Origin of the sequence: Cobetia sp. MM1IDA2H-1 (genome assembly GCF_002916775.2) — a bacterium.
GTDB lineage: Bacteria > Pseudomonadota > Gammaproteobacteria > Pseudomonadales > Halomonadaceae > Cobetia > Cobetia marina.
Window position 1 is genome coordinate 2,646,127 of record NZ_CM133225.1, and the last position, 57,457, is coordinate 2,703,583.

51 protein-coding genes (2 of these 51 running past the window's edge) are annotated in these 57,457 nt (G+C 63.9%); 15 read left to right on the plus strand and 36 right to left on the minus strand.

The window, feature by feature from the left end; translation table 11 throughout:
• On the plus strand, positions 1 to 326 hold the 3' portion of the coding sequence (locus BOH68_RS11175) for a GFA family protein (protein WP_077373983.1). The gene continues 151 nt to the left of window position 1, outside the view; the window shows 326 of its 477 coding nt (coding positions 152-477); its start codon lies off the left edge, out of view; it ends in the stop codon at positions 324 to 326.
• 234 nt (positions 327 to 560) lie between these two features.
• The gene (locus BOH68_RS11180) at positions 561 to 1,529 is read left to right on the plus strand and encodes a LysR substrate-binding domain-containing protein (RefSeq protein ID WP_077373986.1); all 969 of its coding nucleotides are present in this window, start codon (positions 561 to 563) and stop codon (positions 1,527 to 1,529) included.
• A gap of 26 nt (positions 1,530 to 1,555) precedes the next feature.
• Here BOH68_RS11180 and BOH68_RS11185 read toward each other — a convergent pair whose 3' ends face one another.
• The gene (locus tag BOH68_RS11185) at positions 1,556 to 2,431 is read right to left on the minus strand and encodes a LysR family transcriptional regulator (RefSeq protein WP_077373989.1); all 876 of its coding nucleotides are present in this window, start codon (positions 2,429 to 2,431) and stop codon (positions 1,556 to 1,558) included.
• 221 nt (positions 2,432 to 2,652) lie between these two features.
• Between BOH68_RS11185 and BOH68_RS11190 the strand changes: the two genes are divergently transcribed.
• Together BOH68_RS11190 and BOH68_RS11195 are read left to right on the plus strand one after the other, a co-directional pair.
• Complete coding sequence (locus BOH68_RS11190; protein ID WP_077373992.1) at positions 2,653 to 3,171, plus strand: lactoylglutathione lyase family protein; 519 nt, start codon at positions 2,653 to 2,655, stop codon at positions 3,169 to 3,171.
• Between the two features lie 291 nt (positions 3,172 to 3,462).
• Positions 3,463 to 4,158, plus strand: coding sequence for a haloacid dehalogenase type II (locus BOH68_RS11195; protein WP_077373995.1), 696 nt, complete (start codon positions 3,463 to 3,465; stop codon positions 4,156 to 4,158).
• A 149-nt stretch (positions 4,159 to 4,307) separates the two neighbouring features.
• Here BOH68_RS11195 and BOH68_RS11200 read toward each other — a convergent pair whose 3' ends face one another.
• Positions 4,308 to 5,057: an IclR family transcriptional regulator gene (locus tag BOH68_RS11200; RefSeq protein ID WP_219815774.1), complete on the minus strand. Its 750-nt coding sequence runs from the start codon at positions 5,055 to 5,057 to the stop codon at positions 4,308 to 4,310.
• A gap of 124 nt (positions 5,058 to 5,181) precedes the next feature.
• Here BOH68_RS11200 and BOH68_RS11205 point away from each other — a divergent pair, with 124 nt between their 5' ends.
• The 3 genes from BOH68_RS11205 to BOH68_RS11215 are packed head-to-tail and all read left to right on the plus strand — an operon-like array spanning position 5,182 to position 7,773.
• Positions 5,182 to 6,108, plus strand: coding sequence for an MFS transporter (locus BOH68_RS11205; RefSeq protein ID WP_219815776.1), 927 nt, complete (start codon positions 5,182 to 5,184; stop codon positions 6,106 to 6,108).
• Positions 6,090 to 6,719, plus strand: a complete 630-nt coding sequence (locus tag BOH68_RS11210) for an MFS transporter (protein WP_219815778.1) — start codon at positions 6,090 to 6,092, stop codon at positions 6,717 to 6,719. Before BOH68_RS11205 ends, BOH68_RS11210 begins: the two co-directional genes overlap by 19 nt.
• Before the next feature lie 22 nt (positions 6,720 to 6,741).
• A complete protein-coding gene (locus BOH68_RS11215; protein WP_077373998.1) occupies positions 6,742 to 7,773 on the plus strand; it encodes an HlyD family secretion protein in 1,032 nt (343 codons plus the stop codon).
• 144 nt (positions 7,774 to 7,917) lie between these two features.
• Here BOH68_RS11215 and BOH68_RS11220 read toward each other — a convergent pair whose 3' ends face one another.
• From BOH68_RS11220 to BOH68_RS11230, 3 genes are all read right to left on the minus strand, one after another.
• A complete protein-coding gene (locus BOH68_RS11220; protein ID WP_077374001.1) occupies positions 7,918 to 8,295 on the minus strand; it encodes a Lin0512 family protein in 378 nt (125 codons plus the stop codon).
• Complete coding sequence (locus BOH68_RS11225) at positions 8,292 to 8,705, minus strand: Lin0512 family protein (RefSeq protein ID WP_077374004.1); 414 nt, start codon at positions 8,703 to 8,705, stop codon at positions 8,292 to 8,294. The genes BOH68_RS11220 and BOH68_RS11225 overlap by 4 nt, the downstream gene beginning before the upstream one ends.
• Positions 8,706 to 8,886: 181 nt before the next feature.
• On the minus strand, positions 8,887 to 9,063 hold the full coding sequence (locus BOH68_RS11230) for a hypothetical protein (protein ID WP_157109441.1): 177 nt from the start codon (positions 9,061 to 9,063) through the stop codon (positions 8,887 to 8,889).
• Positions 9,064 to 9,283: 220 nt separating this feature from the next.
• On the opposite strand from BOH68_RS11230, the gene yghX reads away from it, so the two are divergent.
• On the plus strand, positions 9,284 to 10,171 hold the full coding sequence (gene yghX / locus BOH68_RS11235) for a YghX family hydrolase (RefSeq protein WP_077374010.1): 888 nt from the start codon (positions 9,284 to 9,286) through the stop codon (positions 10,169 to 10,171).
• Positions 10,172 to 10,333: 162 nt separating this feature from the next.
• On the opposite strand, the gene BOH68_RS11240 is transcribed toward yghX, so the two are convergent.
• Positions 10,334 to 11,404 (minus strand): endonuclease/exonuclease/phosphatase family protein, encoded by a 1,071-nt coding sequence (locus BOH68_RS11240; protein WP_258038209.1) that lies wholly within the window; start codon positions 11,402 to 11,404, stop codon positions 10,334 to 10,336.
• A gap of 409 nt (positions 11,405 to 11,813) precedes the next feature.
• Between BOH68_RS11240 and thiM the strand changes: the two genes are divergently transcribed.
• Both thiM and thiE read left to right on the plus strand, forming a co-directional pair.
• Complete coding sequence (gene thiM, locus BOH68_RS11245; RefSeq protein WP_077374013.1) at positions 11,814 to 12,653, plus strand: hydroxyethylthiazole kinase; 840 nt, start codon at positions 11,814 to 11,816, stop codon at positions 12,651 to 12,653.
• Entirely contained in the window at positions 12,643 to 13,266 is a 624-nt protein-coding gene (gene thiE, locus BOH68_RS11250) for a thiamine phosphate synthase (RefSeq protein WP_077374016.1), read from the plus strand. The genes thiM and thiE overlap by 11 nt, the downstream gene beginning before the upstream one ends.
• Positions 13,267 to 13,359: 93 nt before the next feature.
• Here the strand turns inward: thiE and eat are convergent, their stop codons facing one another.
• The 4 genes from eat to BOH68_RS11270 all read right to left on the minus strand — a co-directional run bounded on the left by eat (position 13,360) and on the right by BOH68_RS11270 (position 18,381).
• Entirely contained in the window at positions 13,360 to 14,766 is a 1,407-nt protein-coding gene (eat, locus tag BOH68_RS11255; RefSeq protein ID WP_077374019.1) for an ethanolamine permease, read from the minus strand.
• 96 nt (positions 14,767 to 14,862) lie between these two features.
• The gene (gene eutC, locus BOH68_RS11260; RefSeq protein ID WP_077374021.1) at positions 14,863 to 15,750 is read right to left on the minus strand and encodes an ethanolamine ammonia-lyase subunit EutC; all 888 of its coding nucleotides are present in this window, start codon (positions 15,748 to 15,750) and stop codon (positions 14,863 to 14,865) included.
• Positions 15,747 to 17,153 carry an ethanolamine ammonia-lyase subunit EutB gene (locus tag BOH68_RS11265; protein WP_077374024.1) on the minus strand — a complete coding sequence of 469 codons (1,407 nt, stop codon included), beginning with the start codon at positions 17,151 to 17,153 and terminating at the stop codon, positions 15,747 to 15,749. Before BOH68_RS11265 ends, eutC begins: the two co-directional genes overlap by 4 nt.
• A 295-nt stretch (positions 17,154 to 17,448) precedes the next feature.
• Positions 17,449 to 18,381: a MurR/RpiR family transcriptional regulator gene (locus BOH68_RS11270; RefSeq protein ID WP_077374027.1), complete on the minus strand. Its 933-nt coding sequence runs from the start codon at positions 18,379 to 18,381 to the stop codon at positions 17,449 to 17,451.
• A 165-nt stretch (positions 18,382 to 18,546) separates the two neighbouring features.
• On the opposite strand from BOH68_RS11270, the gene BOH68_RS11275 reads away from it, so the two are divergent.
• From BOH68_RS11275 to BOH68_RS11285, 3 genes are all read left to right on the plus strand, one after another.
• The gene (locus tag BOH68_RS11275) at positions 18,547 to 19,875 is read left to right on the plus strand and encodes an aspartate aminotransferase family protein (RefSeq protein WP_077374031.1); all 1,329 of its coding nucleotides are present in this window, start codon (positions 18,547 to 18,549) and stop codon (positions 19,873 to 19,875) included.
• Positions 19,876 to 19,973: 98 nt separating this feature from the next.
• Positions 19,974 to 20,546: a carboxymuconolactone decarboxylase family protein gene (locus BOH68_RS11280; protein WP_077374034.1), complete on the plus strand. Its 573-nt coding sequence runs from the start codon at positions 19,974 to 19,976 to the stop codon at positions 20,544 to 20,546.
• Positions 20,547 to 20,747: 201 nt separating this feature from the next.
• Complete coding sequence (locus BOH68_RS11285) at positions 20,748 to 22,004, plus strand: NAD(P)/FAD-dependent oxidoreductase (protein ID WP_170877381.1); 1,257 nt, start codon at positions 20,748 to 20,750, stop codon at positions 22,002 to 22,004.
• Between the two features lie 28 nt (positions 22,005 to 22,032).
• Here BOH68_RS11285 and BOH68_RS11290 read toward each other — a convergent pair whose 3' ends face one another.
• The 16 genes from BOH68_RS11290 to BOH68_RS11365 form a co-directional block, all read right to left on the minus strand.
• Positions 22,033 to 23,139 (minus strand): glycosyltransferase family 4 protein, encoded by a 1,107-nt coding sequence (locus BOH68_RS11290; protein WP_077374040.1) that lies wholly within the window; start codon positions 23,137 to 23,139, stop codon positions 22,033 to 22,035.
• 859 nt (positions 23,140 to 23,998) lie between these two features.
• Complete coding sequence (locus BOH68_RS11295; RefSeq protein WP_077374046.1) at positions 23,999 to 25,171, minus strand: glycosyltransferase family 4 protein; 1,173 nt, start codon at positions 25,169 to 25,171, stop codon at positions 23,999 to 24,001.
• 118 nt (positions 25,172 to 25,289) lie between these two features.
• Entirely contained in the window at positions 25,290 to 26,408 is a 1,119-nt protein-coding gene (locus BOH68_RS11300; protein ID WP_077374048.1) for a hypothetical protein, read from the minus strand.
• A gap of 8 nt (positions 26,409 to 26,416) precedes the next feature.
• On the minus strand, positions 26,417 to 27,214 hold the full coding sequence (locus BOH68_RS11305; protein ID WP_077374051.1) for a glycosyltransferase family 4 protein: 798 nt from the start codon (positions 27,212 to 27,214) through the stop codon (positions 26,417 to 26,419).
• 52 nt (positions 27,215 to 27,266) lie between these two features.
• On the minus strand, positions 27,267 to 28,283 hold the full coding sequence (locus BOH68_RS11310; RefSeq protein WP_077374054.1) for a phosphoribosyltransferase family protein: 1,017 nt from the start codon (positions 28,281 to 28,283) through the stop codon (positions 27,267 to 27,269).
• The gene (locus BOH68_RS11315; RefSeq protein WP_077374058.1) at positions 28,280 to 29,401 is read right to left on the minus strand and encodes a glycosyltransferase family 2 protein; all 1,122 of its coding nucleotides are present in this window, start codon (positions 29,399 to 29,401) and stop codon (positions 28,280 to 28,282) included. Before BOH68_RS11315 ends, BOH68_RS11310 begins: the two co-directional genes overlap by 4 nt.
• Positions 29,391 to 30,869: a lipopolysaccharide biosynthesis protein gene (locus tag BOH68_RS11320; protein ID WP_077374062.1), complete on the minus strand. Its 1,479-nt coding sequence runs from the start codon at positions 30,867 to 30,869 to the stop codon at positions 29,391 to 29,393. The genes BOH68_RS11315 and BOH68_RS11320 overlap by 11 nt, the downstream gene beginning before the upstream one ends.
• A complete protein-coding gene (locus tag BOH68_RS11325) occupies positions 30,860 to 31,693 on the minus strand; it encodes a WbqC family protein (protein WP_077374065.1) in 834 nt (277 codons plus the stop codon). The genes BOH68_RS11320 and BOH68_RS11325 overlap by 10 nt, the downstream gene beginning before the upstream one ends.
• A gap of 3 nt (positions 31,694 to 31,696) precedes the next feature.
• Positions 31,697 to 32,839 (minus strand): DegT/DnrJ/EryC1/StrS family aminotransferase, encoded by a 1,143-nt coding sequence (locus BOH68_RS11330; protein WP_077374068.1) that lies wholly within the window; start codon positions 32,837 to 32,839, stop codon positions 31,697 to 31,699.
• Between the two features lie 96 nt (positions 32,840 to 32,935).
• Positions 32,936 to 34,246, minus strand: a complete 1,311-nt coding sequence (locus tag BOH68_RS11335) for an exopolysaccharide biosynthesis polyprenyl glycosylphosphotransferase (protein ID WP_240499685.1) — start codon at positions 34,244 to 34,246, stop codon at positions 32,936 to 32,938.
• A 54-nt stretch (positions 34,247 to 34,300) separates the two neighbouring features.
• Positions 34,301 to 36,520 carry a polysaccharide biosynthesis tyrosine autokinase gene (locus BOH68_RS11340; protein WP_077374071.1) on the minus strand — a complete coding sequence of 740 codons (2,220 nt, stop codon included), beginning with the start codon at positions 36,518 to 36,520 and terminating at the stop codon, positions 34,301 to 34,303.
• A gap of 5 nt (positions 36,521 to 36,525) precedes the next feature.
• A complete protein-coding gene (locus tag BOH68_RS11345) occupies positions 36,526 to 37,659 on the minus strand; it encodes a polysaccharide export protein (protein WP_077374075.1) in 1,134 nt (377 codons plus the stop codon).
• Positions 37,660 to 37,686: 27 nt separating this feature from the next.
• Positions 37,687 to 37,977 (minus strand): hypothetical protein, encoded by a 291-nt coding sequence (locus tag BOH68_RS11350; protein WP_139345440.1) that lies wholly within the window; start codon positions 37,975 to 37,977, stop codon positions 37,687 to 37,689.
• A 1,054-nt stretch (positions 37,978 to 39,031) separates the two neighbouring features.
• Positions 39,032 to 40,141 carry a glycosyltransferase family 4 protein gene (locus tag BOH68_RS11355; RefSeq protein WP_077374081.1) on the minus strand — a complete coding sequence of 370 codons (1,110 nt, stop codon included), beginning with the start codon at positions 40,139 to 40,141 and terminating at the stop codon, positions 39,032 to 39,034.
• A gap of 113 nt (positions 40,142 to 40,254) precedes the next feature.
• Positions 40,255 to 41,436 (minus strand): glycosyltransferase family 4 protein, encoded by a 1,182-nt coding sequence (locus tag BOH68_RS11360; protein WP_077374084.1) that lies wholly within the window; start codon positions 41,434 to 41,436, stop codon positions 40,255 to 40,257.
• Entirely contained in the window at positions 41,433 to 42,437 is a 1,005-nt protein-coding gene (locus BOH68_RS11365) for a glycosyltransferase family 2 protein (RefSeq protein WP_077374088.1), read from the minus strand. The genes BOH68_RS11360 and BOH68_RS11365 overlap by 4 nt, the downstream gene beginning before the upstream one ends.
• A gap of 500 nt (positions 42,438 to 42,937) precedes the next feature.
• On the opposite strand from BOH68_RS11365, the gene BOH68_RS11370 reads away from it, so the two are divergent.
• The gene (locus BOH68_RS11370; protein ID WP_167592983.1) at positions 42,938 to 43,699 is read left to right on the plus strand and encodes a sulfite exporter TauE/SafE family protein; all 762 of its coding nucleotides are present in this window, start codon (positions 42,938 to 42,940) and stop codon (positions 43,697 to 43,699) included.
• The gene (locus BOH68_RS11375; RefSeq protein WP_077374093.1) at positions 43,699 to 44,010 is read left to right on the plus strand and encodes a hypothetical protein; all 312 of its coding nucleotides are present in this window, start codon (positions 43,699 to 43,701) and stop codon (positions 44,008 to 44,010) included. The genes BOH68_RS11370 and BOH68_RS11375 overlap by 1 nt, the downstream gene beginning before the upstream one ends.
• 124 nt (positions 44,011 to 44,134) lie before the next feature.
• Here BOH68_RS11375 and glmS read toward each other — a convergent pair whose 3' ends face one another.
• From glmS to BOH68_RS11425, 10 genes are all read right to left on the minus strand, one after another.
• On the minus strand, positions 44,135 to 46,087 hold the full coding sequence (glmS, locus tag BOH68_RS11380) for a glutamine--fructose-6-phosphate transaminase (isomerizing) (protein WP_077374096.1): 1,953 nt from the start codon (positions 46,085 to 46,087) through the stop codon (positions 44,135 to 44,137).
• A 186-nt stretch (positions 46,088 to 46,273) separates the two neighbouring features.
• A complete protein-coding gene (locus tag BOH68_RS11385) occupies positions 46,274 to 47,620 on the minus strand; it encodes a UDP-glucose dehydrogenase family protein (RefSeq protein ID WP_077374099.1) in 1,347 nt (448 codons plus the stop codon).
• 265 nt (positions 47,621 to 47,885) lie between these two features.
• Positions 47,886 to 48,752, minus strand: coding sequence for a glycosyltransferase family A protein (locus BOH68_RS11390; RefSeq protein WP_167592982.1), 867 nt, complete (start codon positions 48,750 to 48,752; stop codon positions 47,886 to 47,888).
• 43 nt (positions 48,753 to 48,795) lie between these two features.
• The gene (locus BOH68_RS11395; protein WP_077374105.1) at positions 48,796 to 49,551 is read right to left on the minus strand and encodes a glycosyltransferase family 2 protein; all 756 of its coding nucleotides are present in this window, start codon (positions 49,549 to 49,551) and stop codon (positions 48,796 to 48,798) included.
• Entirely contained in the window at positions 49,544 to 50,782 is a 1,239-nt protein-coding gene (locus tag BOH68_RS11400; RefSeq protein ID WP_167592981.1) for a glycosyltransferase, read from the minus strand. The genes BOH68_RS11395 and BOH68_RS11400 overlap by 8 nt, the downstream gene beginning before the upstream one ends.
• A 1-nt stretch (position 50,783) precedes the next feature.
• A complete protein-coding gene (locus BOH68_RS11405; protein ID WP_077374111.1) occupies positions 50,784 to 52,280 on the minus strand; it encodes a polysaccharide pyruvyl transferase family protein in 1,497 nt (498 codons plus the stop codon).
• Between the two features lie 100 nt (positions 52,281 to 52,380).
• Positions 52,381 to 53,733 (minus strand): polysaccharide biosynthesis protein, encoded by a 1,353-nt coding sequence (locus tag BOH68_RS11410; RefSeq protein WP_077374114.1) that lies wholly within the window; start codon positions 53,731 to 53,733, stop codon positions 52,381 to 52,383.
• Positions 53,730 to 54,797, minus strand: coding sequence for an EpsG family protein (locus tag BOH68_RS11415; protein WP_077374117.1), 1,068 nt, complete (start codon positions 54,795 to 54,797; stop codon positions 53,730 to 53,732). Before BOH68_RS11415 ends, BOH68_RS11410 begins: the two co-directional genes overlap by 4 nt.
• Positions 54,798 to 54,799: 2 nt before the next feature.
• Positions 54,800 to 56,095 carry a sugar transferase gene (locus BOH68_RS11420; RefSeq protein ID WP_240499683.1) on the minus strand — a complete coding sequence of 432 codons (1,296 nt, stop codon included), beginning with the start codon at positions 56,093 to 56,095 and terminating at the stop codon, positions 54,800 to 54,802.
• Between the two features lie 274 nt (positions 56,096 to 56,369).
• On the minus strand, positions 56,370 to 57,457 hold the 3' portion of the coding sequence (locus tag BOH68_RS11425) for a polysaccharide biosynthesis tyrosine autokinase (protein WP_077374120.1). Its footprint extends 1,261 nt past the window's final position; the window shows 1,088 of its 2,349 coding nt (coding positions 1,262-2,349); its start codon lies off the right edge, out of view — the gene reads right to left on this strand; it ends in the stop codon at positions 56,370 to 56,372.

Consider the following 57,457-nt stretch of genomic DNA (forward strand, 5'->3'; position numbering starts at 1 on the left):
CCCTCAAGGTGGAAGGCCGCGAGCACATCTCGATCTATCACGCGGTGATCGACGGGGTCGAAAGCCCGGCGGAACGTCATTTCTGCAAGCACTGCGGCAGTGCACTGTGGCTCTACGATGCCCGCTGGCCAGAACTGATCCACCCGCAGGCGGGGGCGATAGACACCCCGCTGCCCGTGCCACCGGAGCATGTCCACATCATGCTCGACAGCAAGGCCAACTGGGTGGAAGTCGCGCACGAGGCGCGTGATGCCCATCACGCCGAGTATCCCGACGAGAGCATCGCGGCCTGGCATGCGCGAATTGCCGAGCGCGGCACTCAGTAAGCTCAGGGACGCCCTCCAACAGGAACAGGTGCGACCCTGGTCAGGATCAGGTGCGACCTCGCGCCCTGATTCGCCGGGCTGAGCGTTGATGTCACTCGCTGCGTCGCGTATAAGTGCCGCCTATACAAGGCGGCGCTCTTGCCTGATATCCGCGGTGTACGGCGTGAAGCCTCTCGCAGGCCCGGATATTCCAGGACAGGGTCGCCGTGACAGTGCATCACAGCGAGGACCCTCGTGCCGGCCCGAAAGACACGCTCCCCTGCGCCAGACGATACCGCCAGTAGCCTGGATGACCTGCCCTCCCTGCGCGGGCTGGTCGCCTTTGACGTGACGGTTCGCCTGGGCTCGATGACGGCTGCGGCCAATGAGCTGGATACCACCCAGCCCACCATCTCCCAGCGCATCCGCGCGCTGGAGGAGCACCTGGGCCATCCGCTGTTCGATCGTCAGGGCGGCAGGCTGATCCTCAACCACTACGGCGAGAGCTTCCATGCCGAACTGGCAGGCGGACTTGGCCAGGTCTGCAGCGCCGTCACGGAAGCACGTCGCAAGGTGCACAAGCCGACACCGCGCATCACCATCGCCGCGGGTGCCGGCTTTGCCCACGTCTGGCTGCGCCCGCGGCTGGAGCGGTTGGAGCAGGCCTTTCCGGAGTGTCACTTCACGCTGCTGCCGATCGATCGCGATGAAGACCCGCAGATGCAGCAGGCCGATATCGCGATCCGCTTCGGCCCGCCGCTGACGGGCGATCATCGCGATACGCTGGTGGTCGCGGAGCGCGCCTTTCCTGTCTGCTCCCCGGATTACGCGCGGCGTCATGGGCTGGAGAAGGGGCTGGATGCCGAGGCGCTGTCGCGCATCACGCTGCTGCATCTGGACATGCGCGATAGTCGCTGGCTGGACTGGGCCACCTGGTGTCGTCATGCGGGGCTGCCGGTACCGCGTCTCGACAAGGCCTTCCCCTTCAACAACTTCCCGCTGACGCTGAACGCCGCCGTCAACCATCAGGGGGTCGCGCTGGGCTGGAGCCACGTCATCCAGGACCTGCTCGACAACGGCTCGCTGATCGCCCTGACGCCGCATATCTCGCGTGACCGTCATGGCTATCGCATGAGTGTCCGCCATCCCAACAGCGCCGTGATCCAACCCATCACCCGCTGGCTGACACGCGAATTTTCCGGCCTGACATTGCCTGACGCCTGATGCCCGCCCTCCTCACCCATCAGGTCTCAGAGACCGGCCTGAAGATCTCGCTGTACCCGTCTGGCGCGCGCTGACAGCGGCCACTCCGCCCGTGTAATCCACCACAGCGTATCCACCACCTCGACATCCCCGTCTGCGGGTGCCACCACCTTGATGGCCTGAGGATTCTGGAAGGCCTCACGGGCATGGCGAGGCACGACACTGAAGCCCAGCCCGCAGGCCACCGGTTCCAGAATCAGGCTGATCTGATTGGTGGAGCCACTGCGCGGCAATGAGCGGACCCCCGGATTGCCCGGGAAACGCCGACTGAGCAGTCGTGACGCCATGTCCTGGCCATCGGGATGATCGATGAAGCCCAACGTCTCGAGATCGCGCCAGTCATGGATCTCGACACCCGCCGGCACCACCAATTCAAGTGGCTCGCGGGTCAGCTCCGTCACGCTCAGGCGCGGGTCATCCGGCTTCTGGGTGACGATGCCCAGCTCGAAGCGATTCTCAAGCACTGACTCCACCACTTCGCGCGTGGGGGCGAAGCGATGATGGATATTGAGACCGGGTGACGCCTGCTGCAGCGCCAGCAAGCGGGGGTAAAGCGCCAGCCCGATGCTGCCCGGCGTGATCAGCCGAATATCCCCGTGACTGTCTTCATTGCCGGCCAGGCGCTGGGCCAGGCGCTGCTCCGCCGTCTCCATCTCGCGCGCGTAATCCAGCAACGCATGGCCGGCCGGTGTCAGCTCGAGCTTGCGAGGATGTCGAATCAACAGCTTGCCCAGCTGGGTTTCCAGATGTCGCACATGCTGGCTGACAGCGGCCTGGGTCAGATCGAGCTGCTCTGCGGTGCGCGTGAAATTGCCGACACTCACCAGAGTGCGGAAGGTACGTAACCACTGGGGTTGCAGCATGTCGGCTCCTCGTTGCGACAGTCATGGCGCCCGGGACGTGTCTGGCCTGACAGCAGGCAGTCCTGATCGGCGACGACGCCGGTCCGCCATAACGAAATATTATCACTATCATAACAGCTACGTAGTTTTCATTATTGCTCATGACACCCAAGATGGCATCCAACGTCACGCAGACAGTGACTGAGCCAATTCCCTTCACGACTCCCTTCACGAGGTGAATCATGAGCAGCGAAAAGCACACACCGTATCCGCGCACCTTCTCCCACATCGGCCTGTCCGTCGGTGATGTGGAAGCCGCCGTCAAGTTCTATACCGAGGTACTGGGGTGGTACGTGGTGATGGAGCCGACCACCATCACCGAAGACGACTCCGCCATCGGCGTGATGTGCAGCGATGTCTTCGGTCCGGGTTGGGGCAGCTTCCGCATCGCCCACCTGTCCACCGGTGATCGTATCGGGGTCGAGATCTTCGAATTCCCGAACCACGAGACTCCGGAGAACAACTTCGAGTACTGGAAGACCGGCATCTTCCACTTCTGCGTTCAGGACCCGGACGTCGAAGGGCTGGCCGAACGCATCGTGGCCGCCGGCGGCAAGCAGCGCATGCCGGTACGCGAGTACTTCCCGGGCGAGAAGCCGTTCCGCATGGTCTACATGGAAGACCCGTTCGGCAACATCCTCGAGGTCTACAGCCACAGCTATGAAATGACCTATGCCGCCGGTGCCTATCAGAACGACTGATCAAGCCCCAGGCAGCGATGCACGCATGAGTCGATGACCGACGCATGCGTGCATCGAACCAGCGCCCCTTGCCCCCTGTCATCAGAAGGGGCAAGGGGATTTTTTCGTCATGGCCAGGCCCCATCACGGTCGCCTCCTGTCGATTGTTGAGCAATCATTCAAATTTGCGTAAGCTGGTAGGCAATCGATGGGCGCTACCGGGCCAGCAATGCAGGGAGACTCCTTTCACCGACATCCGCTGTACTGCCTCCCCAGGCCCACACCCCACACCCAGTCTGTCCAGGAGTGTTCATGTCCACCCCAAAGCCCGTCTCCGTTCTGGTATTCGACGTCAACGAGACCCTGCTCGACATCACCACCCTTTCACCGCTGTTCGGGCGCGTCTTCGGCGATGAAGGCCTGCTGCGTGAATGGTTCGCGCAACTGGTGCTGTATTCCCAGACCCTGACGCTTGCGCATCGCTATACCCCCTTCGGTGAGCTTGGCGTGGGTGTCCTGAAGATGGTCGCCGATATCCATCAGGTCACGCTCAAGGACAGCGATATCGATGAGCTCAAGTCGCGCATGGCCGAGATGCCGGCTCACCCCGACGTCGCACCGGCGCTCGAGCGCTTGAAGCAGGCCGGTTTCCGTCTGGTGACCCTGACCAACTCTCCCGCCGGTGCCTCACCGACACCGTTGGAAAAGGCCGGCATCAGCGAGGCCTTCGAGCAGCACTTCAGTGTCGGAGCCGTGGAACAGTTCAAGCCGGCGCCCGCGACCTACCAGCACGTGGCCGAGCAACTCGAGGTCAAGCTCGATGACATGTGCATGGTCGCCTGTCACGTCTGGGATACCATCGGCGCCCAGGCAGCCGGCATGCAGGGTGCACTCCTGACGCGTCCGCACAATGCCGTGCTGCCGGCAAGCAATGTCCCGACACCAGACCATGTGGCCGATGAGTTGATGACCCTGGCCGATCACCTGATCGCCACCCGACACGCCTGATCTCCCCCGCTGGTGAAAGCCGCATGACAGACACGCCACGGCGCCTACTCAAGGCCCGTGGCGTGTCTGATTCACCTCTTCCCCCGCCTCACCGCCACCTCCCTGGTGATCTGCAGCCCTCTTCTGCCCCCTGCCTCTTCTCGATGCCTTCACTCCAGTGACCGGAACGTCTTGAGCATCTCGTCACGGGTCTGGCCGAGGGCCGTCTTGATCTCGGCATGCCGGCTGGCAATGCGCCATTCCGGTCCCAGTACCGAGATGGCGTAATGCCCCTGACTGGTCTCGAGACCCGTGGCGATGGCCGCGACCCCGCGGGTGTGCTCACCGGCGTCGTACGCGTATCCACAGCGACGAATCTCCGCCAGCTGCTCGAGCAGCTCGGGCATGTTCGCGGTCTTCTCCGTGTAAGCCGTGAGCGCGGTTCCCAGCAAGTGCTTGACCTGCGCGTCCTGCAGGTGTGCCAGCAGGACCTTGCCACTGGACGTCGCGTGCAGAGAGAGGAAATTGCCGGCCATCGGCGATACCCGCAGGGGCTGCGGGGACAATACGGAGTGCAGTATCAGCAACTCGTTGCCGCTCAGGCTGCAGAGCACCACCGTCTCCTCGGTGGTGACACTCAAGGCTTCCAGAAATGACTTGGCGTGCGTGGTGATGTCGAGCTGGCTATGCCGTGCCAGTCGCATCAAGGCAGACCCCAGCCGGATACCGCCATGCCCATGAATCTCCAGCAGATCCTCCTGCGCCAGCGCGTCCACCAGCCGCTTGACGGTGGAGCGCGGCAGCTCACTGCGCTGCGCGATCTCCCCCAGACTCATGCCCCGCTCATTGCCTTCCAGGCTCTTGAGAATCGCCGCGACCCTGGCCACGACCTGTACGCCACCGCCTTCACGTGTGGTCAAGACACATCTCCTTAACAAGCTAACTACTTGCCCAACAAAACCACTGAATGGTACAGTGTACCGTATAATGAAACACCTGTCGCGATATCTTCCTGTCCTTTCCGTCAGACGCGAGAACCTGCCAGTGGCTGCTGCTCAACCCTTCAATCTACGAATCGCTCTCGGCCTCGTGGGTATCCTGCTCGCCTCGCTGATGTCCGGTGTCGGCGAGCGAGTCACTCAGACGGTGCTGACGGATGTGATCGGTCATTTCGGCTTTTCCCATGATGAAGGCAGTTGGCTGACCACCCTCTACAGCGCCGCTGAAGTCTCGATGATGCTGCTGGCCGGCTGGTTGGCCGTCACCTTCAGCCTGCGCCGCTTCGCCATCGGTGCCTGCCTGTCACTGGCAGTGTTCTCGCTTCTGGTGCCACTGGCCGACAGCTTCCCGTTGATGGCGGGGCTGCGCGTTGCCCAGGGGCTGGCATCCGGCAGCATCCTGCCGCTGCTGATGATGTCGGCGCTGCGCTTTCTGCCGTGGCACAGCAAGCTCTATGGCCTGTCGGCCTATGCGATGACGGCCACCTTCGGCCCTTATCTGTCGGCACCGCTGGCCGCGCTCTATGGCGACCTGGGCGACTGGAATCTGGTGTTCTGGGAAACCGCGCCGATGTGTCTCATCGCGGCGGCGCTGGTGTCCTGGGGCCTGCCACAGGACCCGCTCAAGCTGGAGCGCCTCAAGCAGTTCGACTGGCTCGGCGCCCTGCTTGGCGTCACCGGTCTCTGTGCTCTGGTGGCCGGCATGACCCAGGGCGAGCGTCTCGACTGGGGCAACTCCCCCGTGATCATCGCCCTGCTGGGCACGGGCGGACTGGCCTTCGCTGCCTTCCTGATCCATGAATGGTTCCACCCGTTGCCGCTCTACAAGCTGCAGCTCCTGGCCCATCGCAACTTCGCCTTCGGCATTCTTACCCTGTGTACCTTCATGTTCCTGACCCTGGCCGCCGGCACCATCCCGCCGCCTTCCTGGGCGAGGTACAGGGCTATCGCCCCATGCAGCTGTTCCCGGTGATGCTGACCATGGCTCTGCCGCAGCTCGTGCTGGCACCGCTGGTGGCGACACTGATCAATCGCAGGAACGTCGACAGCCGCTATGTGATGGCCACGGGCCTGGTGTTGATCCTGATCAGCTGCCTGCTGGGCTCGCAGCTCACCAGCGACTGGAACCGTGACAACTTCCTGCTCATCGAGGTGCTCAATACCCTGGGCCAACCGATGGTGGTCGTGCCGCTCTTGATGAATGCCACCGGCGCCATCAGTCCGCTGGACGGCCCCTTTGCCACCGCGATGGTCAACTCGTTGCGGGCGCTGTTCACGGTGGTGGCCGCCACCGTCTATGGCAGCTTCATCGTCCAGCGTGATGCCCTGCATTCGACCCGTCTGAGCGAGGCGCTGGGCCTGCAGGGCAATCAGCCCGCCGGCCTCATCCCACTGGACGCCGCGCACGATATCGCCACTCGCCTCTCCGAGCAGGCCGCGGTGATGAGCTATGCGGATGCCTACCTCGCCATCATTCCCTTCGTGGTGGCCCTGCTGGTGCTGGTCATGGTGTTGCCGGTGCGCGCCTACCCGCCGCAACCGGCACCTGCCGCCCGCCAGCACACCCACTCTCCTGCGACCTGAAAAGCGAGAACACGATACTGCCATGAACAAGACACGCACGACTCTGCTGCTGAGCGGACTGGCCCTGCTGCTGCTGATTCTCTATGCAGCGCTCTACTGGAAGGGTCACGATGGCCGCGAGGCCACCAACAACGCCTACGTGCGTGCCGATAGCGTGATGGTCACCCCACGGGTGGCCGGCCAGATCGACACGGTACGGGTGGAAGACAACCAGGTGGTTCACGAGGGGCAGATACTGGCCACGCTGGACGACCGTGATTACCAGGCCTCCCTGCATTCCGCCCAGGCGGATCTCGCCGCCAGTCAGGCGGCGGTAGGAGATCTGGACGCCAACATCGAACGTCAGCGCGCGGTGGTCCAGCAAGCCCTCGCCGAAGTGAAGGCGACCGAGGCGTCACTGCGTTACGCACGCAATGATGCCAAACGCTATCGCAGCCTGCGCATGACCAATGCCGCCTCCCAGCAGGACAAGGAAAAGGCCGATGAGGAACAGGGCATCTGGGAGGCACGACTCGTGCAGTATCAGCCCGCTCAGCGCTCGGCCGAGAAACAGATCGGTGTCCTGCAGGCTCAACGCGTCGAGGCCCGCGCCGAAATCGAGCGCTCGCGCGCCACGCTTGAGCAGGCAACGCTGAACGTCGATTACACCACCATCCGCGCCCCCAAGGATGGCATCGTCACCCAGCGCTCATTGCGTGTCGGTGCCTACGTGCAGCCGGGCTCCTCGCTGCTGGCCATCGTGCCACACAAGGAAGCCTACGTGGTCGCCAACTATCTCGAGACCCAGATGGCCGAGATGGCGCCGGGCCAGCCGGTAGAGATGACGCTGGACAGCCTGCCGGGCAAGACCTTCCATGGTCATGTCGAGAGCATCGCACCGGCCTCCAGCAACGCCTTCTCGGCAGTGGCCAGCGAGAACGCCACCGGCAACTTCACCAAGATCACCCAGCGCATGCCGGTCAAGATCGCGTTTGACCCCGATCAACCCGACTTCGACAAGGTGCGCATCGGCATGTCGGTGATCACCCACGTCACCACTCGGGACGCCTCCTGATCCAAGGGACTCGCTCCCGGACGCGACGGCCGGCTAGCCGGCAAGACAAGACGCCCCATCTGTCAGTGACAGATGGGGCGTCTTGTCTGGCGTGCCCTTACAGACAGGCGATGCAGGCGATACGGCCTGCCTGGACACTCCGGACTATCCAGACGATGGCGGGCACAGCTGCCAGTCGTCGTGCTCGATCTCCAGCATTGCCGCGATGGCGGCCGAGGCGATGACATGGGTCTGGCCATTGGCCTCATCATGCACATTCAGCCCACCGTGCACCACCGTGACCTCGGCGCGCCCGCGTGGCAGCTCACGTGTCACGGCATCCACATCCACGGCCTCCGGTGTCTGTACGCCGATGGTGACCTCGACACGCATCTGACGATGGTCGATGCCCAGGGACTGAAACAGCACGATGGAGGAATGATGCAGGGCATCCTGCACTGCGCGGCAGGCGGCCTTGGTGTAGTCCTCTCCGTAGAGGTCATTGCCGGTGCCCATCTCGAGAATGATGCGCTGCTCGCTCATGCCTGACCTCCTGACGGATGGCGGGTCTGTCGCGAAGCCTGAGGGTGCTCCGGCATGTCGGTACCGCTCGCCAGCATGTCAAACGACACGATGAGGGCGACATTGGCGATCACGCTCACCCCGCTGCCATCCGGCTTGGTCACGTCTAACCCGCCCTTGACCACCTTCACGCTGGGCTGGCCATAGGGAAATATCCCCAGCAGGGCGTCACTGTCGACCTTGTCGGGCTGCTGCACGCCGATCTCGACCTCGATCAGCATCGCCTCCTTGGGAAAGCCGAAGGCATCCGCCACATTCAGGGAGTTGTGCCACAGGGCATCACGAATCCCGCGGGCCGCCGCCTCGGTGTAGTTCTGGCTGCGAATGGAAGTGCCCATACCGAACTGGGTCACCATGCGTGTCCTGGACATGTGGCCTCCTTGAGAAACGTCGTGCACCGCGCCATGGCGATGGCACGGAAATGAAGGCAAGTCAGAGCAATCTCTCGGCCTGCTCCGCCATCATCCGCCATCAAACATCACTTTTCCATACAATACGTTCCACTTTCATGAATATCCATCCGCAACTGGCGCGATAGGCCCGCCATCGACGCTAGACATCCCAGCGGGGCTTGAACCAGCCAAGCACCCAGCAGACCCCGACGAGCACCACCACCGAGGCGAAATCGCCGCGAAACAGATTCACCACCGCCAGACCGGCCGACACCAACTGGGCATTGGTGAGCGCGATGCTTCTCCAGCGCAATCTCTGATACTCCGCCTCTGTCATGCTGGCCTCCACGTCAGACGTCTTGAGCACGCTTCTCAGGCGGCTCACCGCTCACCCGCCGCTTGCCTCAAGCGATTGGCCACCGCTCTGGTGAGCGTAGTACAGGAAGAATGCCGAATTCAGCCTCCCTTCGCCTATCCGACAAAAAGACTCGCGCTGACATGGTGGCGTCACCTCAGGGTTGCTATGTTCAGAATTCCCTTGATTACAGGAGTCTGACATGACCCGCCTGACCGCAAAGGATTTTGCCCCCGAGTTGCTGGAGCTGTATGACGGCTATGTGCATGGCCAGATCACCCGCCGCCAGTTTCTGGATCGCGCGGCAGCCTTTGCCGTCGCGGGCATGACGGCCACCTCGATACTGGCCAGTCTAAGCCCGAACTACGCACTGGCCTCACAGGTCGAGTTCACCGACCCCGACATCGTCGCCGAATACATCACCTACCCCTCTCCCGAAGGTCACGGCGAGGTGCGCGCCTATCGAGTGACACCGGCCAATGCCAGCGGGCCGTTGCCCGGCGTGGTGGTGGTTCACGAGAACCGCGGCCTGAACCCCTATATCGAGGATGTCGCGCGGCGTGTGGCCAAGGCCGGCTATGTCGCGCTGGCGCCGGATGGCCTCAGTTCGGTGGGCGGCTATCCCGGCAACGACCCCAGGGGCAAGGAGCTGCAGGCACAGGTAGACCCGGAAAAGCTGATGAACGACTTCTTTGCCGCCATCGAATACCTGATGGCCGAGAATCGCACCACCGGCAAGATCGGCATCACCGGCTTCTGCTACGGCGGGGGCGTCTCCAATGCAGCCGCCGTCGCCTACCCGGAACTGGCCTGCGCCGTGCCCTTCTACGGCCGCCAGCCACGCGCCGAGGAAGTCGCGGCCATCCAGGCGCCGCTGCTGCTGCAGTACGCCGAGCATGACGAGCGCGTCAATGCCGGCTGGCCCGCCTATGAAGCCGCGCTGAAGGAACATGACAAGGTCTACGAGGCCTATCTCTACCCCGGCACCCACCACGGCTTCCACAACGACTCGACCCCACGCTATGACGAACAGGCCGCCAAGCTCGCCTGGGACAGAACCCTTGCCTGGTTCGAGAAGTATCTGAGCTGACCTCAGGCGGCACCGGGGAAACAGCCACCAGCCTCGATACGACGAAGCCAGCCATCACCTGGATTGCGTGATGGCTGGCTTCGTCATTTCCGTGTGACCGGGGCCGATACTTCCTCAGGCTAAGGCCTGATCAGTTCAGCACAGGCCAGTTCTGAAAAAAGCTCAGCTGCACAGCAGCCCACTGGCGACGATCTCGCTGAGCGTGCCCTGGCCGATACCGCTGATGCGGGTCAGTTGGCCGCTGGAACTCCATGGACGCTGACGGATGATGTCTGCGGCACGCGCCGGTCCGATATTGGGCAGCTGATCCAGCTGGTCGGCATTGGCGGTGTTGAGGTCGATACAGGTCTGACTCGCTGAACTGGAGGTCTTTGACGCCCTGCGGGAGGCGACCTCTGCCCCGGCTGCCTGCGGCTGACTACCCTCCAGCGGCAGCAACGCCAGTGTCTCGCCGGTCACCGACAGATAGATCGGGGCGTGGTCCGAGACATCGGCACGCGCTGTCTCATGACTGATGCCCAGATAGTCCGGGAAGCGGAACACGTCGCCATTGGCCCTGGGCCATTCGCTCGGCACATACCAGATGTTGTCGTAGAGCGAGGCATAGCGGCCATCGGTCTTGGAGAGCGTCGTCGCACCCTCGGTGATCAGCGGGCGCAGGCCGAGGGTACGCAGATCTCCCCACGCAGGCTCGGTCGGTGCCATGTTGAAGTCGCCCATGATGATCGCCGGAGTGCCGGGCGAGATTTCCTTCATCAGGTCATAGATATCCGCCAGCGCGCGGATTTCCGGAGAGCGATCCGCCTTGCTGTCGCCATAGACGATGTGCACGTTGGCGGCGCTGAAGGCCCGCCCAGTGTCCTTCTCGACGAAGGTGGCGAGCAGCGGCTCGCGCGAGAACACATCCTCGGGATCGAGATAGACGGTAGCCCCGCCCTGATAGGCGATCGTCTTGTCGCGATACAGATAGGCGTAACGCTCGGTATAGGTGCTGCGCCCCACCGCATGACTGACCAGGCTGTCCCACTCGTCGCCGGTCAGGGCCTCCAGCTGCTGCTCGAGCTCGCTGACGACCTCCTCCTTCATCACCTCCTGCAGGCCGATCAGATCCATGTGGCTGGCCACCGCCGCGACCTGCTCGAGATGCTTGCCGTTGTTCCAGCCGGCATGTTTCAGATTCCAGCTGGCAATCACCGCATTCGCCTGGCTGGTGGCCGCAGCGCCCAACAGCACGGGGACTGCCAGCGCCGTCACCACCCGTCTGACAATCCGCTCAAGCCGAGAGCCATCAGAGGGCTGCCGGCCGCGCGTGTTCTTGCTGATGCTACTCGTGCTGCTGTTGCTGGCGATATTTGAGTGACTGCTGCTCGAATTGCTGACGCTACCGCGATGACCTGTGCGTATCACTGCATGACCCTTGACTGATGACTCGTACACAAAAGACCGTAAGGCCCTGTATCTTATGGACTTGTCGTCAAGGTTTATAGAACCATGATGTTATTTATTACCCTTTGCGCGACTTTCGATGACTACCGGGTCATCCACACGCTCACGACGGTCGCCGCTTGACCTTGCAGCGCAAGCTCTTACCCTCGACTCACAGCGTCTTCCCTGTCTTTCCTGTCTTCCACCGCGAGCTCCCATGACCCCATCGCCATCCCACTCCCCCGGCAACGCGTTGCGCCGTCTGCGTCAGACCACGCCACTGGTGCACAACATCACCAACCATGTCGCCATGACACCGACCGCCAATACCCTGCTGGCCATTGGGGCCTCGCCGCTGATGGCGCATGCGCAGCAGGAGATCCAGGAGATCTCCGCCATCAGTGCGGCGCTGTCGATCAATATCGGCACCCTATCGCCCAGCTGGATCGAGGCCATGCAGCTGGCGGCGATGTGCGCCCACCGCGATGGCAAACCCTGGGTGCTGGACCCCGTCGGCATCGGCGCCTCCAGCCTGCGCCAGTACGCGTGCCGCGCGCTGCTGGAATATCGCCCCAGCGTGATACGTGCCAATGCCTCGGAGGTGCTGGCGCTGGCCGGCGAGATGAATCAGGGCCGTGGCGTGGACAGCGGCGATGACAGTGAGGATGCGCTGGAGCGCGCCAGCCGCGCCGCCGTCGCCCTGGCGCGCACGCAGAACTGCGTGGTGGCGATGACCGGCCACGTCGATGTCGTCACCGATGGCCAGCGGCAAATCACGATTCAGGGCGGCCATGCGCTGATGGGCCGCGTCACCGCCATGGGCTGCGCACTGAGCAGCGTGGTCGCCGCCTTCCTCGCCGCCTCACTCGACGGACATGACGACACCTTGCAGGCCACCGCCGCCGCGCTGGCCTGTTACGCCGAGGCCGGTGAGACGGCGGGCCAGTCAGTAGAGGGCCCGGGCAGCTTCGTGCCACGCTTCCTGGATGCCCTGTATACTCTCGACGCCGATTCCACTCTGCTTGCCTCTCGCCTGGAGCTGACCGATGTCACTTGATCTATCCCTTTACCTGGTCACCGACCCCGCGCTGTGCGCCGAGCGCGGCCTGGAAGCCACCGTGATGGCCGCCGTGCGCGGTGGCGTCAGTGTCGTGCAGCTGCGCGACAAGCACGCCAGCGACGAGAAGATGATCGCCCAGGCCATCCGCCTCAAGGCGCTGCTGGACGAGTACGAGGTGCCGCTGATCATCAATGACCGCATCGAGGTCGCGCTGGCCAGTGGCGCCGATGGCCTGCACATCGGCCAGAGCGATGGCGACCCGGTCGAGGCGCGTCGCCGCCTGGGTGAAGATGCCTTGATCGGCCTGTCGGTCCAGACGCTTGAGCAGCTCAAGGCCGTCGATGTCGAGCGCATCGACTACCTCGGCCTCGGCCCGGTCTATGCCACCGCGACCAAGCCCGATCACGCCGCACCGCTGGGCATCGAAGGACTCACCCAGCTGGTGCGCTCAAGCCCGCTGCCGACGGTGGCCATCGGCGGCATCTCGCTGACCAATGCGGGAGACGTCATGAGCAGCGGCACTGACGGCCTCGCCGTGGTCTCGGCGCTGTGTTGTGCCGAGGACCCCGCCGCCGCCGCCCAGCAATTTCTGGCGCAGTATCCTTTCTGATCTGATCCTGCCCATCAGATAGAGACGACAACGCCCGCCATGGTCAGCCATGGCGGGCGTTGTCGTCTTTGCTAAAGGGTCTGCCTGAGCGGATCAGCTGGCCGCGAGATCACTCTCGGCATTGGCCACCAGCGCGAACTCTTCCTCGGCGGTCTTCGCCACCAGCTGATGGCGACTGAAGATGGCGTAGTAGGCGATGCCCACCACGAACAGCACCACGGTGTAGTTGAAGGCGCGCGGGTCAAAGGCATAGACCCCGGTCAGCGCGATCAGCGACAGCACCAGCGCGATGGCGGATGTCACGATGCCACCCGGCGTGCGATAGGGGCGCGCCATCTGCGGCTGGCGCAGGCGCAGCAGGATGTGGCTGGCGGCCATCAGTGCGTAGGAGACGGTCGCCCCCACCACCGCCATGCCCAGGATCAGATCGCCTTCACCGGTCAGCGAGACCAGGAAACCGAAGACGCCCGGCACCACCAGCGCCCAGGTCGGCGCCTTGCGCTTGCTGGTCAGCGACAGCGTCTTGGGCAGATAGCCGGCCCGTGACAGCGCGAACACCAGACGGCTGTAGCCGTAGATGATCGAGAAGAACGAGGCCACCAGCCCGGCCAGCGCCAGCACGTTGACCAGCGTCGCCAGCCCTTCGCTGCCGGTCGCGTTCAGCGCATCCACCAGCGGCACGGCACTGCTGCCGATCGCCTCGGCACCGGCGGCACCGGCCAGCAGGAAGACGACGAGCACGGCGGTGAACATCAGAAACAGCATGGCGCCGATGATGCCACGCGGGACATCACGAGCTGGGTTGCGCGATTCCTCTGCCGCCAGCGGCACCCCTTCCACGGCCAGGAACAGCCACATGCCGAAGGGCAGCGCGGCCCAGATGCCATACCAGCCATTGGGCATGAAATCGCTGGCACCCCAGGCATCCGTCGGCGCGATGTCGAACAGGCGACTGCTGTCGAAGTCACCGATCAGCGCGACCGCGGTGGCGATGATCGCGAACACCGCCAGGCCGCTGATCACCATCATCACCTTGAGCGCCTCGCCAACCCCCGCCAGGTGGATGCCGATGAACACCAGGTAGAAGATGGCGTAGATGATCGGACCATTGATGCCCAGCAGCGACTCCACCGCGCTGCCGATGAAGATGACGATGGCTGCGGGGGCCAGCGCATATTCGATCAATATCGCAAGGCCCGTGAGATAGCCGCCAGCCGGGCCCATGGCCTGACGCGCGAAGCTGTAACCGCTGCCGGCGGCCGGTATCGCCGCTGACATTTCCGCCAGCGACAGCACCAGCGCCAGATACATGATGCCCATCAGTAGCGCCGCGATCGCGAAGCCGCCCCAGCCCGCCTCCGCGATACCGAAATTCCAGCCGGCGAAATCGCCGGAGATCACATAGGAGACCCCAAGTCCCGCCAGCAGAATCCAGCCCGCCGTGCCCTTCTTCAACTGGCGTCTGGCCAGATAGTCCTGCTCGTTGGTGTCGTGATTCATGTCGTGATTCGTGTCGCGAGTCATGGTGCCGCCTAGTTTCCGTCAAGCATTGTCATTGTTGGATCGGGAGATTCCCGCTGATGCGCTGCCATACCCTCAGGACAGCAGGAAGTTCTGGATACCGCCCCCGCTCTCCAGCGAGTTGTCACCACTTCTGTCCTTGAGCCCCACCCCGGTGAGGCCGAGCTTGCGTGCCTCGCGCAGCAGGTAATGCAGACGCTGGGCAGCCATGGCGAAGTCAAGCCCTGCCGGGCGCACGTTGGAGATGCAGTTGCGACTGGCATCACTGAGGCCGACGCGCGGCTGCCAGGTGAGATAGAGGCCGAGGCTGTCCGGAGAACTGAGACCGGGGCGCTCGCCGACCATCACCAGCACCGCCCGCGCCTTGAGCAGTTCACCGACTTCATCGCCGATCGCGACCCGTCCCTGCTCCACCACGCTGATGGGTGTCAGCGTCCAGGCATCCGGACCATCCTCGGCAAGCGTTTCCAGCAATGCCGCGATGAAAGGCGCGGCGTTGTTCTGGACCGCCAGAGACGAGAGCCCATCGACGATCACGATGGCCAGATCCGCAGGCTCCGGTGCGAGGCTGGACAATTGCTCACACGAGGCCTCATCAAGACGCCGACCGTAGTCGGGGCGTTGCAGATAGGTGGTGCGATCCACGGCGCGACTGTGCAGTCGCTGGATCTGCGGGGCGTTCTCGAGCGCAGACAGCTGCTGGAGATCTTCGGTCAGCCGGGGAATCTCCAGCGGCAGATGGACGGCGTCCTGCGCGCGGGCATGCGCCAGCTGGAATTCCAGCGAGCGGTTGGTCGGCAGGCTGATGCCGGCGCGGCCCAGGCCGATGCGCGCATCCGTGAACTGCCCCAGCAACTGCCAGGCATTGGGCGTGACGATGGCGGGCGATTCGCTGACAGCCGTTCCCTGCTGGCCCTCGCGAGCCGCGGATGACGCATCACTGGGGGAGGAGTCGTGGCTCATGCCTCACCTCCGGATACCTGACGCAGGGAGTCGGCAAAGCAGGATGGCATGTCAGCGGGCAGCTTCTGCTGGGCGACATCGGTGAAGATCTGCATCTCCTCGAGCCAGGCGGCGAATTCCGGCGCCGGGCCCAGGCCCAGCACCCGTCGTGCATAGAGAGCATCGTGGAAGGAGGTGGTCTGATAGTTGAGCATGATGTCATCGGAGCCGGGGATGCCCATGATGAAGCTGCAGCCGGCCACCCCGAGTAGCGTCAGCAGGGTATCCATGTCGTTCTGGTCGGCATCGGCATGATTGGTGTAGCAGATGTCGCAGCCCATCGGCAGGCCCAGCAGCTTGCCGCAGAAGTGGTCCTCGAGGCCGGCGCGGATGATCTCCTTGCCATTGAACAGATACTCGGGACCGATGAAGCCGACCACGGTGTTCACCAGCAACGGCGAGTACTTGCGGGCCACCGCATAGGCGCGTGCCTCGCAGGTCTGCTGGTCCAGGCCGTGATGGGCATCGGCGGACAGCGCACTGCCCTGGCCGGTCTCGAAATACATCACGTTGTCGCCCACCGTGCCGCGCTTGAGCGACAGCGCGGCCTGCTGGGCCTCCGCCAGCACGGAAAGCTCGACGCCGAAGCTCTCGTTGGTGGCCTGGGTGCCGCCGATGGACTGGAAGACAAGATCCACCGGAGCGCCCTGCTCGATGCATTCAATGGTGTTGGTGACGTGGGTGAGCACGCAGGACTGGGTGGGGATTTCGTATTTCTGGATCACTTCATCCATCAGACGCATCAGCTTGATGCTCTGGGCCACGTTGTCGGTGGCCGGATTGATGCCGATCACGGCGTCGCCGTTGCCGTAGAGCAGGCCATCGAGAATGCTGGCAGCGATGCCGGTGACATCATCGGTGGGATGGTTGGGCTGCAGGCGCGTGGAGAGATGGCCGCTCTTGCCGATGGTATTGCGAAAGGCCGTGACCACCTCGCACTTCTTCGCGACCAGAATCAGGTCCTGATTGCGCATCAGCTTGCTGACCGCCGCGGCCATTTCCGGGGTGATGCCGGCACGCACCTGCGCCAGCACCGCCGGCGTCGCGAGGTCACTCAGCAGCCAGTTGCGGAAGTCACCGACGGTGAGATGGGCGATCGGCAGGAAGGCTACCGGATCATGCTCATCGATGATCAGGCGGGTGATGTCGTCCTGTTCGTAGGGAATCAGCACGTCGTCCAGGAAGGTCTTGAGGGGCAATTCGGCCAGACACAGCTGAGCGATCACTCGCTCTTCGGCGGTTTCCGCGATCACGCCAGCAAGGCGATCTCCGGAGCGGGCGGGGGTCGCCTTGGCCATCAGCTCGGCCAGACTGGCGAAGCGATGGACCTGACTGCCCAGGGTGTAACGGTATTCGCGACTCATGGGTGATTCCTTGCACTGACAGATGTCATTTCATCTCAGTCGTTTTGCAGGAATCACGCCAATTTCTTCAGGTCCCTCTTTGGTCCTGCACATGCCTGCAGATCCCACGATGCAAGGCGTGCCTTCATGACTGACACGCCTGCACGGCGAGAGTGAACATCACCGCGGCGACACCCTCGCACCAGATTGGCGCGCCTTCAGTCATTCGCGAACGGAGGCGAGCAGACAGATGCTGCCAATTGGTGCGCCCGCCCAGCCATGCCGCATGAGATGGGACAAGTGCATCGGCGCCAGATCAGCGACGTGCGCCACCCAGCTCCGTGATGATCGCCTCGCGCTGCTTGAGCGAGGCCACGCCTGCCTCTCCCAGCTTGCTGGCCACCTCGCTGAGCAGGCCTTCGGCGAGAAACATGAAGGCGCTCATGCTGTTGCTGTAGAAGAGGCTGTGATTGGGCACATGGAAACTGTGGCGCGCCAGCGGCGCCAGCGGGGAGCTGGCCAAATCGGTCAACGCGATCACCACGACACCGCGTTTCACCGCGACCTCGGCGCAGGCCACCACGCTTGGGGTATAGGGGAAGCAGCTGGCCACCACCAGCACGTCGCCGGCCGCCAGCTGGGCCAGCGCATCCGCCACGCCCTGACGACTGGCATCCAGCGGCGCCACATCCGAGCGCAGCATGCCAAGTCCATAGGCCATGAACAGTGCCAAGGAATTGAACTGGCGCATGCCATGCAGGCGCACGCGCGGGGCTTCTGCCAGCAAGGTGGTCGCGGCCTCGAAGGCCGCGGCGTCCACCCTCTCCAACATGCCGAGAATATTGGCGCTTTCCTGTCGCCCCAACCGCGCCAGCTGCGCCATGGCGGTGCTATCCGCATCACGTGACGAGAGTTGCGCCGCCTGGGCGCTGTAGAAATGCTGGCCATCCGTCACGGCCTGACGGAAGACAGCCTGAAACCGGCTGAAGCCCTCATAGCCCAGCCGCTGCGCCAGACGCGAGAAGGTCGAGGCATTCACGCCGGTCATCTCCGCCAGCTGGCTGATGGAAGATACCGCCGTGCGCTGCGGCGATTCGATCAGCACGGCCAGCACGCGTCGGGAACTCGCGCCGAGGCGGATCTCCACCTCACGACGATCGATCGCCACCAGCAGCTGCTTCAACCCTTCCAGGGTCTCCGGCGGCGAGTCAGGGGATGCGGGCCCGGGGGCTCGGGAGGATGGGGGCATGGGATGCCTCCTTGGCAAGGGACAGGACAGATGGCGGCAACGGTAGCATCTCTGGCGGGTCGAGTCCGAAGGCACAAGCGACAACATGCAATTATTGATTGCATAAACGACAAATGCACTACATATTTGCATTACACCTTCGCACCCCCGCCCCACGGAGCCCCCATGAGCCACGTCTTCCATCGCAACCTCCATCAGGACTACCCCACCGCCGTGCAAGGCGATGGCCCCTACATCGTCGACCGAGAGGGTCGCCGTTATCTGGATGCCAGCGGTGGCGCTGCCGTGTCATGCCTGGGCCACAGCGATGAAGCGGTAGCTCAGGCCATCAAGGATCAGGTCAGCCGACTGGCCTACGCGCATACCTCGTTCTTCACCAGCGAGCCGATGGAGCAGCTGGCCGACTTCCTCATCGAGCGCGCCCCCGAGGGGCTCGACTCCGTCTACTTCGTCTCCGGTGGCTCGGAAGCGGTCGAGGCAGCGCTCAAGCTGGCCCGTCAGTATTTCGTCGAGATCGGCCAGCCCCAACGCAAGCATCTGATCGCGCGGCGTCAGAGCTATCACGGCAATACGCTGGGCGCGCTGGCCACCGGCGGCAATGCCTGGCGCCGCCAGCAGTTCGAGCCGCTGCTGATCAACGTCAGTCACGTCAGCCCCTGCTACGCCTATCGGGACCAGCAACCCGACGAGACGCCCGAGGCGATGGGCGTGCGTCTCGCCGCCGAGCTTGAGGCGGAAATCCTGCGGCTGGGCGGTGAGAACGTGATGGCCTTCGTGGCCGAGCCGGTGGTCGGTGCCACCCTGGGGGCCGTCACGGCGGTGCCGGGCTACTTCACGCGCATCCGCGAGGTCTGTGACCGCTACGGCGTGCTGCTGATTCTCGACGAGGTGATGTGCGGCATGGGACGCACCGGCAGCCTGTTCGCCGCCGAGCAGGAAGGCATCACGGCGGACCTGATCACCATCGCCAAGGGACTGGGCGCCGGCTATCAACCGATCGGCGCGACCCTAGTCAGCCAGCGCATTCGTGATGCCATCGCCAATGGCTCCGGCTTCTTCCAGCACGGCCATACCTACATCGGCCATGCCACCGCCTGTGCCGCGGCGCTGGCCGTCCAGCAGGCCATCGAGTCCCGCGACCTGCTCACACGTGTCAACGTCCTCGGCGAGGGACTGCAAGCACGCCTGGGCGAGCGCTTCGCGAACCATCCCCACATCGGCGACATCCGTGGTCGCGGTCTCTTCCAGGGCGTGGAGCTGGTGGCCGACCGCGACACCAAGCTGCCCTTCGACCCTGCGCTCAAGCTGCATGCTCGCCTCAAGAAGGCTGCCATGGCCGAAGGCCTGATGTGCTACCCGATGGGCGGCACCCTGGATGGCCGCCAGGGCGATCACATCCTGCTGGCGCCGCCGTTCATGCTGGAAGACTCACATCTGGACGAGATCACCGACAGGCTGGGGCGTGCCATCGACACCACCCTGGCCAGCCTGTGATGTTTCCCCCTCGATCCGTTGCCGTTCCTGTCGCCGGGCCTGCTGGTACCCGTACTGATCGGCGACCTGTCATTCACCCACAGAACGGAGCTTCTGCCATGGCGATCACATCGCGCCTGACCGAACTGGATGAGGCCAGCATGAGCGCAGCCCAACGTGAGGTGATCGCCGAGATTCTCAGCGGCCCGCGCGGCAACCTCGATGGCCCGTTTCTGGCCTGGGTCCACAGTCCGGAGCTTGCCAATCACGCCCAGCGACTCGGCGCCTTCTGCCGCTACGCTACCGGCCTTGAGCTGCGCCTGAGCGAGCTGGCGATTCTCACCACGGCGGTGTGGTGGAAGTCCCAGGCGGAATGGCAGATCCACGCGCCGATCGCCGAGCAGGCCGGTCTCTCGCCGGATGTCATCACGGCACTGCGCGAGGAGCGGGAGCCTGATTTCGACCGCGATGATGAGCGGCTGATCCACCGATTCACCCGCGCGCTCTACGCCGAGCGGCGTATCGATGATGCGCTGTATGCCGAGGCCGTCGCGATGTTCGGCGAGACGGTCGTGGTCGAACTGGTTGGCATACTGGGTTACTACGCTCTGGTGGCGATGACGCTGAACGTGTTCGCCGTGCGGCGTGGCGATGACATCCCGCTGCCCTTCGAGGAGCCGAACGGCTCCTGAACCGCTCGCCGCAAGTCGCTCATCGCCTGGCGCCCATCGCCCTGGCGGACACGCTGCCGAGACGCAGGACGCCCTTGCCGAGATTTCCCCTGCGAGGCATGCTCGGGTTGTCACACTCTGCGCCCCGGCTGACTCCGGGGCACGATGCATTGCGGCGCAAGCACCCCGACAACAACGACAAGACAACATGGTGAGCATTCGATGAGTGATAGCGAACACACGGAAGTGGCCGTGATCGGCGCGGGCGCCGTCGGTGTCGCCTGCGCCCTATGGCTGCGGCGCAGCGGCCACGAGGTGACGATGATCGAGCGCGAGGGCATCGCCAGCGGCACCTCCTTCGGCAATGCCAGTACCCTGGCGGATTATGGCTGCCTGCCCATCGCTCGCCCCGAGATCTGGCGCAGCATGCCCTCGCTGCTGCTGTCACCTGACTCCCCCTTCGTCATCGACTGGAAGTGCCTGCCGAGACTCTCGCCCTGGCTGATGCGCTTCATGGGTCAGTGCAACGCCACGCGCTTTCGAGCCAACAGCGAGATGCTGGCGCGTCTGCTCAGTCACACCTACGAGGACTATCAGCCGCTGCTGGACGCTGCCCCGGCGGCGGCCGGGATGATTCAGCGCAAGGGCTGTCTATATGCCTACGGCAAGGCCGAGAACCTGCAGGCCGCACAGGGCGATATCCGGCTGCGTGACCAGCTCGGCATCCAGCAGCAGGTACTGACAGCGGACGAGCTGATCGCGCTGGAACCCGCCATGGCAGGCCATACCGCCGGCGGCGTGCTGTTCCCCTCTTCCTGTCATCTGGATGACTCGCAGGTGTTCATCGATACCCTGGCCGCTCCGCTGCGTGAGGAGGGCCGACTCGTCACCGCCGAGGTCACCCGCCTGAGCTCTCAGGCCTCCGGCATGCTGCTGGAGTACGCCGACGGCAGACGGCTGATGGCGGACCGCGTGGTACTGGCGGCCGGGGCCTGGTCGGCACATCTCGCCCGCCAGATCGGCGACAGGATTCCGCTGGATACCGAGCGTGGCTACCACATCGAATTCGATCTCGAGCACTCGCCGCTCAACCGCCCGACCTGTCCGGTGGAGAGCGCCTTCTACATGACGCCTCTGCGAGGCGCCGAAGGGCCGCGTCTGCGAGTGGCAGGCACCGTGGAGTTGAGTTCGCTTGCAGGGCCCGCCAACCCGGCCCGCTTCGACTATCTGGAAACCCGAGTGCGCAGGGTGCTGGGACTGGATGCCCCGGTAGCCCGGCGCTGGCTGGGCTTTCGCCCCACCCTGCCGGACTCCGTGCCGGTGATCGGCCCGTCACCCAACGAGCCGCGCGTGATCCATGCCTATGGCCACCAGCATATCGGCGTGACCCTGGCGGGCGTGACCGGGCGACTTGTCAGCGAGTGTTTAGCCGAAGGCTTACCTGACTGGCTGGCACCCTGCTCCCCGGCACGTTTCTGATATTGCGCGAGGCATTCGAGGCCGAGCCTCAGGATGCCTTGTCCAGCATCCGCTGCCCGGGCAGCATGCGCGCCAGCAGCTGCTGCCACTCGTCACACAGGACGTCGGCATCGAAGCGTGCCGCGTTCTCGCGCGCCAGCAGGGACATCTGCTGGCGCCGCGGCGCGTCCTCGATCAGCAGGCAGAGCTCACGCGCCAGTGCCGCAGCATCTTCCACATCCACCAGCACGCCACTGCCGCCCTGAAGGATTTCCGCCGGGCCGGTCTCGCAGTTGGTGGAGACCACGGGAAGACCGAAGGACTGCGCCTCCAGCAACGTCATCGGCAATCCCTCCCAGCGCGAACTCATCGCGAACAGCGCCGCCCGCTGATACTCCTCTTCCACCCGGGAGGTGCGACCGACGAAGACCACGCTCTCGCTCAGCCCCAGCGTCCAGGCCTGGGCCTTGAGGGCGTTCTCATCCTCTCCCCAGCCGACGATGCGCAGTCGCCAGTCCGGATGTTGACGGGCGACCCTGGCCCAGGCCTCCAGCAGGACATCAAATCCCTTCTGCTCGGTGAGGCGGCCGACGGCCAGCACGGTGCGCGATGCCTGAGTCGGCGCATTCTCCTGGGGGATGCGCGGCACCGGATTCCAGATCGCCTGCACCTTGTCGGTGATGCCATAGCGTGCACGCCACGCCGTGGCGTCCCGCTCGGTCAGCACCACGATGGCATCCGCCAGACGCACCGCGGTCGAGCGCCCCACCGTGCGCAGGTGCGAGCCATGATGCGTGCCGAGATTGAAGTGCTCCCAGCACACCAGTCGCGAACGCACGAAAGGTGCCCATGACGCACAGAAGGCGAACAGGATGGAGTCCACCAGAATCACCGCATCCGCCTGATGGCGGCGCACCTTGGCAAGCAGACCCGAGCTGATGCCCATGAAGCGGCGCACGCCACCGCGCGCTTCCTTGAGCTTGAGCTCACTGGTCATGACAGCGTCATCGAGATGAAAGGAGGTGGTCGCGGGACCGAACAGGCTGGCGATGGTGACATCATGTCCCGCGCGTGCCAGTCCACTGGCGATCTCGCAGGTCACGCGTTCCGTACCGCCGTCACTGGAAAGATTGCCGACGATGAACAGGATCTTCATTTCTCATGCGCTCCGTGCAGGGAAATTCACGCAGGAGAGCCGTGTCCGGCAGGCGCAGCCAGGGGCGCGGTGCACCAGACATGACAATCTCCGGCGCAGAAAAAACCCGCCACCGACGAGTGTCGATGGCGGGGTCTATTTTGAAGGGCTATTTCGAGTGGACGATATCGAGTGAGCCATTTCGAAAGGCTAGCTCGTAAGCCAGTTCGAGGGGCTCTGGCGAGAAGCCATGTCCGGAGGCTCTGGCGAGGGTCGATCACGCATGGCCATCGCGCTGTCTCGCCTGACAATCGCGAGCTCGGCCCACGATCACAGTGTCACCAGACATCATGCGTCGCTCAGGAGGAGGCTCTACCGCCCGGCTTCGCCTCATGCAGAGCTGGGTGATGCTCCCTGTCGGAGACCTGGTCAATCACGCCACAGTCCTCGCAATGATAGCGAGGCGGCAGCCCGATCAGCCGCTGCCACCAGTGGCGCTTGATACGGTGCACGCTGGCACCGCCACATTGGGTGCAGAAACGATATCCACGCATGATGACTCTCTACTCCATGTATTCTCAGATATCCCGGGCACGACCCCGAGATGCTTCCATTACGTGCATGGCAACTGGCAGGACAGTCAAATGGCGCAATCGCCATCATGCGCTGCCCTCTACTCGGCAGACTGACACCGCGGGCTCGCGCCGTGTGGGCGTGGTAACGACAAGGCGATGACGACGTGAAGGTAACGGCGGCGCAGGCACCAGAAGGATGACGGCCTGACAGGTAACGTGGTCTGTCCATTATGCGCCTCTCGCGCGCACGCCGTTTCCGATATTCGCCGCACTGCATAGCAGCAAATCCGTCATGCTTTCGCCGCTCAGGCCGGTGACATCGCGCCGCGTCCCCGTCCGATTTCCGGCGCCAGGGTGTGCTGCATGCACCCGAGATAGGCCCGTACCACGATGGCCTGATCGAACTCGCGCTCGATACGCTCCCGTGAGGCCAGCCCCGCCGCCTCCAGGGCCTCGCGGGGCATTTCCAGGCAGGCCTGCATGTGCTGCTCGAGAGAGTCGATGCTGCCGGCCTCGCACAGCCAGCCAGTGGCCCCCGGCAGCACCGAGCTGCGACAGCCGGGCACGTCGCTGACGATGGCGGGACGCCCCATCGAGGCCGCTTCGAGTACCGTTCGCGGCATGCCTTCTCGGTAGGACGGCAGCACCAGGATGTTGGACTCGGCCAGGAACGGCCTGACATCACGCTGTTCCCCCAGATAATGCAGGACGCCCCGCGCACGCCACTGGGCGATTTCCTCGTCACTGATCGCGGTGCGGTTGCTGATGCCCGACGGCCCGATCAGCCAGAAGCGTGCCTGGGGATAGCGCTCATGCAGGCGTTCCGCCGCTGCCACGTATTCCCGCACGCCCTTGTCGGCAATGAGCCGCGCGACCATCACGAAGGTCAGCGGCGGGCTCTGGGGCTGTTCGGTGAAGGCGAAGCGTTCAGGGTCGATCCCCGCTCCGGGCAGCACCACGGAAGGTGTCGACTTCTGCAGCCCCATGCGCAGGAACAGCGCCTGGTCATCCCGGTTCTCGAAGAACACGCAGCGTGCGCCGCGATTGGCGATGCCGTAGAGCGCCCGTACCCGGCGGAACAGCCAGCTGTCGTGGAGGAAGGCGGTGCCCAGTCCCGAGACGTTGTTGGTGTAGGGGATGTTGAGCAGGCGACAGGCAAGCCCCGAGTAGATATTGGCCTTGATGGTGAAGTTGAGGACATAGCGTGGCCTGAGCTTGAGCAGCGTCATCAACAGCGCCATCAGGCTCTTGCCCTCACCCACGAGTGACGTGCCCTTGCCTTCCATCCCCAGCGGCCGATGCTCGACCTTGAGCTCATCGACCAGGCGCGCACTGTGTGCATCGGTGGGAGCGAGACACACCACGCGATAGCCCGTGTCGCGCAGGCCCTCGATGACACCGTGATGGAAGTTGTAGAGGAAGAAGGACGAGTTGGAGACCAGCACCACCGTGGCGGGCCGGGAATCTGATGTCGGCATGTGGCTATCCTTGGCATGTGATGCAGAGGAACAAGCGAGGGGCACGGATCGCCTGCCCGGTGATCTGCCAGCCACATGAGCGGCGGGAAGTGTGCGGGCAGGCGATCAGCGCGAGGCGTCAGTCGAGCAAGGCCGGGCGGCGTTCCTGCTGCCAGCGGCGAATCAGCCCGGTGTCGTAGGCCATGCAGACCACGTAGATGACCAGGAACGGGAAGCGGTAGCGCACTGCCGTCCCGTAGTTGAAGACCACCAGTCCATAGATGGTGAAGGCGCCGATCAGGTACAGCAGCCAGAAGAGCGTCTTCTCGCGCTGGACCTGCCAGCATTGCAGGGTCAGCCAGACGAGGAAGACCACCACCAGCAGATTCTCGCCGGCCTGGATCAGCTGCAGCGGGTTGGCCGCCTCCCAGGGCAGCGGTTTGATCAGGAAGTACAGCGCCCCCTGGATGCCCGTGACCACGAAGTCGCCGAAGCCCTGGATGATCTCGACATCCTCCTTCTTGCCGCCATCCTCGATGTACATGGCCGCACGGAAGAAGTTGATCTGGTCCACCGCCAGCGGATAGATGATCAGTACGCTGGCGACCAGACCGACCAGCAACCAGCAGAAGCGCTTGGTGGAAAGGCCACGACGGCTGACGTCGTAGACCACGTAGACGCCGAGGAACACCAGCATGATCAGCATGTTCTGGAACTTGATCAGCCACAGCGGCATCAGCATCAGCAGTGCCCAGCCCGGTCGCCGTTCGATGGCCAGCAGGAAGCTGGCCAGCATGAAGCCCGTCACCAGGGTGTCGCGCAGACTCAGCGAGCTGTAGAGCACCAGACTCGGGTAGCAGAGCAGGAACAGCAGCACCGCATGCGAGATGATCCCGCGGCGCAGCATGACCATCAGCCCGCCGATGTAGAGAAACTTGTTGAAGAATCCCAGACTGGAAATCGTCTCCACCAGCGGCAATGGCAGCAGGGCCAGCAGGCTCGAGGAGAACGAGACGGTCAGCGAGTGATCCATCGAGTCCCAGTCCATGCTGCGCATGGCCAGTACCTGCTCCCAGTAACGGAACTGGTCCGGCATGTATTCCGGCGAGAACAGCACATTGTTGAGCAGGTAAGGCACCAGGCTGCTCAGACTCAGGATGATCGCGACGTTGCGGGTCACCCACCCGCGCACGAAGCCCACCATCACCAGTACCAGACAGACGAGCAGATTGGGCAGGTCGAGCAGTATGGCTTCCATGAAACGGCTCAGTCCCTGACGTCGGTGTGTGTAGCAGACAGGCCGGCATTGGCCGTGACGCGATACGTCGCCGATGCCCTGTCACCCGCAAACGCGGTGACCGGCACGGTCTGCGTGTCCCGTCCCTGCACGCGTGCGGGAGTCGCGGACGCGACTGACGGGCTGTCTTCCAGCTCTTGCGTGTTCATGCCTGCCGCCTGCATCAAGAGCCACAGACACCGCATCAAGGGCCCTTCTTCCAGCTCCGCAGACGATTCCCCGGCGTGCGCCGCGCCACCGATGCGCTGTGGCGCGAGATCCAGTTGCGCGGTATTCGCCTGCGGGATGCCTGCCTCGCTGGCCAGTGCCTGAGTGATCGCTTCGCTGGCCCCGATCACCAATGCCGCCTGCGGATACTTGAGCGCCATCGCACGTCTTGCCGCGTCGCGACGATTCCCCGCCGCTGCCAGCTCCTGCGCCAGCGCCGCGACGTGGTGGATGACCACCGGCACGCGCCGCCGATTGAGGCGCGCCGCCTTGAGCGCCGTCAGGTTGGCTTCCAGACCGCTGGACATCAGCACACAGGGCTTGTGGCGCGCCAGGTAGCGCGTCAGGGCCAATGACAGGGCCAACGGCCCCTGCCTGCCAAGCTCCACCAGACGCACGCCATGCGCCAGCGACGTGACGACGTCTTCCTCGGCATGCGGCAGTACCACATCCACCTCGTGTCCCAGGCGGGTCAGACCCGCGGCCAGCGCCAGCATCTGACGAGTCTCGCCATGATCGGAGCCGGCCGAGACGAATAGCGCCATCCTGTGCGTTTTCATAACGATTCCTTTGCAGTGGATGGACACCCTCGAGGGGGTGTCCGCGCGAGGTTCATGCCACTCGCTGGAAGACGCCCCGTGCCTGACGCTCCCAGGAAGCCGGCAGCAGCTTCATCACCCGGCGGATGCCACGCTTGCATTGGCGTGTCATCCACTTGCCACGCTGCAACTTCAGCATGGCCAGCCATTCGGGGTTGACCATCTGCTGGGCATCCACGCAGTAGACCGGCTTGCCGGTCATCTGCGCGATGCTGCTGGCCTGCCCCACTTCACTCTCGATGAACAGCCGACAGCCCGACTCGCGGTAATAGCCGGCCTTGTGGCTGGCATGACAGCCCAGTTTCAGTCGCGCTTCCTTGCTCGGCAGATCCAGCATGATCAGTCGCTCATAGGTCACGCCATGGCGCGCAAGCCAGGCCTCCGTCTCGGGGCGGTACTTCTCGAGACGGTTGGTGACCAGCGAGTGCACCCGGTAGGTGGGCAGATGCAGCGGGGTCGCCTCGAGCAGGAATCTGCGATAGCGCGGGCCGTCATCGTTGTCTTCGGGAGAAGGATCGAGACACAGCACGCCATCGATATCCACGCAGGCATCCTCCAGTGCCGGATGGTGGAAGAGGTTCCACTGGAAGGCGCGCGGGTGTTCGAGCTCGACGAGCGCCAGATCCACTTCATTGGTGACCCCGGGGTTGGCGTAGATCACGCAGGTCATGATCTCGCAGGGGCAATCCGCCGGGATGCGCGCCAGGGAGGCCTTGAGCGAGGCACCGCTGTTGAGGCTGTCATCCACCAGCAGCACGCGACGATAGGCCCAGGCGGAACGTGTGCCTTCCTCGGACACCTCGCCGGCGGTGGACTCGCGCAACTTGCGCGTGATGCCCTTGCCGGGCACGCCATCCGCCAGGAAGGTATCGAGATCGGTACAGGCGCGATTGAGCATCGCGCTGATCATGTAGGCCGGCACCATGCCACTGCGCGGAATGCCGACGATCAGGTCGAAGTCCCCTGCCTGCAGGCGTGACATCTGACTGGCGATGTCACGGCCCAGATCGCCGTAGCTGCGATAGTTCATGCCGCTGCCTCCGTGTCCTTCGCCTGCCCGGGCGTGGCAGCCTTGCGACGCGTCAGCTTGGCGAACATGTCGCGGCGGACCAGCGACAGCACCTTGTTGCGCTGCATGTGGTGCAGATAGCCCAGCCCGCGGCGGAAGTTGGCGAGGCGCTGCTGGGTGGTGCCGGGCGCCATCACGTACTGCTTGAAGTAGTGATAGAGCGGGATATACAGGGTGTCGGCTTCCGGCAGCGTGCGCGTGGCGCCATAGAAGGTGTCGATGGCGGCCAGCATGTCGCGCTGGTAGCGCTGCTCGACCTCATGATCCTGCTGCTGGGAGGTCCAGGAGCCCTTGGCGTTGCGACGATAGACGCAGGCGGCATCCTCGTAATAGAGCGTCTCACCCAGCAGCGCCATGTAGGCCTGCAGGAAGAAGTCCATGATCGGCGCACCACGGTAGGATTCCAGCATGGCGTCCACATGCGACTCCACGCGGCGGAAGGTCAGCGCCGGTGACGGAATGGAGCCGCCCCGCAGCCCGATGATGGCCTCGGGGGAGAGACGCGCGACGCTGTCGGCATAGCGGCAGATGATCGAATGCTCATCGCGATGCTCGTCATACTCGATGGCCGGGTGGAAGCACACGGTGGCACGCGGGTTGGCATCGAACAGCGCCACCTGACGCGCCAGCTTGTCGGCCTTGACCCAGTAATCATCCCCTTCGCAGTAAGCGATGATGTCGCCGCGCATCACCGGCATGCAGAAGGTGATGGGCCACACGTGCTGCGAGTACTGGTTCACGTCCTGCAGGATCGGCCGGATGATGGAGGGGTAACGCGCGGCATACTCCTCGATGATCTCGCGCGTGCCGTCGGTGGAGGCATCATCATGCACCACGATTTCGAAGGGAAACCGCGTGCGCTGCATCAGAAAACCATCCAGCGCCATCGCGATGTAGTCGCCGTGATTGAAGGCGAAGCACATCACCGAGACACGCGGCGTGGAGAGATTCCCCTCCCAGTCCGCCATGATGGTGGCTTCATCCGCCGGCGCCGGGGGAACCGGAATCGGCCCTTCCTCGAGGGCGCCCCCCGTGACCGGGGTACCCTGCGCCTGGGAATAGCTCAATTCAGCTAGCATGAAGATTCTCCACTTTCCGTTGTGAAAGACGATCTCGTATCAGACCAACACCCGACTGCCAGGCCGGAAAGCGCAGCAGGCAAGAGAGCAACAGGTAACTTGCGCCGGAGAGACATCCCAGTCCCAGCAGCGCCGCCCACGGAGACCACTCTGGCGATGCCGCCAGATGCTCCACCGCCAGCCAGCAGCAAAGCGCGATGATCGATGACAGCATCAGGCTCGGCAGGAAGTCGACGCACTGCTCGCGGATGCTGTAATCGATCAGCGTTCGCGAGAACCACGCATTGGGGATGTAGGACAGCACTGCCACCACGATCTGACCGATCAGGATCGCGATCACGCCGTGTTGCCAGGTGAGCGCCAGCACCACACAGATCAGCAGCTTCTTGATCACCTCAAGCCCCAGGAACAGGTCCGAGCGCCCCTTGACCTTGAGCACATTGAGGTTGAGCGAACTGAGCGGATACATGACGGCGGCAATGCACATCAACTGCAGATAGGGCACGGCGTCCAGCCAGCGGTCGGGGAACAGTGCCTCGAACAGCGGACGGGCCAGCGCCGCCATCAGCAGCACCCCGGGGAACAGCAGATAGACCATCAGCTGCAGAATGCGTCGATAGGCATCCTTCAGCCGCACCGGGTCATGCTGGATGCTGGCCAGGGCCGGGAAGGTCACGTTCTGGATCGCGGCGACCAGTTGATTGAGCACCAGCTCCTTGAGGCGATCGGCAAAGAAGAACAGCCCCGCCACCGAGGCCGCGAACAGCTTGGCGATCACCAGCACGTAGAGATTGACGAACACCACGTCCAGCATGCGCGACAGAAACATCTTGTAGCCGAAGCTGAACATGGCCTTGAAGGCGTCCATGTCGAAGGTCAGGTGCGGACGCCAGCTGCCCCACCACCACATCAGTGCCGTGGTCACGAAGGCCGCCGTCAGCATCTGGCCCACCAGCGCCCAGACCCCGAAGCCCAGCCAGCCCAGCAACACCGCGACGCTGCCCGAGATCACGCTGCCGGGGATGCCGGCCTTCATGCGGGTGCGAAAATCCAGCGCCCGGTTGAGCATCGCGCCCTGGATCACCTCGAAGGCGTTGATCAGCACCACCAGCCCGCCGATACGCACCAGCACGACAAGTCGTGGTTCAGCGTAGAAATCGGCAATCAACGGGGCGCTGAAGTACAGCAGCGCATAGGCCACCACCCCGAAGCCGATGTTGCTGAAGAAGGCGGTGCTGGCATCACGCGGGCCGAGAGTCGGCAGACGCAGGATGGCCTGCTGCAGGCCCGAATCCATCATGGCCGAGGCGATGGTCAGAAAGACCAGCACCATGGCCAGCAGCCCGAAGTCTTCCGGCAGCAGCAGACGGGCCAGCAGCAAGGTGACGATGCTGGCCATGCCACGGCGCAACAGCTGATCCATGAAATTCCACAGGATGCCGATGGTCGTCTTGTGGGTCAGTGACACGCGGCGACGCCTCCGGCTGCTTCTCGTGAAGAGGCGCGCGGGCGCGAAGCAGGCTCTGCAAGCGACGGCTGCCAGAGCTGATCCATGCCCTCAGCGGCGGGCCCCCAGGGTGCATCTCCCGACAGCAGGGTGTACTCCGCCAGCCGCGAGACGACGTCAGCGGGTGAGCACCACATCAGCACATCAATGATCGAGAGACTGCCGACGAACTCGCCCTCACGTGCGCCGGACGCTGCCTGGCGGTAATCACGCGGATGGCTGGAGAGAAAGGACAGACGCAGCCCTGCCTGCTCGAAGGCCTCCCCCCGGTAGAGCTTGCGCCCGCCGATACTGTTGACGTAGCCGCGCCCGCCGCGCTGGCGGGAAAGTTCGATGAGACGGTCCTGCGCCGACTGGCTACGCTCGTAATCCATCTCGCTGGTCAGCGCGAAGCGACACTCGAGCCCCAGATAGCGGCAGATCGTCTCGAAGCTGAACTGGCACAGTGCCCCGATGCGGCGATCCTCATGCATGAGAATCGTCTGCAGCAGCGGCATGACCTCTGCGTAATGCGGCGCCTTGGCATAGGCATGGTGCAGAGTGGTCAACAGTGACTGGGGGGTCGGCGCGAACGACAGCTCGCTGATGCGCCGATTGGGTGAGGCATCCGGCACCGACAGCGTGAAGCGATGGGCCTTGCCGCCCAGCAGCACGCTGTTGCGGTTGATGTAGCCACGCGGAATGTAGGCGACGTCGTCATAGATGAGGAATTCGTCACAGGCGTGCATCAGCTGGAAGTAGCCCAGATGCGGCAACAGATAGGGTTGCATGATCGCGATGTTCATCGTTCAGGCTGCCTTCTGATGCCGATCGACGATGACGCGCACCGCGGCGAGAATCTCGCTGACCTGAAGTCCCGAGAACAACGGCAGACACAGGATACGGCTGGCGATGTCTCTGGAATGCACGATCTCGGGCTGCTGGAAGTCCGCGTCCTGCAGGTCTGCCGCCGGTCGCCCCAGAAATGCCAGTGACTCCAGCGACGGGCAGAAATAGCGCCGCGGCTGGTAGCCTTCCCGCTCCAGACGCTGCATCACCTCCAGCAGGACACTCTCGCTTTCCAGAATGATCGGGAAATAGGCGTAGTTGAGGCTGACGCCCGGCTGACGTGCCTGAAGTTGCACGTTGCCCTGAAACGCCTGGGCATAGGCATGCCAGACCAGCGCGCGGCTCTCGAGGTTGCCCTCGATCTCGTCGAGCACGCACAGCCCCATGGCGGCCTGGAACTCGTTCATCTTGGCATTGATGCCCAGCTCCTCGATGCACTCGGGGCCGGTGATGCCGAAGTTGATCATCTTGCGGGCACGCTCCAGGTCTTCCTTGCGCTTGAAGATGATCGCGCCGCCCTCGATGCTGTGGAACAGCTTGGTGGCATGGAAGCTCAGGGTGCTGGCATCCCCGTACGACAGCAGGCTGTTGCCACGGTAGGTCGCGCCGAAGGCATGGGCGCCGTCATAGATGACCTTGAGGTCGTGCTCTTCCCCCAGCGCATCGATGGCTTCCACGTCACAGGCGTTGCCGAACACGTGCACCGGCACGATGGCGCGGGTACGCGGCGTGATGGCTGCCTCGACCTGTGCGGGGTCCAGGCACAGGGTGGCAGGATCGATGTCCGCGAAGACCGGCTGCATCCCTTCCCACTTCAGGCTGCTGGCCGTGGCGATGAAGGTGAAGGGAGTCGTGATGACCTCGGCGGGTTCGCGCTGCCCGACCACGTTGTTGATCCCCAGCGCGCGATAGGCCACCTGCAGTGCCAGGGTGCCATTGCTGACCAGCAGCAGATGCTTGACGCCCAGATAGGTCTCCAGGCGCCGGGTCAGCTCCTGCTCCAGCGGGCCATGATTGGTCAACCAGCGGCTCTGGAAGATGGCATCCACATAACGATCGAAATTCTTCCGCTCGGGAAAATAGGGGCGCGTCACCGTGATCATGATCTCGACTCCTTTCGTGCATCAGACAATGGGTGGTAGCTCATGGGCCCCTGTCAGGTCGCGAGTGCCAGGGGTAACCGGAGGAAGGAGGGTCGGCTAGCGCGACCCGTTCCCGCTGATCACGATCCGGATGGTGCGAATCACCACCAGCAGATCCAGCCAGAAGGAAAAGTGCTTGATGTAGAAGAAGTCGTATTCAAGCTTGCGGATCATGCCCTCGACTTCCGCGGCATAGCCCTGCTCGACCTGCGCCCAGCCGGTGATGCCCGGGCGTACCACATGGCGGTAATGGAAGAACGGCACATCCTTGCGATACCAGTCCGCCAGATTCATCGATTCCGGACGCGGCCCGATCAGGCTCATGTCACCCTTGAGCACGTTGAACAGCTGCGGGAGTTCATCGAGACGGCACTTGCGGATGAAGCGCCCGACCCGGGTGATGCGCGGGTCACTGCCTTCCTGGGTGAAGCCGGCCCCCTTCATGCCGTCATACATGCTGCGAAACTTGTAGACGGTGAAGGGACGGCAATGAAAGCCCATGCGTGGCTGACGGAAGACCACGGGGCCCGGGCTGTCCAGTCGGATGGCCAGCGCGGTCAGCAGCATCACCGGTGCCAGCAGCGGCAGCAGCACCAGCGCCACGCTGAAGTCCATCCAGCGCTTGATGACCTCGTAATCCTCACGCGGCATCAGCGAGCCGAATTCATTGGCATAGAGGTGATCGAGCAGCACGCGGCCGGTGATCATCTCGTGGGCCTGGGTGGCGTGATAGACGGGAATGCGGTGGATGGTGCAGTCAGCGAGGAAGCTCTCCCACTCACGGGGCATCTCGGCACGCAGGTCTGCCACCACGCCATCGATGCGCCGCATGCCCACGAGGTCCGGCCCCTTGAGCGTCAGCCACTCGACCTCGCGACGCTGACACAGCGCCGGCGCCTTGCCGAACGGCACCACGGCAAAGCGCATGCGCCGGACATGGGTGTCGATGTAGTAGTAGGCCGTGCACAGGCTCACGGCGAGCAGGAAGGACAGGCCGACCTGATGGCGCGAGTAGTCGAGATCGAAGACCCCCAGCGCCAGCATCAGCATCAGGTAGCAGATGACGATGGTGGGTACCACGTAGAGGTAGGAGCGGGTCCCCGGCAGGCGCGACAGGCGATTGACGGCGGTGATGGACAGCGTATAGGCCACCCCCGTGCCGATCATGGCGTGCCATTGGGCATCGCTGGTCAGCCACCAGCCGTGGTCACCGGGTACCAGCTCGTTGAGCCCCGCCTGGTAGAGTGCCGGCGCGATCACCACCACCAGCATGCCGAAGACCAGCTGCAGGCGTTTGCTGGCGATCAAGCGCTCGTAATGATGCGAGTAACGACGCTGGTGCTCCATCGATAAGGGTAAACCGCTCATCGTGCCATCTCCTCCGTGATTCAAGCGTCATGAGAGCCGTGCCGCGACACGGCATCAGGTATAGCTGTAGTTGTAATACCCGTAGTGCTGCTTATCCCCGGCCTGCTGCTCGATGGCATTCAAGATCGCGCCCTTGACGTGGATGCCGTTGTTCTCGAGCTTCTTGCGAGCATGTTCCAGCTCACGCACCTGGTTCATGCCGAAGCGCGCCACCATCAGGCTCGCGCCGACATGGCGCCCGATGATCAGCGCCTCGGTGACGGCGAGTACCGGCGGGGTATCGATGATGATCAGGTCATAGCGCTCTCCCAGCTGCTCCAGCAACTGGGCAAAGTTTTCCTGCATCAGGAGCTCGGACGGATTCGGTGGTGCCACCCCACGGCCCAGGAAGTCCAGGTTGTCGATGCGCGTGTGATAGATGACCTCTTCCAGAGGACTTGCGCCGCTGAGGACATCCGAGAGGCCGCCCTGCTCGGAGGTGCGCTGGAAGGCGTGGTGAAGATGTCCGCGTCGCATGTCGGCATCGATCAGCAGCACGCGCTGGCCGGCCTCGGCGCTCACCGCGGCCAGGTTGAGGCTCACGAAGCTCTTGCCGATGCCCGGACTCGGGCCGGTGAACATCACCGACTTGCGCTGATTGTCCAGCAGCGCGAAGTGCAGGCTGGTGCGCAGGCTGCGCAGCGCCTCGATGCTGATGTCGGAAGGCTGCGAGGTCGCCAGCACGCCCTGATAGATCTCGCGCCCGGACTTCTCGCCCTTGAGGCGCACGCGACGCATCATGCCCTGCTGCAGCGGCGAGAGCGGGATGGTGGCGTAGACCGGCAGGTCCAGGGACTCGATCTGTTCGGCGCTGTCGATGCCCTTGCGCATGGAATGCCGCAGCAGGATGCCCAGCACGCCCAGCAGGAAACCGGCCATCGCGAAGACCACCATCATCAGCGAGGTTCTCGGCGAGATGGGGCCAGGCTGCAGGACGGCGGGATCCAGAATCCGCACGTTGCCGACCGTACCGGCCTTCTTGAGGCGCACCTCTTCGCGCTTGTTGAGCAGCGCGACGTAGATTTCCTGGCTGACATTGACGTTGCGGTTCAGATTGAGCGCTTCGCGCTGCGCCGCCGGCAGCTGTTCCGCCTGCTTCTGGACCCGCGCCTTTTCCTGATTGAGGGAATCACGACGCGCCACCAGTGCCCGATAGGCCGGGTGCTCATGGGTGTAGGCACGCGACAGCTCCGCCAGTCGCAGCTTGATCTCGGTCAGCTGGTTGTCCAGCCCCACCAGATTCTCCATCACCTGCTGGCTCTCGGCGGTCAGGTCCACGGAATCGCGGCGGCGGCGATAGTCGTTGAGGGCGGATTCCGCCTCATCGAGCTGGCCGCGCAGCGTCGGGATCTGGTCACCCAAAAAGCCCAGCTGGTTGTCGGCCTCGGCGGATTCGCGCTCGATGTTCTGCTGCAGGAAGACGTCGGTGATGGTGTCCAGGGTGCTGACGATGGCCTGCTGGTCGCTGCCGGACAGACTCAGAGTCACCACGCCGGTATCGCTGCCGTTGCGCTCGGCGGTGAAACGCGACTTGATGGAGTTGATGGCACTGAGGTCCGAGATGCTGGTCAGCGCGAAGCGCGCCCCGGGGCTGGCCTCCATGCGCTGGACGAAGACCTTGATGTCACCGGACAGTGCATTCTCGCCCACCGTGCCATGCATCAGCAGGTTGCCCTCGGCGTCCAGCAGGCGATAGTGCTGCTCATCGACCACTTCCAGGGTCAGCGTCTGTCCCTGCCACTGGCCGCCAAGCTCCAGCGTGGTGACCTTCAGGACGTCATCCCCCCAGGCATATTCATTGCCGCCGAGACTCTCCGGCAGACGCATTCCGCGATGGGACAGCCAGTCGCCGATGACGGGGTAGCGCACCGGTGTGACGACGATGTTGAGACGCTCACGCGCCACGGCCTGCCCGAGCACCAGCCGCGAGGCCAGGATCTCCAGCTCGTCACTGGTACTGCCCTCCTCGGGGCCTCCGGACTGACCCGTCAGCGTGCCCAGCAGGCTGGCGCTGCCGCCCTTGTCCTCGATCTGGATCAGCGAGTCAGCCAGATAGATGCGCTGCTGGCTGCCGACCACATAGATGCCGATCAGCGTCAGCAGCACGGTGCTGGCGATCAACCACCAGCGACGATGCCAGAGCAGTGCCAGCAGGGTGCTGAAGTCCAGGCGACGCGACGCGTCCCGGCCAGCGTCACCGGAAGATGGCGGCATGGGAGAAGTGAACTGATTCATGGACCTCAATCTCCCTCGATGTCGTCGATGACCGAGACGAAGGCCCCGGTACTGGTGACCGACGGCAGCAACTGACTCAGCACGCGGTTCCAACGGCTGACCGGCGCCGCGGTGACATAGACCACATCCCTGGGCTGCAGCGGGAAGCGTGCCCCCAGCATCAGCGAGGTGGCATCGGAGATATCGAGCACATAGACGGTGGCGAGCTTGTCAGCGTCCGGGCCGTTCTCACGGACCACGAAGACACCGGAGGGGTCGGCACGGTCCTCATCCACGCCACCGGCGCGTGACAGGGCATCGGTCAGACTCAGACGCTCGTTGCCCACCGGCATGTTGCCGGGCTTGAGGACCTGCCCCAGCACGAAGACGTTCTGGTCGGTCGCCACCGGGATATTGATGACGTCGCCATCGTGCAGCAGGCGGTTCTCACGCATGTTGCCCTGCTGCAGCAGCTGATAGAGGCTCAGGTGCTCCTGGTGGCCGTCGCGGGTCAGGGTGATGTCGTGGGTATTGGCGAGTTCGGTGACGCCACCACTGGCACTGATGGCATCGATCAGGGTCAGGGGCACATCGGTGACCGGCACGAAGCCCGGCTCACGGACCGCGCCGCTCAGATAGACGCGCTGCGAGCGGAACTGGGCGACGGAGACGTTGACCTGCGGGTCGGTGATGAAGCGTGACAGGCCACGCACCAGCGAGGCGCGCACCTCATCCACGGTCATGTCCTTGACGTTGATGCGCCCGACGTAGGGGTAATACAGCGTGCCATCCGGCTGCACGATGTAGGTCAGCGCTTCCACCGTCTGGCGCTGAACGCCCGTCTCCTGGGCCAGATCCAGCGGCGTGCTCAGATTGATGGCCAGGATGTCACCGCCACCCACGCGGTAGACGTAGCGCTTGATGTCATCCACCAGAGCGTCATCGGCCGGGGCTGTCTGAGCCGGGAGTGCGCGATAACTGCTGATCAAGGCCGGCGTGATCGGGCTGACCGTGACATGGTCCGACAGCGGCGCCGTCTCGACCTCATAGTCCATATGGCCGCCAGGGGCGAAGGCACAGCCTCCCAAGGCGGCCAGCATTATCGCCAGGGAAACTCCCCGCAGCGTCGATCTGGTCGATCTCTTCATAACCTCTGTCATCCCCTGTAAGCCCTGCGCTCTGCTCGATCACATCCTGATCGGCGCATTCATCGTGTATCCGGACACGCTACCGCCCCGAGGAATCGGCTTTCTCCCCTGCAGCACGTGGAAATTCTGTGACGTTCCCTTGCGAGATAGGCGCGAATCATTCCCTGCCTCCGCCAGCGCGCCGTTGAACGAACGGTGACCTGTCAGGATCGACCCAATCCCGACATGTACCGGATCATGAAAATCATCCAACGGCATCAGACCATCCTGATCCATGACACGGCCTGAAGAATCAGCACAACTCATCATGACGACATGAAAGATAATCACGGCATCTTCATCGATGACTTATGACTCTCATACTCGGCATCATCAGTATCGTCATTGAAGGATGACTGATAGCGTGATCAGCCATTACAGGAGGGCATCAGAACGAAAATGAGGACTCATTTTCGCCGGTATTTCAGAGATCTCTCGACACTTTCCCGAGTATCAACAACGCATCACGAGAAGGCCTGGGTGAATCGTGAAACGTCAATCTCCGCATTGCATCACCGGATGAGCAAGGGCGAACCCTCTGCATCCTGCATCAGGAGAAGATGACATTCACGTATTCTGGAGTAGTGAGACACAATGAAATACAGCAACTTGCGACCAGTTCGTACCTGCCTGACTTCCTGTCGGCCTTTCCATTCTCTTCTCCCATGCCACGAACTGGCGCCATCGAGACTGACAGCAGCGATCAGAACGTCACAGGGATTTCGTGATGGATTCGGCACTTGACCATCATCAAATCACCCTCTCATCTACAATGAATCGTGAATAATCACGTCTTAATCGGCATGACATCATCGATATTTCATGAGGTGGCGATCTGCTTGATTTTCAATGTCTGATTACGGACTTGATAATAAATTAATCGACCACAACAGCAAGGCGTAAACTCTCTTTCACGACGATTGTATTGCCGCACTTCACTTTAGACTGCTTTCTCTCATCTCAAGTATTAGTAGAGCGATGACATGAATGAATCGCCAACCGCTGAGAGCCACTCATCCTGATGCCACACCTGACTGACATCCGCATGAACCTCATGACCCAGCGCTCCCCATCATCTGGCATGAGACGTCTCATTCAGGTGGCCGCATAGCGCCATTCCCCATTTCCAGGACAAGAAAAAGGGCAACCGATCATCGCATCGATTGCCCACTCTTCTGACTGCCATGTCCAGCGCCAGACCCCGCATCTCAAGCCCGCATCTCAAGCCCGCTTTTCAAGCGCACTTTTCAAGCGCACCTTTCAGGTCCGCACCTCAGGCCCATTCTTCAGCCCCGCAGGGCCCCATGCGCACTCTTCTCCCATTCGCCACCCTCGCCCTGCGCGTTCAGACCGAGACTTCGGGTGCCGCATCCAGCTCGCCTTGCAGCCGGCTGGTGTAGAGCTCCAGATGCCCGGCCAGCGCCGTGTTGATGTGGTAGCTGCCGCCGTGGCGTCGCGCGTTGCGCGCACAGCTGCGTCGCAGCTCCTCGTCAGCCACCAGGCGGGTGAGAGCATCGGCATAGCGCGCCGGCGTCTGCTCATCCACCACCAGCCCGTTGCCGACCCGATGCACGACTTCTGCGCAGCCACCGACGTTGGTGACCAGCACCGGCAGCCCGCTCAGCGTGGCTTCCAGCAGCGAGATCGGCAGTCCTTCCCAGGCAGACGACATCAGGAAGATGTCCGATGAGGCCAGAAGCCCCGCCACATCCGAGATGTTGCCCAGCAAGGTGACCTGATCCTCGAGCCCGGCGTCACGGATCTGCGTGACCAACTCGGCCTTGAGCGGCCCCTCCCCGGCGATGCTGAGCGTGACATTCAACCCCTGTGCCTTGAGGCGGCGGCAGCTCTCGAGCATCAAGGGATACTGCTTGGCTTCGGTGAGACGTCCGATGGCTGCCAGCTTCACCGGGGTATCCAGCGCCGTCATCTGCCAGCCGCTGTGCTTGAGGCGCGCCCCCGAGACGGCATTGTCGATCTGGACCACCGGCCGCCTGACCAGCGGCGCAAGCTTGCGCGTGCAGGCGTGACAGATGCCGACATAGGCGCTGACGCGACGATCGAACAGTCGAAACAGCCAGTTGGGCGCCCCCAGCTCGATACTGTGCACGGTCATGATCACCGCAAGCTTGCGTGGCAGCAGGAAGGCGAACATCAGCGCGTAGTAGAGATGGCAATGCACCACATCCGGGGCGAATCGATTCACTTCCGCGCGCAGCCGCGTGCCGCCCCGCCAGGGACGGCGACGCGTGTCGGCGCCCAGAAACGAATGACTGATGCCCGCCTGACTCAGCTGGGCCAGGAAGTGTCTTTCATAGTCCAGATCTCGCCCGCACTGCTCAGCGGTTTCCAGAAACGTGACATGAACGCTGTGCCCCGCCGCGACCATGGCAAGGCTCAGGTCCTTGACGTAGACCTCGGCACCTCCTGATGCGGGGGTCGAGATGACATGCATGATTCTCACGGCGATAGCCTCCTGCTGTCGTACCTGAAGATTCGTATCCGATAGCGCGAACGCGAGCCCCGAAAGGAGGGCTCGCAAGTCACATGTCTGGTGCCTGACTAAGCTCAGATGACACGTAGCAGTGCCGGGGCTTCCAGTCCCTCCAGCACGGCCTGCCAACTGGCCTCGACGGTACGGCGCGAAAACCGCTCCAGGCCGTAATCGACATTGGCACGCAGGCGCGCAAGCACTTCATCATCACCGAGCACGGCGCCCAGCTGCTGACTGAACGCTGCCACATTGCCCTGCTCGACCAGATAGCCATTGATGCCATGCTTGAGGATCTCGCGGGGCCCGGCCGGGCAGGCGAAGCTGATGCAGGGCACGCCACAGCTGAGCGCCTCGACCAGTACCAGCCCGAAGCCCTCGAAGCGTGATGACAGCACGAACAGGTCTGCCGCGGCGTATTCGCGCCGGATGTCGCTGCACTGGCCGGGCATCTGAATCTGGCGCGTGATGCCAAGCCGCTCCGCCTGCGCCTCCAGCGCCTCGCGTGCATCACCCTCGCCGACGATGCGCAGCACCCAGCCATCACGCGATTCGGCGGGAATCGCCGCCCAGGCCTCCAGCAGCAGATCAAAGCCCTTTTGGTGCGTCAGACGCCCCACCGCCACCGCCACCTTCGGCGCGACGGTCTCAGAAGGCGCCACTGCGGGCGGCGCGGCGGCGGCGTTCTGCTGCCGGGCTTGACGCTGGAGGATCTCGTGCTCCAGCGGATTGAGGTTGGGCACGACGCTCAGACGCTCGGTGGACTGGGGGAGCAGCTGCTCCCAGTATTCGCGGTCCTCATGGGAAAGCACCACGATACGATCGGCCCGCCTGGCCGCGAGACGCCGCGCGACATTGCGCCGTGGCACGCCGAGATCCGAGGTGGCATTGAAGTGTTCCCAGCAGAGATAGCGCGTGCGCCGCAGCAGATAGCTGGGCAGCAAGAATGGCAGGAAACCGATGCTCTCGACCACGATCACCACGTCCGGTCGCTTGCGCAGCACCATCCAGAAAAGCCGCAGGAACAGCAGCACGCCGCGCAACGCCCCCAGATGCTGACGTTTTGGATACAGCGATTCATGCACGATATCCTCGTGCAGGGGATAGGGGCTGTCGGCAGGGCCATGCTCGCTGATCACCTCCACCTGATAGTCACCGCTGGCCGCCAGCATGTTGGCGGTATCGGCGCAGGCACGCTCGGTGCCGCCGGTGCGCGACTGGGCGCCGGTGTAGAACAGGATATGCTTGCGAGTGCTCATGACGCGTATTGGCTCCGCCGAATCAATTGCCGGGACAGGGAAGGACTGAACGCATAGCTCATCAGCAACGCCTTTTCCTTCAACGACAGCTGACGCAATGCCGCCCAGGATGACTGGCGCAGCTGAGACATCACCACCTGCCTCACCTGGTCATCGTCGTGGGTCTTGTTGATGGCCTGGCGCATGATGAAGCTCACACCGACGAAGCGCAGGGCGCGAATCTCCAGCAGTGCCAGGCCGTGGGCGGCCGCGAACTGCTCGCGGTAGCGGGAATCGAACACCTGCCAGCTGCGGTGAAATCGGGCCAGCTCGCGATTGCCGAAGGGCTTGCGGGTCAGAGAACCGTCGCTGCGCTTGTCGAAGCGATACAGCACCTGGGGCAGATAGAGAACGCGTGCCGCCCGACCGAACAGCTCGAGGTTGTAGAGACCATCCTGGGAAACAGGAAGGTCAGGAAAGCTCAGGGCGCAGGCGAGATCGGCACGGATCGCCTTGCCCCAGGGAGCGGAGACGATGCGGTCGTGCATGAAATCGGTGAAGGCCTGCATCTGGGTGCGCTCAAGGGGCTGGCTGCACAGTGGCGTGCTCTCCCGCTCTCCCTGTGGCCCCTGCAGGCAATAACGGAACACCACCACCTGCGGGCAATCGAAGGCCACGATCTGCGCCTTGAGCGTATCCAGGGCGCCGGCCACGAAGGTGTCATCCGCATCGCAGAACAGCACATAGCGGCCACGTGCCAGACTCAGGCCATGGTTGCGGGTCGGCCCGGGCCCGAGATTCTCGGCATTGCGGCGCAGTACCAATGAGGTCGGTGGCCGGGCGGCGTGACTGCGCTCCACCCGCAGAAAGGAATCATCCGAAGAGGCATCATCGATGATGATGTGTTCGTAAGCGGTGTCGTTGGCCGCGAGACTGGCGATGCAGCGCTCGAGCCCGTCACCCGAATTGTGATTCGGCGTCACGATGGTGAAGAAAGGAGATTGTGCTGCGTTGCGTTCCATGCCCGGATATCCATGTGGCGGTGCTTGTCCATCAGGGGCTCACGCTCAGGCCGTGTTCATCACTGCCAGGCATCAAGCAAGGAGGCCAATGAATCTGTCGGCTGGCTTGCCCTGCCAAAGCCCGGCCCAAGCCACCAGCGACATCATGTGGCCGCAAATGGCGACACTTCATGCCCCCTTGTTCACCACAGACTAATAAGCTGCTGATATTCAAACAAGGCGACATGTCGCCAAAAACCGAATTCATGAGGGTTAATGTCGCAAACTCCTTGCATCTCATGCGTAAGCTAAGCAATTCAAGACCACTAAATTACCTATGCAAGTTTGAGCAGGATGGGCCGAGCTGCTGACACGCTTCATCCGCGAAAGCTCACATGACTCACCCTCGCCGGCTGGCAGCCACGAGACTGTCGCCCTTTTGCGGCTGGCCCGCGCTATCATGGCAGCGCAATGCCTCCACCCTCCCCTCGCGCCGAACGGGGCCACCCAACGGAGTCACCATGACCCTCTGGCAACTCGCTGCCATCCTGTTGAGCCTGGCACTGGCCAGCTACATCCAGACCCTCACCGGCTTTGCCTTCGGGCTCATCGTCATGGGCCTGCTGGCCACTCTCGATGTCCTGCCCATCGAGAGCGCCGCCCTGCTCTGCGCCCTCTTGAGCCTGTTCAACAACTGCATGGCACTGCGGGGTCACTGGCGGGAAATCGACCTGCGCCTCGCGCGGCGACTGCTGGTCACCAGCCTGCCGCTGCTGCCGGTCGGCTATTACCTGGCCACCTGGCTGGGAGAGGAGCGCGCGCCCCTGCTCGGCATGCTGCTGGGATGCGTGATCCTGATCGCCTGCCTGGCGCTGCTGATGCAACCCAAGCCGCGTGAGACGCTGTCTCCCCGTTGGCACTTCCATGCCGCCGGCGGGCTCTCGGGCCTGATGGGCGGGCTGTTCGCCGCCAACGGGCCGCCGCTGGTGGTAATGCTCTACCGCCAGCCGATGACGCTGGTGGCGATCCGCTGCACCCTGTTCGCTGTCTTTCTGGTCGGGGGCGCCATGCGCATGGGGCTCTCGATCATCTCTCCCGGACGCGCCGGCGAGCACCTGAGTGAACTGCTGATGATCGGTGCCGCAGGCGTGTTCGTGGTCATCGCCTTCACGGAGCTCGCACGCCGCTTCCCACCCCCGCTCAGTGACCATCATCTCCGCCAGGTGGCCTACGCCATCCTGCTGGTCTCCAGTGGCAATCTGATCCTCAAGGGGTTGATCTGATGCGCGAGATTCCACCGTCACAGGCCGAGGAAGCGCCGGGAGAGGAAGGCTTCATCGAACTGGCGCCAGGCACACTGGAGGCCATCAAGGCTGCGGGCAGGAAACTCGACGATGACGTCAAGGCGGGGCGTGTCAGCGCAGGCAGTTCACGCTGGATCACGGGGCCGGGGGGAGATCGTTTCTGCATTCGTCATCAGGGCCCCACCCCCGAGCCCCCGGACATCTGCGAGACGGACACCTGCGAGAGGGACACCACAGCCGGGCGGCGCAGCTGGTGGCGCCGTCTGTCGTCATGGGTCCTGCCGGGCTGAGCTGCATCAAGCAGGCAGCGTCAGGCAACCGCCGGCGGCATGATGCGCGCACACGAAAAAAGGGACTGCCCATGGGCAGTCCCTTTCGTCTTCATGCGAGACACGACTCAGTGCCCGCGCGGGATCACTCTACCGTGACACTCTTGGCGAGATTGCGCGGCTGATCGACATCGGTGCCCTTGAGGACGGCGACGTGATAGGACAGCAGCTGCAGCGGGACTGCATAGACGATCGGCGCGAGGAAGCGACACACCCCCGGCACGGTGACGACGTGCACGCCCTCACCGGCCTTGAGGCTGACTTCCGGGTCGGCGAACACGAACAGCTGGCCGCCACGCGCGCGGACTTCCTGAAGGTTGGACTTCAGCTTCTCCATCAGGTCATCCATCGGCGCGACCGCCACCACCGGCATGTCCTCATCGATCAAGGCCAGCGGGCCGTGCTTGAGCTCACCCGCCGCATAGGCTTCGGCGTGGATATAGGAGATTTCCTTGAGCTTGAGCGCACCCTCCATCGCGATCGGGTACTGGCTGCCGCGCCCGAGGAACAGGGTGTGATGGCGATGCATGAACTTCTCGGCCAACTGGGCGATTTCCCCGTTCAGCCCCAGCGATTGCTCGATGACATGCGGCAGGTCCTTGAGACGCATCAGCAGCTGACGCGTGAGCAGGTCATCTTCCTCGTCCTGCGGCTGTCGACGGCTCTGGCGCAGGGCCAGCGTGGTCAGCATCAGCGCCACCAGCTGGGTGGTGAAGGCCTTGGTGGAAGCCACCCCGATCTCCGGCCCGGCATGGGTCAGCAGTGACAGATCCGACTCACGAACCAGCGAGCTTCCCGCCACGTTGCAGATGGCCAGACTCGCCAGGTAATGCCCTGCCTGCGGCCCCTCGCGGTTGAGCTTCTGGATATCCCGCAGGGCCGCCAGCGTGTCGGCGGTCTCGCCGGACTGCGACAGGGTGATGAACAGCGTGCCCGGTGCCGCGACACGCTCGCGGTAACGAAACTCCGAGGCCACCTCGACCTGCGCCGGAATGCCGGCGACCTCTTCGAGCCAGTAACGCGCCACCATGCCGGCGTGATAGCTGGTCCCGCAGGCGATGATCTGCACCTGACGCACATCGGCCAGCAGCTGCGTCAGTCGCTCGACATCGACGACTTCCCTGCCCTTCTCGGCGCCATCATCCGCGGCCAGGAAGGAATGGCGCGAGACCTCGAAGGCCTCCAGGCGCACGCCCTGCGGGTCGAGACGCTCGGCCAGGGTACGCGACAGCACGGTGGGCTGCTCCATGATCTCCTTCATCATGAAGTGGCGATACTCACCCTTGCCCGCCGCTTCGACGCTGTGCTCATAGCGCACCACTTCGCGGGTCACCGGCGTGAGCTCATCCTGCTCGGCGCCGCGTTCCAGCACCTGGATGCCACTCGGGCTGATGGCCACCATGTCGCCCTCATCCAGATAGATGAAGCGGTCGGTGACCGGCAGCAGTGCCAGCGGGTCAGAAGCGATGAAGTGCTCCTCGATTCCCACACCCACGACCAGCGGGCTGCCCTGGCGGGCGCCGACCAGCAGCTCGGGATTCTGCTGTTCCATCACCGCCAGCGCGAAGGCACCATCCAGACGCGCGCTGACCACATTGACCGCCTCCGGCAGCGCACGGCCAGCGCGCAGTTCGCGGTCGACCAGATGCGCGACCACCTCGGTGTCCGTCTCGGAAGTGAAGTCATAGCCCTCCTGCTCCAGCTCACGGCGCAGCGCCTCGTGGTTCTCGATGATGCCGTTGTGCACCACAGCCACGCGCTCGCTCGAGAGGTGCGGGTGCGCGTTGTGCCGGGCCGGACGCCCGTGGGTGGCCCAGCGGGTATGGGCGACGCCGATGGCACCGGACAGCGGCGCTTCACGCAGCTCGTCCTCCAGCGCGCGGACCTTGCCGACGGCACGCGCACGGCGCAGTTCACCGGCGGGGTCGATCACGGCCACGCCAGCGGAGTCGTAACCCCGGTATTCGAGGCGATGCAGCCCCTCGATGAGAATCTTGCTGATGTCACGCTGAGCCAGGCCGGCAACGATGCCACACATGGAAAGCTCCTTGTCTGCTGCCGCCCCGTGCCAGGCACGGAGCGGTTCGAACGAATGGGGGGGCAAGGCGGTATCCTTGCAGAGGTCACGGACGCGACCGCCTTGCCGAGAGGCTGAGTCAGAGAACTGAGTCGGGATGCCGCGACGACGGCTTGCCACATCACGTGTCGCAGGCCGCCGCCTGGGTCAGTCGCGCGTCAGCGCCAGGGTGTCGCCACGGCCGACCGCGTAATACATCAGGCCGGCAGACTTCATGGCGGGCGGCTCGAAGAGGTTGCGGCCATCCACCACCACCGGGAAGGCCAGCTGGGTCTTGAGCCAGCCGGCATCCAGCGTGCGGAATTCCTTCCACTCGGTGCAGATCACCAGCGCATCCGCGCCCTTGACCGCCTGGATGCGATCCGCCACCAGCACCAGATCATCGCGCTCGCCGTAGATGCGGCGTGTCTCACGCATGGATTCCGGGTCATAGGCCTGCACCTTGGCACCCGCCGCCCACAGCGCTTCCATCAGCGTGCGGCTCGGCGCGTCACGCATGTCATCGGTGTTCGGCTTGAAGGCCAGCCCCCAGACGGCGATGGTCTTGCCGGCGAGATCGCCATCGAAGGCGCGTGACAGCTTCTCGAACAGCGTGACCTTCTGACGCTTGTTGACGGATTCCACCGCGGTGAGCAGCTCGGCCTCATAGCCGATCTGGCTGGCGGTACGCGCCAGCGCCTGGACATCCTTCGGGAAGCAGGAGCCACCGTAGCCACAGCCCGGGTAGATGAAGTGGTAACCGATGCGCGGGTCACTGCCGATCCCGCGGCGCACTTCCTCGATATCCGCGCCCAGGCGCTCGGCCAGGTTGGAGATCTCGTTCATGAAGCTGATCTTGGTGGCCAGCATCGCGTTGGCGGCGTACTTGGTCAGCTCGGCGGCGCGCACATCCATGAACATCAGCTTTTCATGGTTGCGGTTGTAGGGGGCGTAGCATTCGCGCATGCGCTCGCGCACCTTCTCGGAATCGGTGCCGACCACGATGCGGGCACCGCGCGTGAAGTCCTCCAGCGCCGCGCCCTCCTTGAGGAATTCCGGGTTGGAGCAGACATCGAAATCCACGCTCACGCCGCGGTGCTTGAGCACTTCAGCCACGCGGGCGTGCACGCGGTCTGCCGTGCCCACCGGCACGGTGGACTTGTCGATGATGACCTTGTAGTCATCCATGTACTCACCGATGCTCTCGGCCACCGCCAGCACGTACTTGAGGTCAGCACTGCCATCTTCATCCGGCGGCGTGCCCACGGCGATGAACTGCAGCACGCCATGCGCGACGGCCTCGCGGGCGTCGGTGGTGAAGCTCAGACGGCCGGCTTCCACGTTGCGCAGCAACATGCTCTCGAGTCCCGGCTCATAGATGGGAATCTCGCCCTGCTTGAGGCGCTCGATCTTGGCGGCGTCCACGTCCATGCACACCACATCATGTCCCACATCGGCCAGGCAGGTACCGGTGACCAGGCCTACATAACCGCTTCCGAAAATCGTGATCTTCATTGAATGTCATCCTTGTTGGCCTGACGGCCATCTCGAGTGTGAACGCAATGCGCCAAAGCGATGCATGAGCGATACCGGTCGGGGCGGATCTCCACTGCAGGGAGACCGTGAACCACTGACAGATCGCCCCTCGGCCCGAATCCGGCGTGACGTTACCCAACCCACTGACGGGCAACGTCAGTGGGGAGAGAGAAAAGCGCAGAGACTGCCATCCATCGGCGTCTGCCCATGCCGATTCGGGCGTACGTGTGTGTCGCGCGAGCGACTAGCGGAAGAAATTGCCGACGAAGGTCGCCAGATAGCCGCGCTTGAAGGCGATCGGGGCCTTGCGAACCAGGAAGGCCAGTGCCAGCGGCGAGAAGCGACTGCCAGTGACCCGGGCGAACATCCGCCCCTTGGTGCGCGCCTTGGCGGGCGAGCTGTAGAAGTCGCTGCCGGAGGTGACCCCCGCATGGGCGACGATGCCCAGATTGGCGCGCATCAGGCGCGCGCCCTGACGGCGGGCATCGCTCATCACGATGAATTCCTCGCCGGAGGGCTGGTCGGTGCCCAGCCCGAACTGCTCATCGAAGCGGGCATGGAACTGGCAGAGATCCAGCGCCATGTCCACCGAGCGCACGCGAGCCAGTGACATCAGGGTGTGGGCCTTGAAGGCGACCGGCGGTGCCGGACGATCCGGGTCCCGTTCGTGCAAGGGGAAGGCCTTGACGTGCGGGAAGCTGATCGCCGCCGCCTCGGTACAGGTGAAGGCTTCCATCACCAGCGACACGGCCTGGGGATGCAGCTGGACATCGTCGTCCAGGATGTAGGCGTAGCGTGTCGGGCAGGCCGCCAGCGCGATGTTGCGGCTCTTGGAGAGACCACGCCCCGCGACCGCCAGATACTCGAAACGGCTGTCGAAATGGGCCAGCACGTACTCGCGGAAGATATCGCGCTGCGCCTCGTCCTGGTGGGCTTCCGACAGCTGATGCACGATCAGGAAGCGGGCACCGGGCAGCTCGTCATAACGCGGCACGCTGTAGATCCCGGCATCCAGGGTCGAGATCAGGAAGGTCAGTTCCGGCACCTGACGACGGGCGCTGTCTTCCACCTGACGCTGATGCTTCAGCACACGAGCACGGGATTCCTGCATGGGGCGGCCTGCATGACGAGCGGGATCGACGGAGATAGTTTCATCAACGATGTTTTGCATAACCGTTCACCGCGTAATGGACAAAGTTGCGACTGGCGCTGATCACATCCATCCCCAGCACCTCACGATACAGACGCCACTGGTAGGCGGCGGCCTTGAACTTGTTGGAGGACACGCTGCTCTCGCGACGCGTGTAACGCGCCAGCGGCTCGGGCATGCCCTGCGCCGGGCCCAGCTGACCGATGATGATCAGCCACAGCGCCAGGTCCTGACGCTTGCGGATGGTCGGCATGTAGAAACGCCCGAAGCGCCCCGCGTCATAGATGGCGGTCAGGCAGCCGATGGAGTTGGAGCGCAGCATGTCGTCACGCGTCAGACGCGCCGGCGGTGCGAAGTGGGAGACATGGTTGCCCTGCTCATCCACCATCTCGTAGCCGGTGTAGGACAGGCCGGCGCCGGTCTCCTGCATGAAGGCGATCTGGCGTTCGATCTTCTCCGGCAGCCAGGCATCATCGGCATCCAGGAAGGCGATGTAGCGGCCCTGGGCCTCGGCGATGGCACGGTTGCGCGCACGCCCCGGCCCGCCGTTGGTGTCGGTCTCGAGGATGCGGATCTCGACGTCGCCGGTCTCCAGCGCCGCGAAATCCTCGCGCAGTCGCGCGGCGGCACCATCGGGTGAGGCATCGTCGCTGATCAGGATCTCGCGCACCGGCTCGCTCTGGGCCAGCACGGAATCGACGGCGGCATGCAGGCGGCGGTCATAGCCGTAGTTGGGCATGATGACGGACACATCAGCCATGGGCCTTCTCCTTGGAATGAGGCGAGTGGGATCCACTGACGCTGACGCCGTTCACGAATGCGCGCTGGCGCGAATCGGCCGGCACCAGGCGCGTGATCAGGCGTTGATAGTCCGGCAGCACCGCATCACGGCTGTAGTGGGCAAAGCTCTCGCGTGCGGCCTTCGAGAGATGCAGCAGGCGATGGTCGTCAAATTCGAGACGCGCCAGTTCATGCGCCAGCTCCTGCACGATCTCCACCTCACCGGCACTGTCCGCTTCGGCACTCAGCACGCCATCGACATCGTGGCGAATCAATGCCAGCGGGCCTGAACGCACCGGGCGTGACAGGCACGGCAGGCCCTCACGCTTGGCTTCCAGCACGTTCATCGGCAGGCATTCACGCTCGGACGTCAGCAACAGCAGACGGGCTCGGCGCAACTCACGCGAGACGTCCTGCAGCGCGCCGGTGAACAGCACCCGGGTATCATCCGGCACGCTGTCGTCGTTGGCGCCCTGGAAGACCTTCAGCCCCAGCTCGTGGCACAGCGCCAGCAAGGACTCACGTTCCGGACCATCCCCGACCAGCACCAGACGCCCGCGGCGGTAACCCGAATGGGCAAAGGCACGGATCGCCAGATCGACACGCTTGATCGGCGCCAAACGCCCCACCATCACCACGTCGGCCTGACGCTCGCACTCGGCGCGCGTCTCGCGCTCCGCGAGATCATCCAGATAGTTGGGAATCACCGTCGGTTGCAGACCACGCCGCCGCCAGCATTCCGCATCCACCTCGTTGAGCACCTGCAGGACATCGAGATGACGATAGAGCAGGTGCTTGATGACGCGCTTGGCGCGACGATCATGATGGTAGGCGCTGTGCTCCTGGGCGATGACGCGGGTCAGCGGGCGCGAATTGCCCGCCTCGTCACGGCCTCCGGTGCCACGCGCCGCCAGCTGGGCGGCCAGATGGAAGGCGAAGTAGCCGCTGACCATCACCTCGATGCGCGCCTCCAGCATCAGACGACGCAGATGCGTCACCCAGTGGCGGAAGTTCTTGCGCGTACCGGTGGCGGGCAGTCCCAGAGTGCGGTATTCGACACCCTCTAGACGGCCCCAGTAGGGCTCGCCTTCACGCACCGACACCAGCGTGACCTGATGGCTGTCGCGCAGATCACGCGCCAGGCCGTGCATCACCTTCTCGACGCCACCGCAGGCGCTGATGTCCTGGATCAACAGAGCGACATGGGCCATGTCAGACTCCTCGCACGACAGGCTCGCTGTCGTGGGTGGCGTGCTCAGCGGCCGGGGCGTCCGTGGCCACGGGGTCCGTCGCGGCAGGTGCCTTGGCAGCCGACGGCGCGGGATAGGCGTCGTCATTGAGCTTGAGCTCACGCTGGCCCCAGACACCGGCGCGTCCCGGTGCGCGGCGCAGGAAGTCCCGCGTGATGTCGGCGGTGATCGCCAGCTTGTCGGCGATGACGCGCTCGGCAAGCGCCGGGAAGGCCTTGTCAGCGACCAGCGCCTCGATGTCGGCCACGATGCGTGCCGGGTCGAAGTTCTCGATGTCCTGAACGCTGTCGCCGAGCCCGAAGTCACGCATGATGCCCGGCGCCTTGGGGCCACAGTAGGACAGCGCGTAGACCGGCGTGCCGGACATCAGCGCGAAGATGACCGAGTGGAAACGCGTGCCCACCAGGAATTCAGCGTCGCGGTAGAGATCCACCAGCGCATCCGGGCTCGGGTCGCCCTGCACCAGCTCGATGCGCGTGGCGAGCTCCTCGCCCCCGTCAGCGGCGGCCAGTGCCTTCTGCAGGTGATCGAACACCAGCTGGGAGATGCGCTGGTCATTCTCGATATCGGTCGGGCCCAGCACGTGCGGCACGATCATCAGGCGCTCGATGCCCAGACGCTCACGGGATTCCAGCAGTGAACGCGACAGCACCTCGACACGCTCGGCGAAGGCCTGCTGATCCAGCCCCCACCAGTCCCGCAGGGTGATCACGGCATAGGGAGAGGCCACGCCGCCCGGTGCCTTGACCTCGGCATGTTCATCGCTCGCCCGCGGGGCCATGGCGAAGGCCATGTCGGTGCCCAGCAGCGCATGCGGCAGCTTCGGGTCGGCCTTCTGGGTCATGGCGTGGGTGATCTCCTCACGCGAGACCACCAGGCAGTCGCTCAGGGTGCGCAGGAAGAAGCGCTCCTGGGCCGGGGTCTTGAACGGGCCGAAGGAGTGGCCCAGCAACAGCACGCGCTTGCCGGCCTTGCGTGCCAGCATCACCGGCGCCAGATAGCCGATCAGCGCCAGCCAGGAAGACAGGGTCTTCTTGAAGCTGCCGTTGTGGAAGATATGACCGCCCTTCACCACCACCAGGTCGGCACCGTCGATGACATCGTTGCCGCTCTTGCCCTGCTTGCCGAACGCCATCTTGGCCCCCAGCCCCAGCAGCGAGGTGACGAAGCGCAGCTTGTCACGCATCGGCGGCATCAAGGGCTGACCGACGGTGACGCGCTCGCGGTAGCGGCGACGAATGTGGCGGAAGGGCCCGCGCTCGGTGGCGAACACCTGATCATCGATGGGCAGGATATCGATGCGATGGCCTTCGGCCTTCGCCACGCCTTCACCCGAGACATCGCTGCGGCCGTGTTCGGCATCGATCAGCTGGTCGAGGAAGTCGATGGTGCCCATCAGGATGGCGGAGTCACCCTTGTTGTCGTCATGCCATCCGTGCGTCATGCATATCTTGGCCATGCTGTTCGTCCTTCTGTCCGTAATGTCGCTGTTCGGTGTGCACGATGCCCGGGCATCGCCACGTGAAATATCGTGTTCTCGTCGGCCCCAAGGCCGAACGTCAAGGGCTGGCCGTCGCGGCCGCCTCTCGCTGGCGAGCCGGCTGGAAGAGGATCGCCATCGCCAGCATCACCACTTCGGCGGCCACCGGCACGCACAGGAAGAGGTGGTAGAGGTCGATGCCCAGAAGGCTGCCGCTCTCGCCGGACGCGTTGCCGAGCGAGTGATTGAGCGCCGCGATCGAAAGGCCCCCACCGACCACCAGAATGGCCCCGGTGCTCTGGCACAGCAGGCGCTTGCCATTCAGGCGCAGTGCCGCCAGACGCGTGAAGGCGCAGGTCACGAAGGCGTGCACCAGGTAGACCAGCGCGAAGGCGCGCAGTGTCATGGTCAGGCGCGGGTAGGCGCCGCTCAGGAAGTGCTCGGCCAGCCACGGCGCCACCAGTGCCAGACCGCCCGCCACCGGCAGCGCGAAGCCGCTGGCGATGATCAGGTATTCCTTGAGGCGGCCATCACCCTGGGTCAGCTTGGGCAGGTAGTAGCGATACAGGCTGGTGGGGAAGACATAGAGCGCGAACACGATGGAGGTCACCACCGAGACACTGGCCACCTGGGCGGGCGCGAAGGCGAGCCCGGCCAGGATCACCCAGGCCTGCAGGTAGGCGAATGACATCAGGTTGTTGTAGAGAAAGCCGCGTCCACGCGCGTAGTCCGCCTTGCTCGGCAGGCGACTTGAGCTTGCGCCATCGCGGCTGGCAGCCGCCGCCCGGGCATCCGCCGCCGCGTCATGTGACAGCCACATGCCCAGCAGCATCACGATGACCAGCGCGAGGGCACCGACCATCACGAAGGTGGCCACCGGTGCCAGGCCGAACATGCCGGACGGCGTGATCAGCTCGGCGCTGAATTCGGCGCCGGTCAGCAGCGCGACGCCCTGATGATAGAGCGCCGGACCTGCCGCGCAGGCCACCGCGATCGCCACCGCCAGCGAGATCAGCACCGTCATCAGATTGACGCGCCCCAGGCGCTCCTGACGCTGCAGGCGCGAATTGACCATCTGCAGGCCGACCTGCTCCGCCCCGGCACGCAGGGCACAGAAGGCGAAGATGAAGGCAGACAGCCCCAGCAGCGGCGCGATGCCCACGGCGAAGGCGATGGCCAGCAAGGCGTAGAGGCCGATGCCGACGCCCATCCAGCGGCGCAGCGCCGCGCCACTGGCACCATCTTCGGTGACCAGCAGCACCTCGTTGCCGCCCATGCGCGCCAGCACGCCCAGCAACACCGCATAGTTGAGGGCCAGGGCATATTCCCCGAAGGCCTCGGGCGCCACGGCTCGCGCCAGCAGCAGGCCCGCCGCGGACGACAGGCCACGCGCCATCAGGTTGAACAGCGAGAAGATCAGCGCTTCGCTCATGACTGACCTCCATTGCCGACCACCAGTGCTTCATCGCTCAAGAAATAGAATTGGTAGTTGTTCAAGAAATCATGATCCTGATTGCCGGCCGCCACCTTCAGCGACATGAAGAACAACGCCATCATCAGCGCACCGCTGATCAGACTGGGCAGCAGCTTGTCGCGGAAGTGCTCGATGACGTCACAGATGACGAAGATGGCAAACGGCAGGAAGTAGTAGCTGGCGCGGGCCACGTGCTCACCATAGGTGATGAACAGGGTGTAGAGCGCCACGCCGATGAACATCAGATTGAAGGCCCAGGGGTCCAGTGACAGGCGGAAATGCTTCCAGAGTCCCAGCGTCCCCAGGCAGATCAGCAGATAGATGACATAGAGCTTCTGCCCGCCCCCGGAAAAATCCTCGAAGTAGTGGGCATAGAGCCCCAGCGCGCTGAGTGCGCTCTTGGCCAGCGGTCCTGCCACGAAACACAGCGGCAGCAGCCCCAGATAGACCCAGAAGGGATAGGCGCGTCGCAGCAGCGGGTAGAGCACCAGCAACGGCAGATACAGCGCCAGGGTGTAGTGGAAGCTGGTGCCGACGAGCATCAGCACCAGCGCCGGCAGCCGCATGCCACGCTCCAGACAGGCCATCGCCACCATGAACAGGGCGATCGCCACGTGCTGCTTGACGAAGCCGAAGGCCGAGAGATAGATCAGCGGCAGGCAGACGAAGAACAGCAGGCACCAGGCCAGGTTGCGGCGGCTCATCACCAGTGCCGTGACAAAGCACGACACGTAGAGGAAGGCGGTGATGAAGAAGAACAGCTGCGGTTCCCCCCAGGCCCGAGCCATGCGCGCCAGTGCCGCCGGCGCGGGTTCGAGGAAGCTCAGGTCGACCTGCCAGGTGGCCATCTGGCGATACGAGAAGTAGTCGTATCCTGCGTCGTAACGCAATGCCATGAACGCCAGACACAGCCCGCCACCCAGCCAGGCACCCACCATGCGGGTGCGCTCGCTGGCCGCCAGTGGCAGAACTGCCACCAGCAGGGCCATGAAGCCGACGTAATAGCCACTGACGGTCAGCATGCTCAGCGTGCCCCGAAACCGGTCAGCATGGTCTTGATGGTACGACCGACGATCAACAGATCCAGCCACACGGAGAAGCGCTTGATGTAGTAGAAGTCGTGCTCGAGCTTCTCGCGCGTCTCGTCAGCGTCGGAGGCGTACCCCTGGGTCACCTGCGCCCAGCCGGTGATGCCCGGACGAACCACGTGACGGTAGTTGTAGAACGGAATCTGTTCGGCGAATTCATTCACGAACTTGACCTGCTCCGGACGCGGACCGATGAGGCTCATCTCGCCCTTGAGCACGTTGATGAACTGCGGCAGCTCATCGATGCGGGTCTTGCGAATCACGCGGCCGATACGGGTCACGCGCATGTCGTTGGCCTGGGCGAACTGGGCACCGGACTTCTCGCTGTCATGGCACATGCTGCGGAACTTGAACATGCGATACGGACGACCGCCCTGACCGACACGCTCCTGCACGAAGAACACGCCACCCGGCGAATCCAGACGGATCAGCACGGCAGTCACCAGGCAGATCGGCAGCACGAACGGGGCCACCGCCAGCACGGCCAGCACGTCGAACAGACGCTTGAACAGCTCATATTCACTGTTGGGTGCCAGCTGACCGAAGCTGTTCTCGCGCACCTGGTTCAGCTCCACGCGACCGGTGAGCGACTCGCGCACTTCACTGGCGTCGTAGACCGGAATGCGGTTGAGCACGCAGTTGGCCAGGAAACGCTGCCACTCGGCCGGCATCTCGGCTTCCAGATCCGCGACCACGCCGTTGTAGCGTTCCTGGCCCAGGTCCGGTGCGCGCATCAGGTTCCAGCGCGCCCCACGGGTGGTGAACAGGTTGCGATAGTCACCGAACGGCACCACGGCCAGCTTGCGGATACGGGTGCGCTGCTCGGCCCAGAAGCCGATGGAGCAGATCAGCATCGCCGCGAGCCAGGAGCTGCCCAGCACGATACGGCTGAAGCGCAGATCCAGCGCGATCAGCACGCTCATCGCCAGCAGATAGCTGATGGTGATGGCCGGCAGCACGTAGGCGAACGCCTTGGCACCGGGGTAGCGCGACATGTGACGGATCGCCTGCAGCGCGAGCAGGAAGCCACCGCTGGCCGCGATGACGCTGTGCATGCGCATCTCGCTGACCCAGGGGCGCAGGCCATTGATCAGCAACAGCGGGACACCCACCGCCAGAATCAGACCCACCAGCGCCTGACACAGCGAGTTGAACATCAGACGTTCGTACATTCGCGAATGTCGCTGACGCCCCTCGAGTCCGGTCGTCGCTGGATTTGTCGTCGTGTTCATGTGCCTGTCTCCCCCTTGGTTTGCGTTCGAGTGGTGTTTCCGTTCATCACACCCGGTGCCGTCTCCCGCCGCCCTTGCGGCCTGCACCGGTCTATCGCAAATCGTGCTGTCTTCTCATCACGCCGCATGCGCCCTTCGGGCCGGCATGCCGCGCCGTGTCGGTGACGTGGTGTCGAGTGACACCGGGTCTTGCGATACGTCGTCTTCCGCCTGGGTGTCTGTTGACGAGCTGTCATCAGACATAGGGGCGTCGCCGTGGATGGCAAGTCAGCACTCACGTATTTGCGCCGCCCTGATACTGGTAGTCGTGATAGCTGTAGCCGTAGCTGTAGGCCGTGGTCGCCTTGCGCTCGACGGCGTTGAGGATGGCGCCATCCACGCTCACGCCACTGGAAGCGAAGCGCTCCAATGCGGCTTCGATTTCCTTGGGCGAGTTGTGCATGAAGCGCGTCACCATCACGCTGACGCCGCACAGCTTGCCGACGATGGCCGCATCGGTGACCGCCAGGATCGGCGGCGTATCCACGATGACCATGTCGAAGTTCTCGCTGGCCCACTCGAGCAGCTCGGAGAAGCGCGCCTGCAGCAGCAACTCGGAGGGATTGCTCGGTGAGGTGCCGCGTGCCACGTAGCAGAGGGTGTCCGGCGTCTCCCCGCCTTCACCGACCACCGCCAGGCTCTCGTCGGCGATGCTGCGGATGATGGCGCTGCGCTCCACCTTGCCGAGCAGGTAGTCGCTCAGCCCCGGTGCCACGGCGCCCACCTGTTGGCCCGCCATGCTCTGATGCACGTGACCACGGCGCATGTCGGCGTCGATCACCAGCACGCGGTTGCCTGCCTGGGCACAGACGGCGGCCAGGTTGGCGGACACGAAGCTCTTGCCGATGCCCGGGCTGGGGCCGCAGATCATCAGGCGGTTGTCGGGCGCTTCCATCATCGCGAAGTGCAGGCTGGTACGCAGACCCCGCAGACCCTCGATGGAGAGGTCCGCCGGATTGCGCACCGCCAGCAGGCCAGGCGCGGCATTGCCGGCCGCCGCCGTGGCGCCCTTGCCGAGCTTGAAGGAGGAGAAGCGCTTGATGCCTCGCGCCAGGCGACGATTGAGGCGCGCCTGCTCCTCGGAGAGCGGCAGGGTCGCATGCACGTTGAGGCCGAGATCGGAAAGCTCCGACGGTGTCTCGATGCCACGATGCAGCAGCGAGCGCAGCAGCACGAAGACCACACCCAACATGGCGCCCAGCAGGGTCGCGATCACCACGATCATCGCCTTGCGCGGGCTGACCGGGTGCGGCTGCGCCACGGCCTCATCCAGGATGCGGATGTTGCCGATGGTGCTGGCCTGGGCGATGTTCATTTCCTGGG

What these genes read in the sequence shown, in the direction of transcription:
- BOH68_RS11185 (WP_077373989.1), bottom strand. Translation starts at nt 2,431, where the DNA reads ATGCTGCAACCCCAGTGGTTACGTACCTTCCGCACTCTGGTGAGTGTC.
- BOH68_RS11190 (WP_077373992.1), top strand. Translation starts at nt 2,653, where the DNA reads ATGAGCAGCGAAAAGCACACACCGTATCCGCGCACCTTCTCCCACATC.
- BOH68_RS11195 (WP_077373995.1), top strand. Translation starts at nt 3,463, where the DNA reads ATGTCCACCCCAAAGCCCGTCTCCGTTCTGGTATTCGACGTCAACGAG.
- BOH68_RS11210 (WP_219815778.1), top strand. Translation starts at nt 6,090, where the DNA reads ATGCAGCTGTTCCCGGTGATGCTGACCATGGCTCTGCCGCAGCTCGTG.
- BOH68_RS11215 (WP_077373998.1), top strand. Translation starts at nt 6,742, where the DNA reads ATGAACAAGACACGCACGACTCTGCTGCTGAGCGGACTGGCCCTGCTG.
- BOH68_RS11220 (WP_077374001.1), bottom strand. Translation starts at nt 8,295, where the DNA reads ATGAGCGAGCAGCGCATCATTCTCGAGATGGGCACCGGCAATGACCTC.
- BOH68_RS11225 (WP_077374004.1), bottom strand. Translation starts at nt 8,705, where the DNA reads ATGTCCAGGACACGCATGGTGACCCAGTTCGGTATGGGCACTTCCATT.
- BOH68_RS11230 (WP_157109441.1), bottom strand. Translation starts at nt 9,063, where the DNA reads ATGACAGAGGCGGAGTATCAGAGATTGCGCTGGAGAAGCATCGCGCTC.
- yghX (WP_077374010.1), top strand. Translation starts at nt 9,284, where the DNA reads ATGACCCGCCTGACCGCAAAGGATTTTGCCCCCGAGTTGCTGGAGCTG.
- thiM (WP_077374013.1), top strand. Translation starts at nt 11,814, where the DNA reads ATGACCCCATCGCCATCCCACTCCCCCGGCAACGCGTTGCGCCGTCTG.
- thiE (WP_077374016.1), top strand. Translation starts at nt 12,643, where the DNA reads ATGTCACTTGATCTATCCCTTTACCTGGTCACCGACCCCGCGCTGTGC.
- eat (WP_077374019.1), bottom strand. Translation starts at nt 14,766, where the DNA reads ATGAATCACGACACCAACGAGCAGGACTATCTGGCCAGACGCCAGTTG.
- eutC (WP_077374021.1), bottom strand. Translation starts at nt 15,750, where the DNA reads ATGAGCCACGACTCCTCCCCCAGTGATGCGTCATCCGCGGCTCGCGAG.
- BOH68_RS11265 (WP_077374024.1), bottom strand. Translation starts at nt 17,153, where the DNA reads ATGAGTCGCGAATACCGTTACACCCTGGGCAGTCAGGTCCATCGCTTC.
- BOH68_RS11270 (WP_077374027.1), bottom strand. Translation starts at nt 18,381, where the DNA reads ATGCCCCCATCCTCCCGAGCCCCCGGGCCCGCATCCCCTGACTCGCCG.
- BOH68_RS11275 (WP_077374031.1), top strand. Translation starts at nt 18,547, where the DNA reads ATGAGCCACGTCTTCCATCGCAACCTCCATCAGGACTACCCCACCGCC.
- BOH68_RS11280 (WP_077374034.1), top strand. Translation starts at nt 19,974, where the DNA reads ATGGCGATCACATCGCGCCTGACCGAACTGGATGAGGCCAGCATGAGC.
- BOH68_RS11285 (WP_170877381.1), top strand. Translation starts at nt 20,748, where the DNA reads ATGAGTGATAGCGAACACACGGAAGTGGCCGTGATCGGCGCGGGCGCC.
- BOH68_RS11290 (WP_077374040.1), bottom strand. Translation starts at nt 23,139, where the DNA reads ATGAAGATCCTGTTCATCGTCGGCAATCTTTCCAGTGACGGCGGTACG.
- BOH68_RS11295 (WP_077374046.1), bottom strand. Translation starts at nt 25,171, where the DNA reads ATGCCGACATCAGATTCCCGGCCCGCCACGGTGGTGCTGGTCTCCAAC.
- BOH68_RS11300 (WP_077374048.1), bottom strand. Translation starts at nt 26,408, where the DNA reads ATGGAAGCCATACTGCTCGACCTGCCCAATCTGCTCGTCTGTCTGGTA.
- BOH68_RS11305 (WP_077374051.1), bottom strand. Translation starts at nt 27,214, where the DNA reads ATGAAAACGCACAGGATGGCGCTATTCGTCTCGGCCGGCTCCGATCAT.
- BOH68_RS11310 (WP_077374054.1), bottom strand. Translation starts at nt 28,283, where the DNA reads ATGAACTATCGCAGCTACGGCGATCTGGGCCGTGACATCGCCAGTCAG.
- BOH68_RS11315 (WP_077374058.1), bottom strand. Translation starts at nt 29,401, where the DNA reads ATGCTAGCTGAATTGAGCTATTCCCAGGCGCAGGGTACCCCGGTCACG.
- BOH68_RS11325 (WP_077374065.1), bottom strand. Translation starts at nt 31,693, where the DNA reads ATGAACATCGCGATCATGCAACCCTATCTGTTGCCGCATCTGGGCTAC.
- BOH68_RS11330 (WP_077374068.1), bottom strand. Translation starts at nt 32,839, where the DNA reads ATGATCACGGTGACGCGCCCCTATTTTCCCGAGCGGAAGAATTTCGAT.
- BOH68_RS11335 (WP_240499685.1), bottom strand. Translation starts at nt 34,246, where the DNA reads ATGAGCGGTTTACCCTTATCGATGGAGCACCAGCGTCGTTACTCGCAT.
- BOH68_RS11340 (WP_077374071.1), bottom strand. Translation starts at nt 36,520, where the DNA reads ATGAATCAGTTCACTTCTCCCATGCCGCCATCTTCCGGTGACGCTGGC.
- BOH68_RS11345 (WP_077374075.1), bottom strand. Translation starts at nt 37,659, where the DNA reads ATGACAGAGGTTATGAAGAGATCGACCAGATCGACGCTGCGGGGAGTT.
- BOH68_RS11355 (WP_077374081.1), bottom strand. Translation starts at nt 40,141, where the DNA reads ATGCATGTCATCTCGACCCCCGCATCAGGAGGTGCCGAGGTCTACGTC.
- BOH68_RS11360 (WP_077374084.1), bottom strand. Translation starts at nt 41,436, where the DNA reads ATGAGCACTCGCAAGCATATCCTGTTCTACACCGGCGCCCAGTCGCGC.
- BOH68_RS11365 (WP_077374088.1), bottom strand. Translation starts at nt 42,437, where the DNA reads ATGGAACGCAACGCAGCACAATCTCCTTTCTTCACCATCGTGACGCCG.
- BOH68_RS11370 (WP_167592983.1), top strand. Translation starts at nt 42,938, where the DNA reads ATGACCCTCTGGCAACTCGCTGCCATCCTGTTGAGCCTGGCACTGGCC.
- BOH68_RS11375 (WP_077374093.1), top strand. Translation starts at nt 43,699, where the DNA reads ATGCGCGAGATTCCACCGTCACAGGCCGAGGAAGCGCCGGGAGAGGAA.
- glmS (WP_077374096.1), bottom strand. Translation starts at nt 46,087, where the DNA reads ATGTGTGGCATCGTTGCCGGCCTGGCTCAGCGTGACATCAGCAAGATT.
- BOH68_RS11385 (WP_077374099.1), bottom strand. Translation starts at nt 47,620, where the DNA reads ATGAAGATCACGATTTTCGGAAGCGGTTATGTAGGCCTGGTCACCGGT.
- BOH68_RS11390 (WP_167592982.1), bottom strand. Translation starts at nt 48,752, where the DNA reads ATGCAGGAATCCCGTGCTCGTGTGCTGAAGCATCAGCGTCAGGTGGAA.
- BOH68_RS11395 (WP_077374105.1), bottom strand. Translation starts at nt 49,551, where the DNA reads ATGGCTGATGTGTCCGTCATCATGCCCAACTACGGCTATGACCGCCGC.
- BOH68_RS11400 (WP_167592981.1), bottom strand. Translation starts at nt 50,782, where the DNA reads ATGGCCCATGTCGCTCTGTTGATCCAGGACATCAGCGCCTGCGGTGGC.
- BOH68_RS11405 (WP_077374111.1), bottom strand. Translation starts at nt 52,280, where the DNA reads ATGGCCAAGATATGCATGACGCACGGATGGCATGACGACAACAAGGGT.
- BOH68_RS11410 (WP_077374114.1), bottom strand. Translation starts at nt 53,733, where the DNA reads ATGAGCGAAGCGCTGATCTTCTCGCTGTTCAACCTGATGGCGCGTGGC.
- BOH68_RS11415 (WP_077374117.1), bottom strand. Translation starts at nt 54,797, where the DNA reads ATGCTGACCGTCAGTGGCTATTACGTCGGCTTCATGGCCCTGCTGGTG.
- BOH68_RS11420 (WP_240499683.1), bottom strand. Translation starts at nt 56,095, where the DNA reads ATGAACACGACGACAAATCCAGCGACGACCGGACTCGAGGGGCGTCAG.